The sequence below is a fragment of the Corynebacterium sp. zg-331 genome, assembly GCF_014267345.1.
Lineage (GTDB): Bacteria > Actinomycetota > Actinomycetes > Mycobacteriales > Mycobacteriaceae > Corynebacterium.
On record NZ_JACMYD010000004.1, the window covers coordinates 56561 to 113174 of the forward strand.

At 66.0% G+C, this 56614-nt stretch carries 54 protein-coding genes and 1 tRNA gene (2 of these 55 cut by a window edge); 34 read left to right on the top strand and 21 right to left on the bottom strand.

The features are described from left to right. The 3 genes in view from H7347_RS06130 to H7347_RS06140 are tightly spaced (at most 55 nt apart) and all read right to left on the bottom strand, a layout consistent with a single transcriptional unit that may run on beyond the window. Nucleotides 1-412, bottom strand: the 5' portion of a protein-coding gene (locus tag H7347_RS06130) for a GH32 C-terminal domain-containing protein (RefSeq protein WP_152822300.1). Its footprint begins 1085 nt before the window's first position; only the first 412 of its 1497 coding nucleotides appear in the window; the start codon lies at nt 410-412; the stop codon falls past the left edge of the window. Between the two features lie 38 nt (nt 413-450). After that, nucleotides 451-1191, bottom strand: coding sequence for an acetolactate decarboxylase (budA, locus tag H7347_RS06135; protein WP_152822302.1), 741 nt, complete (start codon nt 1189-1191; stop codon nt 451-453). 55 nt (nt 1192-1246) lie between these two features. Further along, a complete protein-coding gene (locus H7347_RS06140; protein WP_186337320.1) occupies nt 1247-1924 on the bottom strand; it encodes a class I SAM-dependent methyltransferase in 678 nt (225 codons plus the stop codon). 127 nt (nt 1925-2051) lie between these two features. Between H7347_RS06140 and sigE the strand changes: the two genes are divergently transcribed. From sigE to tatB, 3 genes are read left to right on the top strand one after another with little or no spacing between them, the layout of a single operon-like run. After that, nucleotides 2052-2693, top strand: a complete 642-nt coding sequence (gene sigE / locus H7347_RS06145) for an RNA polymerase sigma factor SigE (RefSeq protein ID WP_370513931.1) — start codon at nt 2052-2054, stop codon at nt 2691-2693. Between the two features lie 29 nt (nt 2694-2722). Beyond that, nucleotides 2723-3133, top strand: a complete 411-nt coding sequence (locus H7347_RS06150; protein ID WP_227659040.1) for an anti-sigma factor — start codon at nt 2723-2725, stop codon at nt 3131-3133. Nucleotides 3134-3150: 17 nt separating this feature from the next. After that, nucleotides 3151-3615, top strand: coding sequence for a Sec-independent protein translocase subunit TatB (tatB, locus tag H7347_RS06155; RefSeq protein ID WP_186337337.1), 465 nt, complete (start codon nt 3151-3153; stop codon nt 3613-3615). A 10-nt stretch (nt 3616-3625) separates the two neighbouring features. Here tatB and H7347_RS06160 read toward each other — a convergent pair whose 3' ends face one another. From H7347_RS06160 to H7347_RS06170, 3 genes are read right to left on the bottom strand one after another with little or no spacing between them, the layout of a single operon-like run. Further along, nucleotides 3626-4762, bottom strand: a complete 1137-nt coding sequence (locus H7347_RS06160) for an Mrp/NBP35 family ATP-binding protein (RefSeq protein WP_152822310.1) — start codon at nt 4760-4762, stop codon at nt 3626-3628. 21 nt (nt 4763-4783) lie between these two features. After that, nucleotides 4784-5353, bottom strand: coding sequence for a DUF1003 domain-containing protein (locus tag H7347_RS06165; protein ID WP_152822312.1), 570 nt, complete (start codon nt 5351-5353; stop codon nt 4784-4786). A gap of 39 nt (nt 5354-5392) precedes the next feature. After that, entirely contained in the window at nt 5393-6676 is a 1284-nt protein-coding gene (locus tag H7347_RS06170; RefSeq protein WP_152822314.1) for a magnesium transporter MgtE N-terminal domain-containing protein, read from the bottom strand. Nucleotides 6677-6779: 103 nt separating this feature from the next. On the opposite strand from H7347_RS06170, the gene H7347_RS06175 reads away from it, so the two are divergent. Beyond that, nucleotides 6780-7274, top strand: coding sequence for a general stress protein (locus H7347_RS06175; protein WP_152822316.1), 495 nt, complete (start codon nt 6780-6782; stop codon nt 7272-7274). Between the two features lie 23 nt (nt 7275-7297). Then, nucleotides 7298-8017: a hypothetical protein gene (locus tag H7347_RS06180; protein ID WP_152822318.1), complete on the top strand. Its 720-nt coding sequence runs from the start codon at nt 7298-7300 to the stop codon at nt 8015-8017. A 74-nt stretch (nt 8018-8091) separates the two neighbouring features. Here H7347_RS06180 and H7347_RS06185 read toward each other — a convergent pair whose 3' ends face one another. The 3 genes from H7347_RS06185 to H7347_RS06195 all read right to left on the bottom strand — a co-directional run bounded on the left by H7347_RS06185 (nt 8092) and on the right by H7347_RS06195 (nt 13442). Continuing rightward, nucleotides 8092-11796, bottom strand: a complete 3705-nt coding sequence (locus H7347_RS06185; protein ID WP_186337321.1) for a multifunctional oxoglutarate decarboxylase/oxoglutarate dehydrogenase thiamine pyrophosphate-binding subunit/dihydrolipoyllysine-residue succinyltransferase subunit — start codon at nt 11794-11796, stop codon at nt 8092-8094. Nucleotides 11797-11963: 167 nt separating this feature from the next. Then, a complete protein-coding gene (locus H7347_RS06190) occupies nt 11964-12626 on the bottom strand; it encodes a hypothetical protein (protein ID WP_152822322.1) in 663 nt (220 codons plus the stop codon). Then, nucleotides 12627-13442 carry a shikimate 5-dehydrogenase gene (locus H7347_RS06195; protein WP_152822325.1) on the bottom strand — a complete coding sequence of 272 codons (816 nt, stop codon included), beginning with the start codon at nt 13440-13442 and terminating at the stop codon, nt 12627-12629. 131 nt (nt 13443-13573) lie between these two features. Between H7347_RS06195 and H7347_RS06200 the strand changes: the two genes are divergently transcribed. The 5 genes from H7347_RS06200 to H7347_RS06220 all read left to right on the top strand — a co-directional run bounded on the left by H7347_RS06200 (nt 13574) and on the right by H7347_RS06220 (nt 17905). Beyond that, on the top strand, nt 13574-14311 hold the full coding sequence (locus H7347_RS06200; protein WP_152822328.1) for a hypothetical protein: 738 nt from the start codon (nt 13574-13576) through the stop codon (nt 14309-14311). Then, complete coding sequence (locus H7347_RS06205; protein WP_186337338.1) at nt 14308-15225, top strand: nucleoside hydrolase; 918 nt, start codon at nt 14308-14310, stop codon at nt 15223-15225. The genes H7347_RS06200 and H7347_RS06205 overlap by 4 nt, the downstream gene beginning before the upstream one ends. A gap of 88 nt (nt 15226-15313) precedes the next feature. Further along, complete coding sequence (locus H7347_RS06210) at nt 15314-16054, top strand: ECF transporter S component (protein WP_152822333.1); 741 nt, start codon at nt 15314-15316, stop codon at nt 16052-16054. Next, the gene (locus H7347_RS06215; RefSeq protein ID WP_152822336.1) at nt 16047-16766 is read left to right on the top strand and encodes an energy-coupling factor transporter transmembrane protein EcfT; all 720 of its coding nucleotides are present in this window, start codon (nt 16047-16049) and stop codon (nt 16764-16766) included. Before H7347_RS06210 ends, H7347_RS06215 begins: the two co-directional genes overlap by 8 nt. Beyond that, nucleotides 16763-17905 (top strand): ATP-binding cassette domain-containing protein, encoded by a 1143-nt coding sequence (locus tag H7347_RS06220; protein WP_152822338.1) that lies wholly within the window; start codon nt 16763-16765, stop codon nt 17903-17905. Before H7347_RS06215 ends, H7347_RS06220 begins: the two co-directional genes overlap by 4 nt. Here H7347_RS06220 and H7347_RS06225 read toward each other — a convergent pair. Next, on the bottom strand, nt 17902-18099 hold the full coding sequence (locus H7347_RS06225) for a hypothetical protein (RefSeq protein WP_152822341.1): 198 nt from the start codon (nt 18097-18099) through the stop codon (nt 17902-17904). The genes H7347_RS06220 and H7347_RS06225 overlap by 4 nt on opposite strands. 109 nt (nt 18100-18208) lie before the next feature. Then, complete coding sequence (locus tag H7347_RS06230) at nt 18209-18367, bottom strand: hypothetical protein (RefSeq protein WP_186337322.1); 159 nt, start codon at nt 18365-18367, stop codon at nt 18209-18211. A 32-nt stretch (nt 18368-18399) separates the two neighbouring features. On the opposite strand from H7347_RS06230, the gene H7347_RS06235 reads away from it, so the two are divergent. Beyond that, complete coding sequence (locus H7347_RS06235; RefSeq protein WP_152822343.1) at nt 18400-19578, top strand: MFS transporter; 1179 nt, start codon at nt 18400-18402, stop codon at nt 19576-19578. Nucleotides 19579-19636: 58 nt separating this feature from the next. Then, the gene (locus H7347_RS06240) at nt 19637-21583 is read left to right on the top strand and encodes a DEAD/DEAH box helicase (protein WP_152822346.1); all 1947 of its coding nucleotides are present in this window, start codon (nt 19637-19639) and stop codon (nt 21581-21583) included. A gap of 94 nt (nt 21584-21677) precedes the next feature. Here H7347_RS06240 and H7347_RS06245 read toward each other — a convergent pair whose 3' ends face one another. The 3 genes from H7347_RS06245 to putP are packed head-to-tail and all read right to left on the bottom strand — an operon-like array spanning nt 21678 to nt 24388. Then, complete coding sequence (locus tag H7347_RS06245; RefSeq protein WP_152822349.1) at nt 21678-22151, bottom strand: DUF2269 domain-containing protein; 474 nt, start codon at nt 22149-22151, stop codon at nt 21678-21680. A 32-nt stretch (nt 22152-22183) separates the two neighbouring features. Beyond that, the gene (locus H7347_RS06250; RefSeq protein WP_152822352.1) at nt 22184-22819 is read right to left on the bottom strand and encodes an HNH endonuclease family protein; all 636 of its coding nucleotides are present in this window, start codon (nt 22817-22819) and stop codon (nt 22184-22186) included. 60 nt (nt 22820-22879) lie between these two features. After that, on the bottom strand, nt 22880-24388 hold the full coding sequence (putP, locus tag H7347_RS06255) for a sodium/proline symporter PutP (RefSeq protein ID WP_186337323.1): 1509 nt from the start codon (nt 24386-24388) through the stop codon (nt 22880-22882). A gap of 178 nt (nt 24389-24566) precedes the next feature. Between putP and H7347_RS06260 the strand changes: the two genes are divergently transcribed. Genes H7347_RS06260 through H7347_RS06275 form a run of 4 tightly spaced genes read left to right on the top strand, consistent with a single transcriptional unit; the run spans nt 24567 to nt 32199 of the window. Then, on the top strand, nt 24567-27650 hold the full coding sequence (locus H7347_RS06260; RefSeq protein ID WP_152822354.1) for a DEAD/DEAH box helicase: 3084 nt from the start codon (nt 24567-24569) through the stop codon (nt 27648-27650). Nucleotides 27651-27681: 31 nt separating this feature from the next. Next, complete coding sequence (locus tag H7347_RS10955; protein ID WP_186337324.1) at nt 27682-28476, top strand: SWIM zinc finger family protein; 795 nt, start codon at nt 27682-27684, stop codon at nt 28474-28476. 10 nt (nt 28477-28486) lie between these two features. Then, complete coding sequence (locus H7347_RS06270; RefSeq protein WP_152822357.1) at nt 28487-29632, top strand: DNA repair exonuclease; 1146 nt, start codon at nt 28487-28489, stop codon at nt 29630-29632. Continuing rightward, on the top strand, nt 29629-32199 hold the full coding sequence (locus tag H7347_RS06275; RefSeq protein ID WP_152822360.1) for an AAA family ATPase: 2571 nt from the start codon (nt 29629-29631) through the stop codon (nt 32197-32199). The genes H7347_RS06270 and H7347_RS06275 overlap by 4 nt, the downstream gene beginning before the upstream one ends. Here H7347_RS06275 and H7347_RS06280 read toward each other — a convergent pair. Further along, nucleotides 32186-32725, bottom strand: a complete 540-nt coding sequence (locus H7347_RS06280; RefSeq protein ID WP_152822363.1) for a YceI family protein — start codon at nt 32723-32725, stop codon at nt 32186-32188. The two genes, H7347_RS06275 and H7347_RS06280, sit on opposite strands and share 14 nt — an antisense overlap. Before the next feature lie 145 nt (nt 32726-32870). Between H7347_RS06280 and H7347_RS06285 the strand changes: the two genes are divergently transcribed. Both H7347_RS06285 and H7347_RS06290 read left to right on the top strand, forming a co-directional pair. Further along, nucleotides 32871-33410: a MarR family winged helix-turn-helix transcriptional regulator gene (locus H7347_RS06285; RefSeq protein WP_152822366.1), complete on the top strand. Its 540-nt coding sequence runs from the start codon at nt 32871-32873 to the stop codon at nt 33408-33410. A gap of 270 nt (nt 33411-33680) precedes the next feature. Continuing rightward, complete coding sequence (locus H7347_RS06290) at nt 33681-34775, top strand: triacylglycerol lipase (protein WP_227659052.1); 1095 nt, start codon at nt 33681-33683, stop codon at nt 34773-34775. Nucleotides 34776-35077: 302 nt separating this feature from the next. On the opposite strand, the gene H7347_RS06295 is transcribed toward H7347_RS06290, so the two are convergent. From H7347_RS06295 to H7347_RS06310, 4 genes are all read right to left on the bottom strand, one after another. Continuing rightward, entirely contained in the window at nt 35078-35620 is a 543-nt protein-coding gene (locus tag H7347_RS06295; RefSeq protein WP_152822372.1) for a YdhK family protein, read from the bottom strand. Nucleotides 35621-35860: 240 nt separating this feature from the next. After that, nucleotides 35861-35933 (bottom strand) — tRNA-Arg (locus H7347_RS06300). Nucleotides 35934-35989: 56 nt separating this feature from the next. Continuing rightward, complete coding sequence (locus H7347_RS06305) at nt 35990-36751, bottom strand: AAA family ATPase (RefSeq protein ID WP_152822375.1); 762 nt, start codon at nt 36749-36751, stop codon at nt 35990-35992. Next, entirely contained in the window at nt 36744-37460 is a 717-nt protein-coding gene (locus tag H7347_RS06310) for an AAA family ATPase (protein ID WP_152822377.1), read from the bottom strand. The genes H7347_RS06305 and H7347_RS06310 overlap by 8 nt, the downstream gene beginning before the upstream one ends. Nucleotides 37461-37550: 90 nt before the next feature. Between H7347_RS06310 and H7347_RS06315 the strand changes: the two genes are divergently transcribed. The 5 genes from H7347_RS06315 to thrB all read left to right on the top strand — a co-directional run bounded on the left by H7347_RS06315 (nt 37551) and on the right by thrB (nt 44686). Further along, nucleotides 37551-39137, top strand: a complete 1587-nt coding sequence (locus H7347_RS06315) for an L-lactate permease (protein ID WP_152822380.1) — start codon at nt 37551-37553, stop codon at nt 39135-39137. An 11-nt stretch (nt 39138-39148) separates the two neighbouring features. Next, nucleotides 39149-40804, top strand: a complete 1656-nt coding sequence (argS, locus tag H7347_RS06320) for an arginine--tRNA ligase (protein WP_152822383.1) — start codon at nt 39149-39151, stop codon at nt 40802-40804. Nucleotides 40805-40916: 112 nt separating this feature from the next. After that, entirely contained in the window at nt 40917-42308 is a 1392-nt protein-coding gene (gene lysA, locus H7347_RS06325) for a diaminopimelate decarboxylase (protein ID WP_370513927.1), read from the top strand. Nucleotides 42309-42401: 93 nt separating this feature from the next. Next, a complete protein-coding gene (locus H7347_RS06330) occupies nt 42402-43736 on the top strand; it encodes a homoserine dehydrogenase (protein ID WP_152822386.1) in 1335 nt (444 codons plus the stop codon). A gap of 20 nt (nt 43737-43756) precedes the next feature. Next, on the top strand, nt 43757-44686 hold the full coding sequence (gene thrB / locus H7347_RS06335; RefSeq protein ID WP_152822389.1) for a homoserine kinase: 930 nt from the start codon (nt 43757-43759) through the stop codon (nt 44684-44686). On the opposite strand, the gene H7347_RS06340 is transcribed toward thrB, so the two are convergent. After that, nucleotides 44683-45318 (bottom strand): helix-turn-helix domain-containing protein, encoded by a 636-nt coding sequence (locus H7347_RS06340; RefSeq protein WP_152822392.1) that lies wholly within the window; start codon nt 45316-45318, stop codon nt 44683-44685. The two genes, thrB and H7347_RS06340, sit on opposite strands and share 4 nt — an antisense overlap. Nucleotides 45319-45425: 107 nt before the next feature. Continuing rightward, nucleotides 45426-47093 (bottom strand): long-chain fatty-acid--CoA ligase, encoded by a 1668-nt coding sequence (locus H7347_RS06345; protein WP_152822395.1) that lies wholly within the window; start codon nt 47091-47093, stop codon nt 45426-45428. 388 nt (nt 47094-47481) lie between these two features. Between H7347_RS06345 and rho the strand changes: the two genes are divergently transcribed. From rho to atpA, 11 genes are all read left to right on the top strand, one after another. Then, nucleotides 47482-49167, top strand: coding sequence for a transcription termination factor Rho (gene rho, locus H7347_RS06350; protein ID WP_370513932.1), 1686 nt, complete (start codon nt 47482-47484; stop codon nt 49165-49167). Between the two features lies 1 nt (nt 49168). Beyond that, on the top strand, nt 49169-50242 hold the full coding sequence (prfA, locus tag H7347_RS06355; RefSeq protein WP_152822398.1) for a peptide chain release factor 1: 1074 nt from the start codon (nt 49169-49171) through the stop codon (nt 50240-50242). Next, the gene (locus H7347_RS06360) at nt 50239-51069 is read left to right on the top strand and encodes a HemK/PrmC family methyltransferase (protein ID WP_152822402.1); all 831 of its coding nucleotides are present in this window, start codon (nt 50239-50241) and stop codon (nt 51067-51069) included. The genes prfA and H7347_RS06360 overlap by 4 nt, the downstream gene beginning before the upstream one ends. Nucleotides 51070-51118: 49 nt before the next feature. Next, nucleotides 51119-51793, top strand: coding sequence for an L-threonylcarbamoyladenylate synthase (locus H7347_RS06365; RefSeq protein WP_152822404.1), 675 nt, complete (start codon nt 51119-51121; stop codon nt 51791-51793). Beyond that, nucleotides 51794-52951: an MraY family glycosyltransferase gene (locus tag H7347_RS06370; protein ID WP_152822407.1), complete on the top strand. Its 1158-nt coding sequence runs from the start codon at nt 51794-51796 to the stop codon at nt 52949-52951. It begins immediately after the preceding gene. A 19-nt stretch (nt 52952-52970) separates the two neighbouring features. After that, the gene (locus tag H7347_RS06375) at nt 52971-53393 is read left to right on the top strand and encodes a hypothetical protein (protein WP_186337339.1); all 423 of its coding nucleotides are present in this window, start codon (nt 52971-52973) and stop codon (nt 53391-53393) included. Nucleotides 53394-53769: 376 nt separating this feature from the next. Then, complete coding sequence (gene atpB, locus H7347_RS06380; protein ID WP_152822410.1) at nt 53770-54588, top strand: F0F1 ATP synthase subunit A; 819 nt, start codon at nt 53770-53772, stop codon at nt 54586-54588. A gap of 112 nt (nt 54589-54700) precedes the next feature. Next, a complete protein-coding gene (locus H7347_RS06385) occupies nt 54701-54943 on the top strand; it encodes an ATP synthase F0 subunit C (protein ID WP_018118678.1) in 243 nt (80 codons plus the stop codon). 33 nt (nt 54944-54976) lie between these two features. Next, the gene (locus tag H7347_RS06390; RefSeq protein ID WP_152822413.1) at nt 54977-55549 is read left to right on the top strand and encodes a F0F1 ATP synthase subunit B; all 573 of its coding nucleotides are present in this window, start codon (nt 54977-54979) and stop codon (nt 55547-55549) included. Between the two features lie 5 nt (nt 55550-55554). Further along, nucleotides 55555-56364: a F0F1 ATP synthase subunit delta gene (locus H7347_RS06395; protein ID WP_152822416.1), complete on the top strand. Its 810-nt coding sequence runs from the start codon at nt 55555-55557 to the stop codon at nt 56362-56364. 51 nt (nt 56365-56415) lie between these two features. Next, nucleotides 56416-56614, top strand: partial view of a F0F1 ATP synthase subunit alpha gene (gene atpA, locus H7347_RS06400; RefSeq protein ID WP_152822419.1) — the start only. 1442 nt of this gene lie beyond the right edge of the window; the window shows 199 of its 1641 coding nt (coding positions 1-199); its start codon is at nt 56416-56418; its stop codon lies off the right edge, out of view.

A 56614-nucleotide genomic window follows, 5' to 3' on the forward strand; every position in this document is an offset into this window, starting at 1 on the left:
GGCCCAGCCGTCGCACGTGGGAGTCCACGGCCAGGGGGTCGTCGGAGAGATCGGTGGTGGTGGCGGGCAGGTGATCGATGCGCGCTAAGTGGATCTCCGTGCGTTGCTGGGACTCGTCCTGCTGGGCCACCGAGGTGAAGTACAGGTTCACCCCACCGTCGAGGGCGGCGATGGAGCCGGCGCGCACCTTGGTCTCGCTCTCGGCGGGGGCCAGCACGTCGTCGCATTCTTCCCATTCGTAGGGGGTGTTCTCGGAGAACTGGTGCCCCCATCGGGAGGGAGCGTGGGGGTGGGGACGGTATTGGTGAAAGGCGTGCCAGGTATTGCCGTCGAGGAGGATGGCGGCGGGGGCTTCGAGGATGCCGGCCTCGGCGGTGAGATGGAGTTCGGGGCGGTAGTGCTCGATGCTCATGGTAAAGAGCGCCTTTCGTTGATCGGGTGGTAATCCGGTTATTTCTTGATCTCGGTGGTGTGAATCTGCTGGTCTAGATCGTCCGGGGCGAGGGCGGCCTGGGAGAAGTCGGTGGTCAGCGGGAGTCGCAGAGCAAGATCCGTGCCGGAGCATAGCTCCACTTCTCCGGAGGCCAGGGTGAAATCCAAAACATGCCCGCCGCTGCCGCGCTGAGCATCGATGAAATGCACGTGGCAGCCGGGCACTCCGATGCCTTTTTCATACACCGGGGTGCGAAAACCGCCGATGACCCCCTCGACGTTGCGGAAACACAGTTCGGAGTCGTCACCGGTGGCCTCGACCATGGGTCGGTACGGCTTAGACTGCCTGGTTACGGTGCGCACCGTGACCTCGTTGAAGACCCCGCTAATGCGTACTGCGTACATATAATTCTCACTGGGCTGCAGCTCATCGATGAAACCGGCGAGTTCCGAGCGGCATAAACCCGGCGGTGGGGTGGCGGTGATGTGGGGAACAAAATTGGTCATGACGGTAAAGGGTGATCGCTGATCGAGGTCGGCTCGCCGCGCGCTGCCGTCGCCGCGCACCTGGTAGCACACCCCGTCGAGCACGATCATCTCCCCGTCGAGGGCATCGAAAGTGCCGATACCAAAGTTGCCGTGGCCGAGTAGTTCGCCCACGGTCATTTCGCCGTCGTAAATGCCGTCCAGAAGGGCCGTCATGAGCGAGTTGTGGAAAATCGTATGCCGCTGCGTGGGGAAGTGTCTTTCCGTTCCCATGTCGCCCGAGGATAGTCACGCCGGAGGATTCCTGCACGAGCCCGGGCGAGGAATGCTAAGAAAGTCGCGTCACGAGTGTCATCCCGGCGCCGAAGGGCAGGTGGGCGACCAGGGCGCGATCGCCCAGGGAATCCAGGTGTGCCTGGGCGGCACGGGCGGCGACGGTGGCTTGATCCTTGCGGGAAGCATCGCCCACCGTGGCATCGAGCAACGCGTCCGCGAGCACGAGCGTGCCGCCGGGCACGAGCAGAGGCCAGGCAGCGTCGATCACCGCGCGCAGATCCACCGGATCGACCTCGGCATAGACGAGCTGATAGCTCGTCGGGGCCATGCGGGAGAGCACATCCAGGGGGCGCGAGGGCAGGAATCTGCCGCGCGCGGGGGCGAAGCCGGCCGCCCGAAAGGCCTCCTTGGCCTGGCGCTGGTGCTCGGCCTCGGGGTCGATGCAGGTGACCGTGCCCTGGTGGGGCATACCGCGCAGCAAGTAGAGGCCCACCACGGCCAGGGCCGGGGTCAGCGCGATGGCCCCCGTCGATTTCTCCGTGTTTCCGGAGGCCGTCAGCGTGCTCAACACCATCCCTGTGAGGTGGTCCGGAGCGTGCAACCCGTATTCCTCGGCGTCGCGGCGCGCGGCGGCGATGACCTCATCAATGCCCGCTTCCTGGCCCTCGTTGCGGGCGGTGGGGAGCGCGTTGATGAAATCTCGGAGGGAATCGAAGGCTGTTTCAGTCACGCGCTTTAGTCTATGCCGCAGAATCGGGGCATGGGGAAGGGCACGCGGACGTGGGCTATGCTTCACAGCGATCTCTACGGCGGCTCTATGGCCTTTAGGAGATCGACTTGGCATGATAGAGCACATGATGATGCCGCAACGCGATGATGACGCCATAATCGCCGTCGAGGCCACGGGGGAGACGGAAGCGCTGACGGGCACCGCCGCGTTCGACGCGGGAACGGGCGACATGCCCTCCTGGAGCCAGCTGGTGGCCGAACACGCGGATAGCGTCTATCGCCTGGCCTATCGCCTCAGCGGCGATCGGCACGATGCCGAGGACCTTACTCAAGAGACCTTTATGCGCGTGTTCCGCTCCCTGAAGAACTATCAGCCGGGAACCTTCCGGGGTTGGCTGCATCGGATCACCACTAATCTCTTCCTCGACATGGTGCGCCACCGCAATAAGATCCGCATGGAGGCCCTGCCGGAGGACTACGAGCGAGTGCCGGGCACCGACATGACCCCCGAGCAGGCTTATCACGTCAATCACCTCAACCCGGTGCTTCAGGAGGCCCTGGATCGATTGGTCCCGGACTTCCGCGTGGCCGTGGTGCTATGCGATGTGGTGGGCATGACCTACGAGGAGATCGCCGACACCCTGGGAGTCAAGATGGGTACGGTGCGTTCTCGGATTCATCGGGGGCGTTCCCAGCTGCGCGCAAGCTTGGAGACTGCGGCAAAGGGCAGCGAGGATGCGCGGTTGCTGCTGCCAGCAGCGCAGCGCTAGGTGAGCGTTGAGGGGTAGCGTTGGGCACCATGAGCTTTGATACGCACGAGCGGGAGCAGCGCGGGGGACGGCCGCATGGGAGGCGTCCCCGGGTGTTTGCCTCGGTGGATCATCTCAATCCGGAGGTGGTTGCGGCCTTTGTCGACGGTGAGCTGGGTGCCACCGCCTTGCATCGCGCCCGTGTTCACCTCGTGCAGTGCGGCGAATGCCGTAGTGAGGTGCATCGACAGCGCCTCGCCGCCGAGGCCCTCCACGAGGCCAACTGGACCCCGGATGTTCGCCCGCCCAGTGAGCTGCTGGGGCGGCTGCACGATATCGCCAAGGGGGCCTGCGCCCCGGGCCCCGGTGCGGAGGCGGTGCCGACGCCGCGGCCGGAGACGATGCTGGATAAGCTGGAGGTATTCGTACGTACCATGCGCAAAAATACTGGTCCGCGCTGAAGCGGAAGGGTTGAGTGTTGCTATCAAGTATTGGTTGGTCCGAGGTCTTTACCGTCTTGATCCTGGGGCTCATCGTGATCGGCCCGGAGCGGCTGCCGAGACTCGTCCAGGATGTGCGCGCCGCGATCTATGCGGCACGCAAGGCTATTCATAATGCCAAGGAGGAACTCAACGGGGATCTTGGCGAGGAATTCGAGGAGCTGCGCAAACCCCTTTCCGAGGTGGCCAAGTGGCAGCGCATGGGGCCGCGGGCGGCCCTAACTAAGGCCCTCTTCGACGGGGACGAGGAGTTCATGGATTCCTTCGATCCCAAAAAGATCATGGCTCAGGACACTGTCGGGCAGGCGCATCGGCGCAAGCACGCCTCCCCATCCGGTTCGGCCGCAACAACACCGACGCCGTCCCCACGGGAGCGGTCCGCCGTTGCGCCTCGCCCTCCGGCCCCCGGCGCCGGGGAGTTTCATTGGGCCGATATCATGTGAGGCCAGCGAGTCACGGGGTGCGCGTCACTCCCAGCCCCAGGGGCCGCCCGGCCAGGGAGTGGCGGCGTACCGCGAGTTTCTCCGCCAGCTGCGCGCAGGCCCGTCCCGAAGGCGAATCCGGCTCGCTCAGCACTACCGGCGTGCCGGTATCCCCGTGCACGCGCAGGGCCGGGTCGAGGGGGATCTGACCGAGCAACGGCACCGTGGCCCCGGTGAGGGTGCTCAACCTGGTGGCTACCTTCTGCCCGCCGCCGGAGCCAAAAACCTCCATCGCGGTGCCGTCGGGCAGCACCATCGCGGACATGTTCTCGATCACTCCGGCCACCCGCTGCCGGGTCTGCTGACTGATCGACCCCGCCCGTTCCGCCACCTCCGAGGCCGCGGCCTGCGGGGTGGTCACGATGAGCAGTTCCGCGTTGGGCACCAGCTGCGCCACGGAAATGGCCACGTCGCCCGTGCCAGGGGGAAGATCGAGCAACAGTACGTCGAGATCGCCCCAGAACACATCGCTAAGGAACTGCTGGATGGCTCGGTGCAGCATGGGGCCGCGCCACACCACCGGGGCGTTGCCCTCCACGAACTGGCCGATGGAAATGAATTTTACCCCGTGGGCGATGGGCGGCAGGATCATGTCCTCTTCCATCACCGTGGGGGCCTGATCCGATCCCATCAGGTGCGGCACTGAGTGACCGTAAATATCGGCGTCCACGATGCCCACGCGCAGCCCCCGGGCGGCCAGGCCGGCGGCGAGATTGACCGTGACGGAGGACTTGCCCACCCCTCCCTTACCGGAGGCCACCGCAAAGACCCGCGTGGTGGATTCCGGCTGAGCAAAGGGGATCACGGGTTCGCTTCCCGCCCCACGCAGGGAGGTGCGCAGTTGGCGGCGTTGTTCGTCGCTCATCACGTCCGTGGTGACCACCACGGATTCCACACCCGGCAGCTCGGCCACTGCCGCGCGGGTATTGGTTTGCAGGGTATCGCGCATGGGGCACCCGGCGATGGTGAGGTAGATTTCCACGGTTACCTCGGCGCCGTCGATGGCGATGGATTTGACCATGCCAAGCTCGGTAATCGGCTTGCCTAGCTCCGGATCCTCCACCCGGGAGAGGGCCTTGCGTACATCGGATTCGCTCGCGGTAGACATCACGTATCACCTTACTCCCCGCTAGGGGCGGGACTCCTCGCTGAGATCGCCTTGGGTCGGTTCGCGCAGATCGGCGGGGGAGTCCATTGCCTGGGCCGCGGCGTCGTCCAGCTTGGCCTCGATGCGTTCTAACAGGGTATGCACGTCTTCGAGCTCGTGGCGCAGGTAATCGCGCGAGACCATATCGCCCACGGCCAGGCGCACACCGGCGAGTTCCCGGGCCAGGAACTCGGTATCGGCCTTGGTCTGCTCTGCCCGGCGGCGGTCGTTATTGAGCGTGATCTTATCGCGATCCTCCTGGCGGTTTTGCGCCAAAAGAATAAGCGGTGCGGCGTAGGCGGCCTGGGTGGAAAAAGCTAGGTTCAAAAGGATGAAGGGATAGGCGTCCCAATTCCACCAAAATCCGCCGATATTGAGAGCGATCCAGACGACCACGATCACGGTCTGCCACATGAGGTATTTACCCGTGCCGAAAAAGCGAGCGACTTTTTCCGCCATCGCCCCCACGGCGTCGTCGTTGATATTAATGAGTTTGCGCTTCGACGGCGCCATCGGGGTATCGAGGACATGAATGCGCTCGCGCTCGGCCATGATGCGTCTCTCCTTGGGGCGTTGGGCGGTGAGGTGGATCTACGATGAGGCGCGGTGATCGGGGCGCAGGTTGTGCTCGCGCCAGTTCTCCGGCAGCAGGTGATCCAGCAGGTCGTCCACGGCCACAGCACCGAGCAGATGATGGTCCTCGTCGATCACCGGGCCGCACACCAGGTTATAGGTAGCAAAATACCGTGCGGCGGTCTCCTGGTCGTCATCGGCGTACAGCGGGGGCAAGTCGGGATCTAGGATGCCCGAGATCAGCGTGGATGGGGGCTCGCGCAGCAGCTTTTGCAGGTGAACGCATCCCAGGTAGCGTCCGGTGGGGGTGGCCGTGGGCGGGCGCACCACGAAGATCAGGGAGGCCAGGGAGGTGGGTAGCTCGGGATTGCGGGCCAGGGCCAGGGCCTCGGCCACGGTGGTCTGCGGACTTAAGATCAGCGGCTCCGGGGTCATGAGTGCGCCCACGGTATCTGGGGAAAAGCTCATCAGGCGACGCACCGGGGCGGACTCCTCCGGATCCATCAGCTCGAGCAGTACCTCGGCGGTGTTATCGGGGAGTTCCTGGAGGATGTCGGCGGCGTCGTCGGGATCCATTTCCTCCAGGACGTCGGCGGCCCGCTCGATGTCGAGCGTTTCTAAGAGCTCGGCCTGGCGCTCATCGGGGAGTTCCTGGAGGACGTCGGCCAGGCGGTCGTCGTCGAGCTCGTTGGCGAGTTGATTACGCTGCGTGGTGGGCAAGGAGTGCAGGTAATTGGCCACGTCCGCCGGGCGCATGTCCTTGAAGGAGGCGATGGTATCGGCCAGATTATCGGAGCGGCCCACCCCGGCGGCGGTGATGCCGTGCACGTACTGCCAGTCCACCGTGAAAAGTTCCCGGGAACGGAATCCCTGCCGCGCCCCGAACACGGCCACGCGCGAGAGGACCCAGTCGCGGGTGCGGGTGCGCTCCAGCTCTACGTCCGCGATTTCTACTGCCCGTCCGTGCAGGTGCTCCAGCTCCGGTTCGTCCGTGTGTACCTTGGATCCCACCAGATCGCCCATCACGGTGAGTTCCCCCGTACGCGGCTGGAAAGAGCGCATGGAGACCGAGCCGGTGGCCAAGGTGATATCGCCGGGCTCGATGGCCGCGATGCGCAGCATAGGGACGAAAATCCTGCGCTTGGTGACCAGCTCTACCACCAGGCCCAGGGCCCGAGAGGCGTGGCCCTCCGGGCGAATGGTGACCACGACGTCACGCACCCGACCGATAGCATCCATGTCCGGGCCGCGCACCACCATGCCGGAGAGCCTGCCGGAATACACGCGGGTGACTGCACTCATACACGCGGATTCTACCGCAGGAGCGTGGCGGGGGAACTTTTGTCTGCACTGAGGCGTTACCAATCTCGAACGACTAAAAGATAAACAGCAAGGAACTTCCCCGATGACGAAACCTTCATCACCCTTTCCTTCTCGGCAACGTCCCTCCGGTTGGCCCGTGGGCAGCTTTGAGAGCTACGCCCAGGCGCAACGAGCCGTGGATACCCTTTCCGATAACAATTTCCCCGTGAATAAACTCACCATCGTGGGCGTGGATCTCATGGAGGTCGAATCTGTGACCGGCCGACTTAGCTGGGGCCGCGTGCTCGGTGGTGGGGCGATGTCTGGCGCTTGGATGGGCGTCTTTATCGGACTGCTTTTGGGGATCTTTGAGGCGAACTTCCTCTCTCCCATCCTCACCGGTATCGTGATCGGTGCCTTTTTCGGCGTCATCATGGCGGCGGTGCCCTACGCCATGAGCCGAGGCCAGCGGGATTTTACCTCCGCCACCACCATCGTGGCGGGGCGCTACGACATTCTTTGCGATCCGCAGCTCGCGCCCCAGGCGCGCGACGCGATCGCCCAGATGAACATCGGCGCCGCGCCGCGGACCGACTAACCGCGCCGGGTACACTACGCGGCATGGATCGCCGCGTCACCCGTGCCCCCCGCCGTCCCCGGTCGCACCGTCGTCTCCGCGCGCAGCTTCGGCAGACGGCGTGGATATCCGCCACGGCGCTGCTGTGTGCCTCCTGCTCGGCCGCGGAGCCGGAGAACCCCGATGCACAGGAGGAGACACCCAGGGTGGTACACATCGTGGCGGCGAGTGATTCCATCGAGCAGCAGGCGCTCGCGCACCTGTATCGTCTGGCAATGGCCGAGGAAAACGTGGTTTCCACGGTGGAGACCCGGCCGGGACGAGGCGAGGAGATGCTGGAATGGCTGCGCGACCCCGGGGTAGACATGGTGGTGGGGTGCACCGGCGTGCTGCTGGGGGAATCCTCGCCGCACCAGGCCGAGGAGCTAAACCGGGAACTCGCGGACACCGACCTGGATTCCCAGGAGGCGATGGAGCTCACCTACGAGACGGTGATGGGAACCCTGGGATACGAATACGGGGTGCCCGATCCCTCCCCGGCGCAGGGCTGCGCGGTGAGCACCGGGCGGCGGGACGCACTCCCGCGGAATATTCTGCCGGTGTTTCGCAAGCTGAGCGTGGGGCGCGAGGGCTTTAAAGAAATGAATCGCCTCACGCGCCTGATCACCACGCACGATGTGGAAACCCTGGTAGAAGACGCGGTGGAATCCGGCGACGTGGCGGCCACCGCGGAGCGGTGGTACCGGGAGAACGCCACGATCTAGGCGCGGCGTCCCAAGAAAAACGCGGGGCGGAGGGGCGATGCTGCCCCATCCACCCCGCGCGGTGCGGCCTAGTGCTATCGGCTAAAGACCTCGTTCAGGAGCTGCTCCTGCTCGGCCTGGTGCACCTTGGCGATGCCCGTGGCCGTGGAGGACTGTGCTCGCCGAGACACGCGGCGCATCGGCAGGAGGTCCGGGATCAACTCCGGCAGGTGCTCGTGGAGGAAGGGCCACGGACCCTGGTTGGCCGGCTCATCCTGGCAGAACACGATCTCCTCGGCGTTCGGGTAGCACGCGAATGCCTCGCGCAGCCGGTTGAAGGGGATCGGGTGCAGCATCTCGACGCGCACGATCGCCACGTCCTCGCGACCTTCCTTGGCGCGGCGCTTCTCCAGCTCCCAGTAGAGCTTGCCGGAAACCAACAGGATGGTGCGCACCTTCTCGGTATCGCCCACCACCGCGCCGGACCGATCGATCTTGGTGGGGTCGTTGATCACCGAGCTAAAGGAGGTGACCTCGGTGAACTCCTCCGGGGCGGAGACCGCAGCCTTGTTGCGCAGCATCGACTTCGGGGTAAACACCACCAGCGGGCGCTTCATGGTCCCCAGCGCGTGCCGGCGCAGGAGGTGGAAGTAGTTGGCGGGCGTGGAGGGCTGCGCGATGGTCATCGACCCCTCGGCGGCCAGCTGCAGGAAGCGCTCGATGCGGGCGGAGGAGTGATCCGGGCCCTGGCCCTCGTAGCCGTGGGGTAGCAGCAGGATCATGGAGGAAAGCTGGCCCCACTTGGCCTCGCCGGAGGAAACGTATTCGTCGATGATGGTTTGAGCGCCATTGGCGAAGTCGCCGAATTGCGCCTCCCAGGCCACCACGGCGTCCGGGTTGCCCACGGAGTAGCCGTACTCGAAGCCCATGCCGGCGTACTCAGTGAGAGCGGAATTATACACAAGGAATCGGCCCCCGCGGCCCTTGCTCGCGGCCAACTCAGCCAGGGGATTGGACTCCCGGCCGGTGTGGGGATCAAAGAGCACGGCGTGGCGCTGGGTAAAGGTGCCGCGGCGGGAATCCTCGCCGGCCAGGCGCACCAGCCTGCCGGAGTTCGCCAGGGAGGCCAAGGCGATGAGTTCGGCCCAGCCCCAATCGATGCCGCCCTCGCGCACGGAGGCCGCGCGCTGCTCGGCCACCTTCTTCACGCGACGGTGGAACTCAAAGCCCTCGGCGGGCTTGGCGTAGGCCTCGCCGATCTCCACCAGCTCGGAACGGGTGATGGAGGTATCCAGGCCTCGGGTGAGCTGCTGGGAGGCGGTGATGCCGGTCTGCTCCTGGGCACCCTTCTTTTCGCCTTCCTTGACCTCGTTGAACACGGACTCCATCTGGTCGTGGAAGTCGCGCGCGGCGGCCTCGGCCTCCTTGGTGTTGAGGTCGCCACGGCCGATGAGATCCTCGGTGTACTGGGCGCGCACGGAGGGGCGGTTATCGATCTGCGCGTACATGGTGGGCTGAGTCATCGAGGGATCGTCGGCCTCGTTGTGCCCGCGGCGCCGGTAGCAGATCAGATCGATGAACACGTCCTTACCGAAGCGGCGCCGGTATTCCGTGGCCAGGTTGCCCACCCACACCACGGCCTCGGGATCGTCGCCGTTGACGTGGAATACCGGGCAGTCGTAGGCCTTGGCCAAATCCGTGGAGTAGTACGAGGAACGGCTGGAATCCGGGGTGGTGGTAAAGCCGATCTGGTTATTGACCACCACGTGCACGGTGCCGCCCACGGTGTATCCACGCAGCTGCGCGAGGTTGAGCGTTTCCTGGACGATGCCGAGACCCGCGAAGGAGGCGTCGCCGTGCAGCATGAGCGGCATGACGGAGTAGCCCTCCTCGCCCTTGTCCAGAATGTCTTGCTTGGCGCGGGCGATCCCCTCCATCACGGGATCCACGGCCTCCAGGTGAGAGGGGTTGGCGGTGAGGGTGACCTTGATCTCGCCGTCGCCGAACATCTGGATGTGCTCGCCCTCGGCACCAAGGTGATACTTCACGTCGCCGGACCCTCCGGTCTGGCCCTGCTGCATGTTGCCCTCGAACTCGTTAAAGATCTGGGCCAGGGGCTTGCCCACGATGTTGAAGAGCACGTTGAGGCGGCCGCGGTGCGGCATGCCGATGACCACTTCATCGAGCCCCTGTCCCGCGGCGGTGTCGATGGAGGCGTCCATGAGCGGGATGAGGGATTCGGCGCCCTCCAGAGAGAAGCGCTTTTGGCCCACATACTTGGTTTGCAGGAAGTTCTCAAAGGCTTCGGCCGCATTGAGCTTCTGCAGGATGTACTTTTGCTCCGCGGTGGTGGGCTTGGGCATACCGGCCTCCAGGCGATCCTGGAGCCAGTGGCGCTCGTCCTTGTCCATGATGTGCATGTACTCGGAGCCCACCTTCAGGGTGTAGGCGGCGCGCAGGCGCGAGAGCACCTCGCGCAGGGTCATGGTCTCCTTGCCGCCGAAGCCGCCGACGTGAAAGCGACGATCCAGATCCCAGATGGTCAGGCCGTGGGATTCGATGTTGAGATCGCTATGATCCGGCACCGGTAGGCCCGGCTGCTGCCAGTGCAGCGGGTTGGTGTCTGCGATGAGGTGCCCGCGCGAGCGGTAGGCCTCGATGAGCTGAATGACGCGGGTGTTCTTATCGATGCCCTGGTTGGGCACGTCCTGAGCCCAGCGCATCGGGGCGTAGGGGATGCCCATGTCCCGGAAGATCTCGTCGTAGAACTCGTCGTCGACGAGCAGACGGGACATCTCGCGCAGAAACTCCCCGGACTCCGCGCCCTGGATCACCCGGTGATCGTAGGTGGAGGTGATGGTGACGAGTTTGCCCACGCCGAGCTCGGCCAGGCGGTCGGTGGAGGCCCCGGCGAACTCCGCGGGATAGTCCATGGCGCCCACGCCGATGATGGTGCCCTGCCCCTTGGTCAGGCGGGGAATGGAGTGGCGGGTGCCGATGCCACCGGGGTTGGTCAGGGAGATGGTTACGCCCTGGAAGTCGTCCATCGTGAGCTTGTTCTTGCGCGAGCGCGCCACGATGTCCTCGTAGGCCTCCACGAAGCCGCGGAAGTCCATTTTTTCCGTTGCCTTGATGGCGGCTACCACCAGCGCGCGCGCGCCATCCTTTTGGGGAAGGTCGATGGCCAGGCCTAGGTTAATGTGCTCGGGATTGACCACGGTGGGCTTACCGGATTCGTTGAGCTCGTAGCGCACGTTCATCGAGGGATGAATCTGGGTGGCCTTGACGAGGGCCCAGCCGATGATGTGGGTGAAGGAGATCTTGCCGCCGCTGGTGCGGCGCAGGTGATCGTTGATAATGGCGCGGTTCTCGAACATCAGCCGGGCGGGCATATCGCGCACCGTGGTGGCCGTGGGAATCGTCAGCGATTCCTCCATGTTCTTGGCGATCGCCTTAAACGTACCCTTGAGCTGCGCGGCCCCGGGCTCGGGGAGGTCCTTCATGTCCGCGAGCGGGGAAGCGGGCTTGGTGCGCACCGGCTTGGGGCGATCCGGGGAGCCGCTGCGCGGGCCGGGGGATGCCGAGGCCGTGGTCGAGGGGGCATCGGTGGTAGCGCCCTTATCGCCGGTGGTGGCCGGGGCCGCTGCACGGGACGGTGCCGGGGCGGCGGAGGGGGTGGTCCCCTGCTGGGCGAAGAGATCGCGCCATTCTTGATCCACGGACTGCGGGTCCTTCTGCCACTGCTGGTACATCTGATCAACCAGCCACTGATTCTGGCCGAAGTTGCTAGCGCTGCTCACGGCAGTTACTCGCCTCATTTCATTGATGGGTTGTACTCGCGTACTCGACTTTAACCGTCTACTGTAATCATCTTCGAAAACGTCTGGGGCAACCCCCGGTTAGTCCCACGTCATGGAGGGGGATCCTACCCCCAAAAGTGGGGATCGGTCGCGGACTATTTTAGGTTTTACCATTCCGCGAGGGCCTCGCGGGTGTGGCGGATCATCTTCTTGGCGATTCCGCGATTGGCCATCAGGCCCACCACCGAGCCAATACCCAGCGGCATGAGCTTGCCGAGCCAGGCCCCGGTCATCCTCGTGGTGCTACGCCCCAGTAGCGTGCGCAGGAGTCGATTGTTGATCTGTCCCAGGGCGGTGCCGGAGAACCGTGACGTGTGAGGCATGGAGAGACGATCCACCCCGGCGGGCAGGAGGGCGTCCACGATGGCGGTGCCGGAGGAACCCAGCAGACACATCATCACGATCATGCGGCGGCGTTCGGGATCGTGGATATGCACCCCGTGCGCGTGCGCGCTGGCTACGCAGTAGAAGGCGGCGACGTCGAGAAATACCAGGGACTCGGCGCTCAGCGCGGCCGCTCCGGTGAGTAGGCCGACGCCGGGAATGGCCGCGGCTCCGCCGGCGGAGGCGCCGGAACCGGATACCACGCGCAGAAAGTGCTTATCCAGGGCGCGCTGAATCTCCTCCGGGGTGGCCCCGGGGTGCCTGCGGCGGAGGCGGGAGATGTAGGCCTCGATGGTGCTCGCCTGTATCCGGACTGCGCGGTCGAGCCCGGCCACCAGGGCACGTGCTACGGGATTGCGGGGGGATTCGGTGAGTGGACTAGACATTTATCGACTCTCCTGCGCGTATTGCTCGGCCTCGCGCACCTGCGCGGGGGTGGGGGTGACCCCGGTGTACAGGGTGAATTGCTCTGCGGCTTGCAAGGCGATGATGTCTCCGCCGTGAATGAGGGGCAGCCCCAGGGCCCTGGCGCGGCGAATCAACGGAGTATCCACCGGCATGGCGACGGCGTCACAGACGGCCTGGGCGCGGGCAAGCTCGGCATCGTTGAACGCCTGGATCTCCTCGTCGGGGCCGCTCATGCCCAGAGGAGTGACATTGACCAGGAAACTCGCCCCGGTGGGCACCTCGGTGGCGTGATCCCATCCCAATCGGGTGGCCAGGCGGGTGCCGGTGTGGTGATTGCGCGCCACGATGGTGCCGCGAAACCCCAGATCGGCCAGGGCGGTGGCCACGGCGCTGGCCATGCCCCCGGAACCGCGCAGGGCCACCGGTTGTGCGGGGTCAATCCCGCTTTCTCGTACCAGCGAGGCCACGGCGAGATAATCGGTGTTGTAGCCGATGAGATGCCCATCATCGTTGACAATAGTATTCACGGATGTAAGCCTGTGGGCGGAGTCATCCAGGGCGTCGAGCAGGGGTATGACCTGCTGTTTATAGGGCATGGATATCCCGGCGCCCCGGATTCCCAGGCCCCGGATCCCCGCCACGGCAGCGACGATGTCCTCCGGCGCGATGGCGTGGTAGGCGTAATTCAACCCGAGCCGGGAGTAGAGCCAGTTGTGGAAGCGCACCCCGTGTTGGGAGGGACGGGCCGCCAGCGAGATGCACAGCGTGGTATCGCGGTCGAGGGTAGGTACCATGCCATTTACCGTAGAGCATGGCCGGGACGGGGCCGCGGAACTGGGCGAATGCGAGTAGCGGGCGGCGCTGGGATAACCGGGCTAGGCTGGTGCGTGTTCATCCCTCGTCGCTGGGAAGGTAGGACAAGACCATGAGCTTCTTTGAGGACATCGCCGCCGCGCTGGATGCCGATGGCATCGAATCCCGGGTGGGGGGCGAGGTGCTTTTTGTTCCCATCACCTCCGAGGTGGAAATCCAGTTCATCGAGATCGACCCGCTGTTGCCCGCGGCTAATGTTTATATCGCCGCCGCCGACGTAGACGAGGACGACGAAGACTTTGAGGCCGTGCTCGTTTCCGTAGTGTTTTCCGTGGCTGATGCCGTGGCTACGGTGGCGCACCACATCGCTACCGACCAGGTGGTCACCGTCCTGCGCGACCTGCTGGAGGGGACTGATGAGCGCGTCGGGGAGTTGGACTTCTACCAGGACGCCTTGGAACCCAACTTGGTGCGCGCCGACGTGGCGGAGAACTCCGAGATCCAGGTGTTCGTCGAGCTTATCGCCGGCCGCCCCACCGCGCGGGTGAGCTTCCTTAGCGCGGCGGAAACGGGCGAGGACCTGATGGATCAGGCCATCGACGAGCTATGGGAATCCGACGGCGAAGCGATGCTGTCCGAGGAGGATCGACGGCGCCTTTTCCAGACCCTCGGCGACGGCGCCGACCTCGGTGAGGACGAGGTGTTGGAGCTAGGGGAATTCACGGATTTTGATCGCCTCTTCGATGTTCTTTCCCTGGCCGCAGACCAGGCGGAGAGCTGGGAGGAGCAGCTTTCGCCCGTCGATGACGAGCCGGATCTGTATGAGCCGGATGGGGAGGAAGAGGAATAGCTACCCAGGTTCTCCTCGACTGCGATACGGGGATCGATGACGCCCTGGCGCTGATGTACCTCGCCGCCCTGCATCACACCGGAGAAATAGAGCTATGCGCGGTTACCTGTACGGCGGGCAATACCACGGCGGCGCAAGCCGCCGCCAACAGTCGCTATATCCTGCGTCGGTGCGGGTTGCCGGATGTTCCGGTGGCGGCCGGGGAACCGAGTCCGCTGTCGGTAGATTTAGTGACCACCCCGGAAACCCACGGCCCCACGGGCCTGGGGTACCTGCGCGTCTCGAAAGCGTGGAACAAGGAGGGGCCCACCTGGAGGGAGTTGTGGGGACGCTACCCCCGGGCGCACGTGATCGTGGTGGGGCCAGCCACGCACCTGGCCCTGTGGGGCCCACGGCCCCAGGTCACCCTCATGGGCGGAGCGTATCTTCATCCCGGTAATACCACCCCCACCGCCGAGTGGAACTCCTGGGTGGATCCGCACGCCGCCCGGCGGGTCTTTGATCAGACCTTGGAGCCGATGACGGTGTGCTCCCTGGGTGTCACTGAGAAGCTGACCCTTGACCCCACATCGTTGGCTCGGTTGGTGGCGATCCTGGGGGAGACGGAGATAGCCCAGGACCTGCCCGAGCTTTTGCGCTTTTACTTCGAGTTCCACCGGGACCAGGGAGAGGGCTATCTGGCGCAGATTCACGACCTTTTGACCTGCATGATCGCCCTGGATACCGTTGCCTCGCGGGGGCGGCTCACGCGGATCAAGGTGGAGGCGGATTCGTCGCTGCTGCGTGGCACAACGGTGGCGGATCTGCGCGGTCACTGGGGCCTGCCGCCCAATGCGCTGCTGATCGAGGAGGCTGATGTGCCCGGTGCACACCGGGAGCTGCTGCGTGCGGCGGCGGTGTTGCGGGAATGTTAAGGTGGTGCTTCGAATAATGCGCGCCGCCCCGAGGTGACATAGGGGTGGAGCTTTTCCTTAATCTCCCCTTCTTAAGGAAGTATCCCTCATGACCCTGCCACGCCGCCTCATCGCCCTCGCGGGCATCGCCTGCATCGTCCTCACGTGGTTTTATTTGGTCTTTGCCCGGCCAGCAGATTGGGAATCGGTAGGTGGCTCCGCCCCGGCGATGACGACGTTGCTCGGCTACGTGGGCGGGGCGGTCTTGCTGCTGGTGGCCACGCTGCCGGCGGTGCCGGTGCGCACCGTCACCCTGATCCCGGTGGCCCTGGTGCTCAACATCGTGGCGGGGGAGATCGTGGGCAGCATCGGGATTCCGCTGTACCTGGATTCCCTGGGCACCGTCGTGGTGGCGGCTCTGGCCGGTCCCCTGGTGGGCCTGGCCACGGGTGCGCTGAGCTCCGTGGTATGGGGCCTGCTGAACCCGGCGGCCCTGCCCTTTGCCGCCGCGAGCGCGCTCGTCGGCGGCCTCGCCGGGTGGACGATGACCCACCGCGGCGTGCTGCGCGCCTGGTGGACCACGGCCCTTTCGGGTGCCTTGGTGGGTATCGTCTGCGGCATGGTTGCGGCGCCGGTGGCGGCTTTCGTGTACGGCGGCACCGCCGGGGTGGGCACGGGTGCGTTGGTCTCGGCCTTCCGCGCGATGGGTACGAGCCTGCTGGGGTCGGTGACCTTGCAGTCCTTTATGTCCGATCCCCTGGATAAGGCGATCGTGTTCCTCCTGGTGCGCCAGGCGATCGCGACCTTGCCTCAGAGCGCGGTGAGACAGCTGCGGGGCGAGGATGCTTAACGGAAGCCCCGGGGTGCACCCCTTTACCGGCCTTTCCGTGGCGGCAAGCGCATGGATCGCGGTGGTGGGGCTGAACTCCCCATGGGTGTCGGCCGCCTGCGTCCTCGCGGCCTGGGGGTGGGCCGCTGCGTTCTCGACGACGCGATCGCAGCCGTGGCGGGTACCGCTGTGGGGCCTTGCATTGAGTGCCCCGGTCTCGGCCTCCATGATCCTCATCCATGCCCCGCACGGTCAGCGGCCTTTGGCCCCGTTGCTCACCGCCGACGGGCTTGCAGTAGCGCTGGTGCTCAGCCTGCGTTTTGGGGCCCTGGTGACGGCGGTGCTGGCTGCTACCGCGACGTTCCGGGTGGCGGATCTAGCCAAGGCGGTGCAGGCTGCGGGCCTGCCGGCCTCGTTGGGTTATATAGTGGGTGCGACGCTGCGCCTGGTCCCGGAGGCCCGCGTCGCAGTGGACAGAATCCGGGAGGCCAACGCGCTGGCGGGGCGTTCCACCGGGGGCCTGGCGGTGATCCCGAGGGTGATAACCCCGCTGGTGACCACCTTGATGGTGCGCGCCGCGCACAGCGCGCGGAGCCTGGAGACCTTAGGACTGGGGAACCCGGGTCCCAGAACGTTGCTGCGGCCCGTGCCGGATTCCCGGCCCCAACGCGTCGTGCGGTGGGTCCTACCGGTGGTGGCCGTGGCGGCGGTGATGGGAAGGGCCGCGATATGAGCATCGATGGTGCGGTCGAGGCGTTGACGCGAGGCTATCTTTGGCCCGGCACGATCACCCAGGTGCTGGGGGATTCCGGCAGTGGTCTTTCCCGCCTGGCCCGCCGGGTGGCCGAGGCTCGCGCCGGGGCCGTGGTGGTGCCGCAGGAGGCGCAGAGCGCGCTGAGCGGCCTGCGCGATACGGTCAGCGAGGAGGTGGCCTTTGGCCTGGAACAGCGCGGGGTGTCACGAGAGCGCATGGTCGAGGCGGTGCGAGACGCCGTGGGGCTTCTGGGCCTGGGTGAGTTCGCGTGGTCGCATCCACATGCGCTGTCCGGGGGCCAAACCCGCAGGCTGGTGCTGGCCGCGATGGCGGTGCTCGAGTCCGATCTGATGGTGGCCGACGACCCCTTGGCCGGCCTGGACACGGAATCCCGAGGCGCCGTGGTGACCCTCTACCGCGACCTGGCGCGTCGGGGGCGGGCGATCCTGGTGGTGGGCTACGATCCGGTTCCCGAGCTGGCGGGATCGGTGCTGTGGTGGAACGGCGCGGATCTAGGCGAGAAGGCGCCGCGCCGTGAGCTAGCCCTGCCCGATCCGGTGACCCCGGGCCGGGAGCGGGAATATTTTCGGTGCGTGCGACTGCGGCGCGGCGAGAATTTCCGCAGCGGCCCGCACACGCTGAGCGTGGCGCGCGGGGGAGTGACCTGGGTACGCGGTCCCAATGGCGCGGGGAAGACCTCTTTGTTGCGGGCCCTAGCGGGTCTCGACGGGGCTACCCCCACCACCGCGGTGGCCCTGGCCCTCCAAAGCAGCCGAGATCAGGTGATCGACGCCCGGGTCGCCGGCATGGTGGGGCAGGCCCGGTCATGTCGGCGCTGGGGCATCGAACCGGAGGCCCACCCCCTCGACCTTGCCGCCAGTGATCTACGTTGCGCGCAGGTGCTGGGGGCGGTTCAGCTGGGTCGCCCGGTGGTGGCCCTGGACGAACCGGATGTGGGTTGCGACGCCCCCGGGCGCCATCGCGTGCATTGCATCCTGGCCGAGTATCTGGCCTCCGGCGGGGGTATCGTGCTGACCTGTCACGACGAGGCCTTCGTGGCGCAGGTGTCGCGGTATGCCCGAGTGGAAATCTACGACCTCGACCGGGCCTCCGGTTAGGCCTCGGAGGCCTCGGCGAAGGAGGAGCTTGGGGAATCGACGGGGCGAAAAGCACCCGCCCACGCGCCAGCGATAGGTGGGGCGGGTTTCCCGGGGAATCCGTGCGCCGCCGTGATCGCGAACTCGGGAACGAGGGCACGCCCCAGGCTTCCGCGACGGCGGGATTGCGCCTGCTGCTCGCCGGCCTGGCTCAAGGATAGCCCTGAGCAGAGGCGGCCTCGTGGTGTGGGCGCACGGCTCGATACGGTGCCTGCTGGAGGCTCACCGGAGAGGGGATAGGGTAAAGCCTCTCCGTGGTGGTTTTCACCGCGCCCGGGAAAGGGCACAGTACCGGGGATGCCGCAGGGTGGCGGGGATCCGGGCGGGCAGATCGTCATGGTGCTCGAGGAGGTATCGCTCCAGCATGGCGTCGAGGGCGGGACGGATACCGTAGAAGGGGAACGAATATTCGAATATTACCATGCGCTGTGCCTGAGGTCTAGGGTGGAGACGCTATGTCGATCGATACCACCGCGATTCCCCGACAGATATGGGTGCTGGTCAGCGCCGCCTTCCTCATCGCCCTGGGCTACGGCCTGATCTCCCCGATCATCCCGCAGTATGCCCAGACCTTCGACGTGGGTATGGCAGCGGCGAGCGCGGTGGTCTCGATCTTCGCGTTCTTCCGGCTGCTCTTTGCCCCGGCCTCGGGCCGACTGATCGACGCCCTCGGTTCCCGCGCGGTGTACCTCAGCGGCCTGATCCTGGTGGCCCTGACCACCGCGGCCCTCTCACTGGCCCGGGACTACTGGCAGATTCTTGCCCTGCGCGGCCTCGCGGGGGTGGGATCCACGATGTTTACGGTCTCGGCCATGAGCCTCATTGTGACCTTTGCGCCGCCACGCATCCGGGGTCGATGTTCCTCGGTCTACGCTTCGGCCTTCCTCCTAGGGAGCATCCTTGGGCCGCTGCTGGGTTCCGCCCTGGCCCCGTTGGGGCTGCGCGTTCCATTCGTGCTGTACGGGGCCGCATTGCTGGTGGCCGCCGCGGTGGTGTGGCGGCGGATGCCCCGGGGCGTCGATCGACCCGCGAACGAGGTCACGGTACCGATGGCCTTCCGCGAGGCCTTCCGCGATTCCGCATACCGCTGTGCCCTGGTGAGCTCGTTTGCCCATGGATGGTCGAACTTTGGGGTCCGCGTGGCCACCCTCCCGCTCTTTGCTGCCTCCTTCCAGGGCTCGGGTGCCGCGGCGGGATTGGCGCTGACCTCCTTCGCGGTGGGCAACGCCGCCTGCCTGCAATTTTCGGGGCGCTGGGCGGATTCGCTGGGGCGCAGGCCCCTGATCGTGTCCGGCCTGATCGTGAACGGGGCGGCTACCGCGGCGATGGGGATGACTCATGGCCTGGTTGTCCTGCTGCTGACCTCGGCGATGGCGGGCGCGGGCGCGGGCATCCTAAATCCCGCGCAGCAGGCGGTGGTGGCCGACGTGGTGGGTGAGCAGCGTTCCGGTGGGCGCGTGCTGGCCAACTTTCAGATGGCGATGGACTGCGGGGCGATCCTCGGCCCCCTGGTGGTGGGGGCCGTGTCCCAGGCGTGGGGCTTCGGCTGGGGCTTTGGACTGTGTGGGGCATTGACGTGGCTGGCCGCGCTGGTGTGGTGGTGGGGCAGGGAGACCCTGCCGGGACGCAAGTAAGCACCTTTACCTGCACAATGCAGGCAAAATCCCGCCGGTGGCGTATTCTGGGACAACAATGAGCATTACCGATAACGCCACCGGCGGCGTGAGCGAGCCGGATAACGTGACAGCGTCGGAATCTCAGGAACTATCGCAGGGTGGGGAACAAGACACCAGGGACGCGATGACTTCTGAGGCTACCGACTCCGCAGCAGCGGACAACGATCAGCCCACATTCGATAGCCTTGGTCTCCCGGACAACGTGCTTAGCGCTGTGTCCAAGGTGGGTTTTGAGAATCCTTCCCCCATCCAGGCCCAAACCATTCCCCTCCTCATGGAGGGCAACGACGTGGTGGGACTGGCGCAGACGGGTACCGGAAAGACGGCGGCCTTTGCCCTGCCCATCCTTTCGCGTATCACCGTCTCCGAGCGCTCCCCCCAGGCCCTCGTGCTGGCCCCCACCCGCGAGCTCGCGCTCCAGGTGGCGGACTCCTTCCAGTCCTTCGCTGATCACCTGGGCAACATCCATGTGCTGCCCATCTACGGAGGCCAGGCCTACGGCATTCAGCTCTCCGGCCTGCGCCGCGGCGCCCAGATCATCGTGGGCACCCCCGGCCGTGTGATCGATCACCTGGAAAAGGGCTCTCTGGATATTTCCTCCCTGCGGTTCCTCGTGCTCGACGAGGCCGACGAGATGCTCAACATGGGCTTCCAGGAGGACGTGGAGCGCATTCTGGAAGACACCCCGGAGGATAAGCAAGTCGCGCTCTTCTCCGCCACGATGCCCGCGGGTATTCGCCGCATCTCCAAGCAGTACCTGAATGATCCTCGCGAGATCACGGTGAAGTCCAAGACTCGCACGAATACCAACATCACGCAGCGCTGGCTCCACGTGGCCCATCGCAACAAACTCGATGCCCTCACCAGGATCCTTGAGGTCACCGAGTTCGAGGCCATGATCGTCTTCGTGCGCACCAAGAATGAGACCGAAGAGGTTGCGGAGAAACTTCGCGCCAGGGGATTCTCGGCGGCCGCCATCAACGGCGACATCGCCCAGGCGCAGCGCGAGCGCACCGTGGATCAGCTCAAGGACGGCCGCCTGGACATCCTGGTGGCCACCGATGTCGCGGCGCGCGGCCTGGACGTGGAGCGGATCAGCCACGTGCTGAATTTCGATATTCCCAACGACACGGAATCCTACGTGCACCGGATTGGTCGCACGGGGCGCGCCGGGCGCTCCGGCCAGGCGATCCTCTTTGTGACCCCGCGCGAGCGACGCATGCTGCGCTCCATCGAGCGCGCCACGAATGCCCCGCTCACGGAGATGGATCTGCCCACCGTCGATGAGGTGAACGAGTCCCGCAAGGCGAAGTTCGCGGATTCCATCACCCAATCTCTCGAGGATTCCCAGATCGAGCTTTTCCGGGGGTTGGTCAAGAGCTATTCCGAGGAACATGACATCCCGCTGGAGGACATCGCCGCCGCGTTGGCTACCCAGGCCCAGGCGGGCGACGAGTTCCTGATGAAGGAACAGCCTAAGGAATCGCGCCGGGATCGCCGGGATCGCTTCGACCGGGAAGACCGCGGCGGACGCGGCGGGAATCGAGATCGGCGCGAGCGCCGGGATCGCTTCGACCGCGGCGACGCCAGTGGTCGTTCTCGCTTCGAGGCCGAACCGGGTAAGAAGATGTACCGCCTGTCCGTGGGTAAGCGTCAGCACGTGCGTCCCGGGGCCATCGTGGGCGCCCTGGCCAACGAGGGTGGGCTCAATTCCAGGGACTTCGGCCGGATCTCCATCTTTGGCGACCATACCCTCGTGGAGTTGCCGCAGGGTCTGCCACACGAGGTCTTTGATCGCCTCGCCGACACGCGCATTTCCGGGCAGCTGATCAACATCCAGCCGGATACGGGACGACCGCCGCGCGATCGCGGAGGCTACCAGCGCGGGGATCGCGGCGGCAAGCGCGATTTCAAGCGCCATGGTGATCGCGGAGATCGCAGGAACTACCGGGATCGCTACTAGGCCGGGCTCGGGAGGCTCTCGGATAGGGCCGAAAAGTAAGGCGCGGCCGCGTTTCGAATGGAACGCGGCCGCGCCTTATCGCGCGCCGTGAGTGCTAGAGGAACATGAGCACCAGGATCATCACCCAGAGCAGGGCAAAGATGCCGCCAAACATGGAGAGCTGGCCCTTGGCCTTGTCCCAGTCGGCGATGTGCGCGTCGCCTTCCGGAGCCTCGTCGTCCTCCGCCAGGCCCAGGGCGGCCATCATCTTCTTTTGCCGCGGGATGATGAGAAAGAGCAACAGTGCCCAGGCGAGGAGCGCAAGGAGCAGGGCGGCGTGGAAGAGGCCGTTTTTCCAGTAGGTGCCGGGGTCGGTGAACATGACCGCCACCCCCAGCAGCGGCACGAGCAAGGAGAGGACGCCGTAGGAGGAGGTGATGCGGTGCATGAGGTTGGCCATGCCGGTGGCCTGGGGGTCGTTGTCCCGGGCCTTGGTCGCGTGCACCTGGAAGGAGGACACCGCCACGGTGACCGGGCCGAGGAACAGCGCCGCAGTGAGTACGTGCAGGATCAGGAGTATGGTGTACAAAAAATCACGCCTTTCGGGGTACAGTGCGCCCTCTAGCCTAACGACAGCGTCGGTGGTTCCCGAAACCGGCATTGGGCCCTCAGTGCGGCGGCGTCCGCACGGGGCAGGGGGAGGTCGTAGGCGGCGGCCACCTGAGCCAGGCGCCGGGCATACCAGCAGCGCGAGGCGCGGTGGGAGGGAAGCCATCGGGAGGGGAGCTGATCCGACTTGCGCCGATTTTCCTTTTGGGAGACGGCCACGAGGTTGAGTGGGTCGTTGGCGAAGCGGCGGCGTTGTTCCTCGGACCAAGCATAAGCGCCCATGTCCCACGCGGCCGAGAGCGGGAAAATGTGGTCGATTTCCACGGCCGAGGGATCGAGCATCGCGCCGGAGTAGGGGTCGGGTCCGGCCGCGATAATCCGGCACTGGTGCACCGCATCGCTACCGAACTGCGCCTGGGCTATGGCTTCCCGGGTGCTGCAACGCCCCGCGGAGGCCCAGCCAGGGCCGAAGGCGGGGCGGTGGTAGCCCAACACCGTGGTGCGCTGAGGTACGAGGGGTATCTGCGGCAGACTCTGGCGCAGGGGAACGCCGGCATCAGTGCCGGTGGGGGTGGAGTACGGCTGCCACAGCAGTGCTGCGGTGGCAAGCAACAAGGCGAGGCCGAAGAGGAGACGCGATGCGGGCATATCTTCTTAGACCGTCCTCGCGGACTTCGCGGTTCCGGTGGGGCAGCCCGGGGCGTAGGGCTAGCGGTGAGCGGTGACCTTGTGGAATTGCGCCACGGTGGTGGCCTCCGGGGCCGTCGTGGCGCGGGAGACGAGCCAGGTGGCGATGGCCGAGAGCAGGAAGCCGGGGATCAACTCGTAGAGGCGATCGGACAGTGGGGACATGCCCCAGGCGAAGGAGACCACGGCGCCGGTGATCATGCCGGCGAGCGCTCCGGGGGTGTTCAGGCGGGGCCAGTAAAGCGCGAAGAGCATGAGCGGACCAAAGGCGGAACCGAAACCGGCCCAGGCGAAGCCCACTAGACCCAGGATAGAGTCGCTGGGGTGGACGGCCCAGGCGGCGGCGAAGAGGGAGACCCCCACCACGGCGGTGCGGGAGAGGTTGATGAGCGTGTGCTCGTCGGGAGTTTTCTTGGCAAAGATTCGATAGAGATCCTCGATGAGCGAGGAGGAGACCACCAGCAGTTGGGAGCTCATCGTGGACATAATGGCGGCGAGTACCGCGGTGAGCACGAGGCCGGCGATGAGCGGGTGGAAAAGAATGCGGCCCATGTCCAGGAAGATCGTCTCAAAGTTGACCTGATCGGTCACCGAAATATCGGGGTTGTGGGAAAAGAACACGGTGCCCACCACCGCTGCGGATACGGCTCCGACGATGCACAGCGTCATCCAGGCGATGCCGATGCGCCGGCTGCTCCTGGCCTCCGCGGGGGTGCGTAGCGCCATGTAGCGCACCACGATGTGGGGCTGGCCGAAATAACCCAGCCCCCAGGCAAGGTGGCCGATGACGGTGGCGGCGGAGGCTCCGCCGAGTAGGTGAAAGAACTCCGGGTTGCCGGTGCCCCCGGTGTAGGGGCCGTAGTCGTGGTGAGCGGCCCAGGTGAAGATGTCCCAGGGGTCATCGAGGGCGATCAGCGCCATGGCGGGCACGATCAGCAGGGCGATAAACATGATGAGGCCCTGGACGACGTCGGTCATCGACACCGCGAGGAAGCCCCCGATGAAGGTGTAGCCCACGGTGACCGCCGCAATGATGAGCATGCCGGTGAGGTAGTCGCCGCCGAAGGTGGCCTCGAAGTACCTTCCCCCGGAGACCATGCCGGAGGAGACATAGAAGGTGAAGAAGACGATGATGATGGTGGCCGAGACGATGCGCAGGGTGCGGGAGCGATCGCGCAGGCGATTTTCAAAGAAGCTGGGCAGCGTGATGGAGTTATCGGCGGCCTCCGAGTAGGAACGCAGCCGCGGCGCCACCAGGGTCCATGAGGCGTAGCTGCCGATGAGCAGGCCGATGGCGATCCACAGCTCGGACAGCCCGGAGACAAAGAGTGCGCCGGGCAGCCCCATGAGCAGCCAGCCGGACATGTCGGAGGCGCCGGCGGAAAGAGCGGCCACGAAGGGAGAAAGGGAGCGGTCTGCCAGGACGTAGTCGTCGTATTTATCGGTGCGTCGGTAACTCCAATAGCCGATGGCGAGCATGGCAAACATGTAGATGATGATCGCCAGGACAAACCATGTTGTCTCAGTCACGGGTGCGCTCCTTGGTGGGCCATAAACAAAGATGGCTCTAGATTGTAGAGCACCACGGCCTCGCGGTATCCCCAGTGGGAAAATTTCGGCCACGGTGCGCCTCTGCCTGCGGCGATAGCGAGTTTCGCGACATGGTCCGTGGGAAAGCCTAGAGCGGGGTGATGGTAGGTTAGCCCCTATGGCCGATTTCCTCCTGCATGGACTATGGGTGCAACAGTCCGGGCTGCACCTGTGGATCGAGCAGGTGGAGGGGCATCGCATCGTCATCCCCGAGCAGGTGCCGGAAGGCACCTTTCCGCCGAGCGTGGCGGCGTTGTTGGCGCGCAGCAGTTTCCGGCACCGGCTGCGCGCCACCCTGCGCACCCCCAAGGGGCGCGAGGTTGCCCTCGTGCTGCCCACCACCGCCTACGCCCCGGAACAGACGGTGCGGGTGCTAGCGCAGATGGCCTTTCTCGACGCGGAAAGCCCTGCGGCCACCCACGCCCAGCGTCGCGCTATCGCCGCCGACCTGCGCTGGCTCATCCGCATGTACGTGGGGATGCGCCGCTTCGTGCGGGCGGGTCGGGTCACCCTGAAGCTCTCCTACCTCGACGATCAGTGGTGGCCGCAGTGGCAGCTTTCCCAGGGGCTAGGGGAGCGCGGCTGGATCGCGCAGATGAGGGCCGCGGCGCCGGGAATCCTGACCCTCAACAATCGCAACCTCGACGAGGACATCGTCGAGGTGCTGCCGCACTGGATCGCCTCCGCCGAGTTGGAGGGGCTGCGTGAGGAGCCACGACCGCACCCCTGGCACGATTTTTCTACCGCGCTCCTAGCCAACCAGCCACTGCGTCGCGGGGGAGTGGGCCTGCTCAACAGGCTGCGAGAGTGGAAGGATTCCATCACCGCAGTGGATGTGCAGCTGGTGCTCATCGTGGAACAGCCTCCCGCAGACGAGGAGGGCGAACCCGAGGAGGCGGTGTGGCCGGTGCGGTTTCAGGTGCGTTCCGGCGTGGCGAGCCCCAAGCCGCTGCGGGAGCATCGCCTTGACCAGGCGAGCCTGGCGGAGCTGGGACAGACCCGGAGCCGAGCCCAGCAGATTTCCCCACTGCTCGGCGCGCCGAAAGCGGAGGGGGCCGGCGATTCCTCTGCTGGCCCGCTGAGCCTGGTGGAGGAGGCCGGGGACTGGGATGCCTATCTCTCCACCGCCCAGATCGTGCATTTTATTGCGCACGACGTCCCCTCCTTACGCCGCGCCGGGATCACCGTGATGCTGCCCAAGGCCTGGGCGACGCAGGAGACAAAGGCCACGGTGGTGACCTCGGAGACCGAGGGGGCCACCCAGCGCCACATCGGCATGGACAAGTTGGTGGGGTATGACTGGCGGCTTTCCGTGGGCGATACGCAGCTCACCGACGAGGAGATGGCGCAGCTGGTGCGCTCCAAGTCCGGGCTGATCCGGCTGCGCGGGGAATGGGTATTGGCCGATACCGCCGCGCTGGCCAAGATCAGCTCCTACATGGAGGAGCTGGCGCACAACTCCCGCAGGCGGCAGAAGGCGCGCATGGAGGAGGCAGCCATGCGCGCCGAATTGGCCCGGGCGAATAACGAGCCGGGCTGGGAGAAGGCCGTGGCCGAGGCCGAGCGGTTGCGCGAGGAGTTCAATAACAGCCAGGATTATCGAGGCCAGGTCTCGGTGGCGGAGCTGCGTCGGATTGCCCTGGAGGCGATGGCCGCGGAGCCGGTGGAGTTTACCGGTTCCGCCTGGTACACCTCGCTGATGGGGGGCACGAAGACGCCTGCGCCACAGCGCGTGGCGATCCCCGAGACGGTGCACGCCGAGTTGCGCGAGTATCAGCGCCGCGGCGTGGATTGGTTGTATTGGATGTCCCGCAACAACCTCGGTGCGGTCTTGGCCGATGACATGGGTCTGGGCAAGACCCTGCAGTTGCTGAGCCTGGTGGCGGTGGAGCATGACCGGGGCGAGAATACCGGTCCGACGCTGGTGGTGTCCCCGACCTCGGTGGTGGGGAACTGGGCACGGGAGGCCCGTCGCTTCGTGCCCCACCTGCGCGTTGTGGTGCACCACGGCAATACACGCCTGCGCGGAGAGAGCTTCCGGCGCGAGGTAAGCCGCGCGGACCTGGTGATTAGCAGCTATGGCGTGCTCGCCCGGGATCACCTTCAGTGCGCCAGAATCTCCTGGGATCACGTGGTGCTTGATGAGGCGCAGCATATCAAAAACTCCGCCACCCGCTCGGCCAAAGCGGTGCGCTCTATTCCCGCCCGGCAGCGCATCGCTTTGACCGGAACCCCGGTGGAAAATCGCCTCTCGGAGATGCGTTCCATCCTGGACTTCGTCAACCCCGGTGTGTTGGGTTCGGCGTCCTTCTTCCGCAATCATTTTGCCAAGGCGATCGAACGAGATCGCGATGAGCAGATGACCGAGCGGTTGCGCCTGCTCACCGCGCCGTTTATCATGCGCCGGCTCAAAACGGACCCGGCGATCATCGATGATCTCCCGGAGAAGTCCGAGCAGGTGCGCACCGTGCCGATGACCTCGGAGCAGGCCGCCCTCTACACCGCCTATGTGGAAGATATGAAGCGCAAGATCGAGGAGGTGCAGGGAATCGCCCGCCGAGGCCTGGTGCTGGCCTCCCTGACCAGGATCAAACAGATCTGCAATCACCCCGCGCATTTTCTGGGCGACGGTTCCGGGGTCACCCTGCGCGGGACGCACCGCTCCGGGAAAGTGGCGGAGCTGGTGGAGTTGTTGGATCGCAGCATCACCGAGGGGCACCGGGTGCTGATCTTCACCCAGTACCGAGCCTTCGGGGAGATCCTGCAGCCCTATCTCTCCGAGCGGCTGGGTGAGCGGATCGACTTCCTCCACGGAGGAGTCTCCCAGGGGGCGCGCGACGCCATGGTGGAGCGCTTTCAGGACCCCCAGGGACCGTCGGCCATGCTGCTGTCGCTTAAGGCGGGAGGCACGGGGTTGAATCTCACGGCGGCGTCGGTGGTGGTGCACATGGATCGCTGGTGGAACCCGGCGGTGGAAAACCAGGCCACGGATCGCGCCTTCCGCATCGGACAGAGCAAGAACGTTCGGGTGTACAAGATGATTACGGCGGGCACCCTGGAGGAGTCTATTCAGGATATCCTCGACGGTAAAACGCATCTGGCCGGGGCCGTCGTGGGGGAGGGCGAGGGCTGGATCACCGAACTGTCGCCGGAGGATTTGGCCCAGCTGATGAGCTATCGTGGACGAGTCGCCGCTCGCTAACGCCCACCCGAGGGATATCAAGGGGGTATTCGTGTCCACCAGGCCTCGCCAGGACAACGTGATCTACGCCAACTTCGGCGCCCGTTCCGCCGCTCCAGAGCCGGAATCCCGCGAGCGTGTGCGCAGGCACACCGGCTATCCCGCCGCCGCTCAGTGGCTCATCGATGCCCTGGATCCTGTGGATGCCGGACGCTACCGGCGGGGCCGGGATTACGCGCGCGCCGGGCGCGTGCTGTCGCTGGAACTAGAACACGGCAGGATTGCCGCGCGAGTGGCGGGCAGCCACAATGAGCCCTTTGCTGTGGTGATTGCGCTGCCACGCCGGGGAGCCGACGACTTAACCGCCGTGCCCCGAGCGCTGGCTGCCAGCAGCGGCAGCCTGGAGCGTGCGCGGCGCGGCGACGTCGATCCCGAGGTTCTCGATGCCCTGGTGGGCGAGGGGATCGTCTTTCGCTGCGATTGCCCGGATAATAGCGTCATCTGTCAGCACGCGGTGGCGGTGGCGGAGGCGGCGGCCCAGCGGATCGCCCAGCGCCCCGCCGCGCTCTTCGAGCTGCGCGGGTTGAGCATGGATGCGGTGGAGCGGCAGATGGTCGAGCAGTCTCGGCAGCTGAGCCAGGAATCGGCCCAGGCCACCGACGACCGTTTTTGGCGGGGCACAGACCTGCCTGCGCTGCCGGACCCGGTCGTGGCTCCGGCCCTCGAGGACTCTGACATGGATCTCCTGCACAAGGCCATGCGCACGGTGTCCTATACCGCGGTGGAACAATTACGCGCCGTTGCCGATATAGAGGACATGTACGACTACTTAGTGCGGAGTGAGTAGAGGAGACGTCATGACGAATATCACGTTTCTGCATACCTCCGACCTGCAATGGGGCATGACTCGTTGGTTCCTCGACGCGGACGCCCAGGCGCGATTCGAGGCCGCCCGCCTCGATGCGGTTCACAGGATCGGAGAGATCGCCCGCGAGCGGGGGGCGGATTGTGTGGTGATGGCGGGGGATGTTTTTGATAGCAATAGCCTCTCCCGGCGCACCCAGGGCCGAGCCATGGAGGCCCTGGCGGGGATGGGGGTGCCGGTGTTCCTGCTTCCGGGCAATCACGATCCCTTGGTGGCGGACTCTCCCTTCTATGCCGCCGCCGACATTCCAGGAGTGACGATCCTGCGGGATCATGGTCCGGTGCGGGTGCGCGAGGGGGTGGAGCTGGTGGGGGCACCGCTGAAGGCCAAGTACGCGAGCACCGACCTGGTGGCGCGGGCACTGGCGGGTTTGGAGCCGACGCAGGGAATCCGGGTGGCGGTGGGCCACGGCCAGGTGGCGGGGCGGGCTGCGGAGCCGGATCCGGCGCTGATCGATCTCAAGAAGGTGGAAAGCGCGCTGGCGGCGGGGGTGATTGATTACCTGGCCCTGGGGGATACGCATTCCACGCAGCAGGTGGGGGCCAGCGGTCGGGTGTGGTTTTCCGGCGCCCCGGAGACGACGGACTTTCACGATCGCTCTCCGGGCACAAGCGGGGGCGAGGTGGATTCCGGCAACGTGCTGTGCGTGCGCATCGAGAAGACCATGACCGACAATGCCCGGGTGGAGGTGGAGAAGATCCCCGTGGGCTCGTGGCGCTTCGAGGCCCTGGACGCGGAGGTTAACAGCGACGCCGATGTGGCTGACTTTCTCGCCTCGCTGGCCGCCTACCCGCACAAGGACCGCACCGTGGTGAAGTATTCGCTGCGCGGCACGCTCGGGCTGGAACAGATGCGGGCCCTGGAAGCGGGGATCGAGAGGCGCGAGCCCGTTTTTGCGGCGCTCTACGAGCGTCGCCGTCTCATGGATCTGCACTTGGTGCCCAGTCCGGAGGAGATCGCGGGGGCGGATATCCGGGGTTTTGCGGCCGAGGCCCTGGAGGAGTTGTTGGCGGAGGATGAGATGGATGCGGTAAACCTCTTGTTGCGCCTGAGCGCGCGGGTGGAGGAACGAGCATGAAGATCCGCAGCCTCGTGGTGGATCATTTTCGCGGTATTGAGCACCTGGAGCTGCGCGGCGTGCCCGAGCGCGGCGTGGTGGTGATTTCCGGGGATAATGAACAGGGCAAGTCCACGCTCATGGAGGCGGTGCGGGCGGTGCTGCAGGAGCGGCACTCCGCGCGGAACAAAAAGGTCAAGGCCTGGCAGCCAGTGGGAACGGACGAGGCTCCCCAGGTGAGTCTGACGGCTACGATCGGCCCCTACGAGGTGGAGATCGACAAGAGATGGCTGCGCAGACCCGCCTGTACCCTGAGGGTGCGCGGCGAGGCCACGGATAATCTCAGCGGGCGGGAGGCCGACGATAGGATCGAGCGGTTGCTGGCCGAGCACACCGATGAGCGTCTCCTCGACGTGCTCTTCATGAAACAGGGTGAGGCCGCCGAGATGGCTGCGGCCGCGGGCATTCCCTCGCTGACTCAGGTGCTCGACGAGCACACCGGCCACGCGGCACGTGACGCCCAGGCCGATTCCGCCCTGGTGGAGGCCGCGATCCAGGAATACCGGCGCTATTATACCGAGACGGGCCGCTCACGAGGGGAACTACAGGCGGCGGAAAAAGAAGACGAGGAGGCCCGGGATGAGCTGGCTCGGGTGCGCGAGGAGACGCAGCGCCTGGCCGAGCAGGTAGAAAGGGTGGAGAACCTGCGCCGTCGCAAGGAGGAGGCGCGCGCTGCCCTGCCCGAGGCGCGGCGCGCGGCCACCGAGGCGGAAGCTCGGCATCGCGCGGCGGCCAAGGCCACCGAGGAGCGCGAACGGGCGCAAAAAGAATTGCGCGACGCCACCGTGCTCTGGGAGTCCGCCGAGGCGCGGTGCAAGGAGCGAAGGAAACTCGATGAGCAGTGCAAGGAATCCTCCGCCGCGCTGCGCGAGGTGGCCGCGCGGTACGAGGAAACCGCCCGCATAGCCGAGTCGGATAAGAAAACGCTTGCCAAGGCCACCGAGGAGCGCGACGAGGCCCGCGAGCGCTTGGCCGAGGCGAAGCACAAGCGCGCCGCCGCCGCCGAGGATCTGCACGCCGCTCGTGCCCGGAAGCGGTTAGCCGAACTCGACGCCACGCTCAACCGGGTGGCCGAGATCGACGAACGCTTGGCATCCCTGGGTAACCGCGAGGTGAGCCGGGCGCAGTGGCAAAAGGTTGAGAAAGCCTACGAGGAGGTGCGTGTGGCCCAGGCGGTGCGCAGTGCCACGGCGGCGCGGCTGATCCTGGAGGGGCCCGAGGAAGCGACGGTGTTTGTCGACGGCGAACTCTGCTCTGTGCCGGGGGAGGTGAAACTACACGAAGGAACCCGCCTGCGGATGGGGGAGGTGACCGCCGTGTATTCCCGGGGGGAAGACGAGGCGGCCCACGATCCGGTTGCCGCCGCCGAGGAGATCCTGTCGAGGCGATTGGCCCGTTTGGATTGCGGTTCCCTCGATGAAGCGCGCGCGGCGGCCGAGGCCACCGAGAAGCGCGCCCTGGTGCGCGCGGAACGCGAGGGGGTTCTCCACGGGCAGGATCCGGAGGAGCTGCGCGCGGAGCGCGAGGATATGCGTGCGTTCTTGACCGGGCGCGAGGCGGTTCCCGCCTTGGCCCAGGCCGAGGCCGCCGATAAGGAGGCGGCGGGTGTGCTCAGGGAGTGCGACGAGGCCGAGAATATCCTGGCGCAGGCCGTGGAGGAATTGCGCACCGGCTCCGCCGTGGTGGACCATGCGCGGGCGGAGGCCAACAAGGAATTGGCGGATCAACGCCACGCCGACCTAGAGGCGCGGTTGGCCCAGGCGAGGCGGGAGGCCACCGAGGAGGACCTGGCGCAGGTCGCCCGGGAGGCGGCCGCGCGCCGCGACTCCGCCCAGGTGGCCTACGAGCGGGCCAAGGCCGTCGAGGAGGGCACGGACCCCGAGCACAGCCGACGCCTGTGGCAGGGGGCAGTGGCGAAGTGCGAGACCCTGAGCGAGGAGGTGTCGCGTACCACCAGGGAACTCGACCGGCTGAGTAGCCACATCGAGGCCGCCCATGGCGTGGGGGAGCGCCTGGCCCAGGCGCAGGCCCAGGCGCAGGCCCGAGCGCGCCGGTTGGCGGCGGTGCATCGCCGTGCCGAGGCCGCCGCGACCGTGCGTGGGGCGCTGCTGCGCCACCGCGATGCCGCGCGCTCCCGCTATGCGGGTCCCTTTGCCCGGCAACTCACCGCCCTGGGCCGCACGGTGTTCGGCCGCGACGTGGAGTTTCGGCTCACCGAGGAGCTGGCGATCGGCGAGCGCGTCCTGGGCGGACGCAACATCGCGGTGCAGGATCTCTCCGGCGGTGCCCAGGAACAGGTGGCGCTGATGACGCGCTTTGCCATCGTGGAGCTAGTGGGTGATGCCATGCCCGTGTTCATCGATGATGCACTGGGCAGTACCGACCCCGAGCGCCTGGCGCTCATGTCCACGCTGCTAAGCCGGGTGGGCGAGGATCACCAGGTGTTTGTGTTGACCTGCGCGCCGCAGCGCTACGCTCAGGTGGTCGCGCAGCGCAGCTACCGGATCGAGGATCTCAAGAGCTCTTGACGGCGGAGCCTTCGATCTCGATGGCGATCTCCTCGGAGAGCATGAGCCCGCCCGCTTTCAATGGCATCTGGAAGTCGATGCCGTAGTCCTTGCGGTTGAGTGTGGTGGTGGCGCTAAAGCCCAGCCGGGTGGCTCCCATCGGGTCTTCCGCCTGGCCGATTACCTCCACGCTGAGGGTGACGGGCTTGGTGGTGCCCTTGATCGTCAGGTCACCGGTGACGGTGCCGGAGTGCTCGTCCACCATGTCGAAGGCGGTGGCGTTAAACGTCATCTCGGGGAAAGCCTCCGTGTCGAAGAAGTCGCCGCCCTTGACGTGGGCGTCGCGGTCGGCGTTGCCGGTATCGAGGGAAGCCACCTCGATGGTGGCGGTGACGGTGGAGCGCGAGGGCTCCGCGGCGTCGATGGTCAGGGTGGATTCGAAGGAGCGGAAGAAGCCGCGAACCTTGGAAACCATGGCGTGACGCACCACGAACCCCACGGTGCTGTGGGTGACGTCGAGGCTGTAGGTGCCGGTCAGAGGGGACATGATTTTTCCTTTCTGGATGGGTGCCTTTCGGCGGTGGGTACCATCGTAGCCAAATATGTTGATGTGTCAATATTCTGGGTGTGGGCCGCGCCGGACCGGGCCGCGTGGTTTCCTCGCGGCCGCGCAGCCTGGCTATGGTGAGGTCATGGCAATTGCACCGCGGTGGCTCACGGAGGAGGAGCAGGCCCTGTGGCGACTCCTCCTGGCTGCGATGAGGAAGATCGATCGCGTTCTGGATGAAACCCTCCAGGTGGGGCAGGACCTTTCCGCCTCGGAGTTTGCGGTGCTCGTCACCCTCTCGGAGGCCGACGGTCGTGTGCTGCGGCTGCGGGATCTGTGCCAGTGCCTCGATTGGGATCGCAGCCGGGCCTCGCACCTGGTCACCCGGATGGTCAGGCGCAACCTGGTGGCCAAGGGGCGCAGTGCGGGGGACGCGCGCGGGGTGGAGGTCTCCGTGACGGAGGAGGGGATGGAGCGGCTGCGGCGCGCGGCCCCGGAGCATGTGGAAAGCGTGCGCCGCCTGATCTTCGATCATCTCACCGAGGAGCAGGCTGCTCGGCTGGGGGAGTTTTTGCGGGGGGTGCTCGCCGTGGACAACGTTCCCGGGGTTCCCGGCTTTGTGGGTGCCCTGTGCGCGGGCCCGGATCGGGATGGGGGTGGCGCGGGGGTGAGTGGGCGCGACTAAAAAGGTCGGGTCGAGGGGGCGCTTTGGCTGGTGTGCGGCGCGTCTTCCAGGGGGTACGTGTGCTATTGCTTCTGCAGTCCATTCTATAAGGTAGACAATATAATGAAGCTAGCGGTGCTTCCGGTAATTTTTTCCTGCCGGAATGCTGGGTATTCGCCTATTCTCCGGTAGGGTCATGCTGGAATGACGTCAAGAACACATTAGTCGTTTCTGTGTCATCCACCACTCCTACTCGTGCTGAGATACGTTTGAATAAGGAAGGATCCTGTGATGATTCCACGCCTGGCTTCTTTTGGTCTACCATCGCTGGGCCATCGCGTCGCGGCCGCTCTTGCCGCCGTGGGCCTGGCCGCCGGGGTTGCGACCCCGGCCGTCGCCGTTCCCGAGGTGCCCGCGACCGGGTCCGTGGCCGGGGAGGCTCGCTCCGGGGAGGTGTTGGACTGGACCGGCATGGGGCCGCACGTGGCTCCCACGGATAACGTCGTGGCTTCCATGGCTGCGCAGGCCAAGTACACGAATCCCAGCCCCATCAACACGAACGTGGAATGCACCCCCGCGCCGGGGGAAAACCCCGTGATCTTCATTCACGGCATGTCGGCCAATTTCTACCAGACCTACGCCTCCTTCGCTCCCTACATTGCGGCGCAGGGAAAGTGCGTGTATGGCATGAATTATGGTGCCTTTAACGGTGCCGAGGGTACCGAGGGTAGTTCCCTGGCCGGTTCCATCCCGGGCGCGGATGCCCTGGCTCCTCTGGATTCCTCCCTCGCGGAGGTCACCGAGCAGATCGAACGGGTGAAGAAGAACACCGGTGCCACCGAGGTGGATCTCGTGGGCTATTCCGAGGGGGGTACGCTCGCCGCGGCCTACACCAAGAACGTGGGAGGCAAGGGGGTTGGCACCGTGGTCACCCTCGCCGGGGTGCTGCGCGGCACCTCCATGCTGGGGCTGTCCACCGTGGTCAATGGCCTGAACAACGCGGGCTCCTCCGTCGATTCCGTCATCGATAAGGTCGTGGGGCCGGGTGCGCGCGATCTGCTGGAGCACTCGGAGTTCATGGTGGGTCTGCGCGAGGGCGGCATCGAGGTGCCCGGCGTGCGCTACGTGGCCATCTCCACGCTCTTCGACGAGGCCGCCACCCCGCTGAGTCACAGCCAGTTCTCCGGCGGGGATCACCGCAACATCGTGCTCCAGGAGGGGTGCGTGCAGGACCGCTCCGATCACCTGGGCATCACGTTCTCCCCGCGCGCCTACGCGCTCACGGCCAACGCCCTGGGTCGGAACGTGGAGGTTCCCTGCACGGCGATGGCCGGCCCGCTGCCGGTGGGGGCATCCGCTGTAGGCTCCACGCAACTCAGCTCCTAGCTTTCCGGGCAGGACACGCCCCGCGGGTTCACTACCCCCGGAGCCATTGGGGCTGCGCGGGGTCGTGGCCAGATGATTGTGCTTCTCGACGAAACGCCTCCTCGGACGGTATTTGCTCGGCTCTTCCTCGGCATGCATCGCGTAGCCGAGGGGATAACGAGACCTCCAGGAATCCCGCGGCGTTCAGGGCCTCATAGCGTCAGGTCACGCCTGTGTGGCGGTGGCACGATGCATCTTTGGCGTAGGCGTGGTGCGACAAGACGATGGCCAACCCCCACCCCCGGGGGTGCCTCTGGGCGAGACTAACGCAGTGGTTCCATCTCGCTTTCCACTACCCACTGGTGATTCTTTATCTGCTCGCCCTCGGACTCGTAATCCACCGTGTACACCGTCTCATCGGTGGAAAAGGCGACGGTGGCCTGGGCCCCTTCCATGCCGGGCATGTGGCCTGCGATGAGTCGTATCTCGGAGCCGTCGGCAAGGCGGTCGTCTCCGGCGCCGTCGATCTCCTCCTGAACCACCCACTTGTGCTCGGTGCCCTCCGGCGTGGGGGCGTAATTCACCGCGTAGGCATACGTGTCGTATGCGCCCGAGACGGTGGCGCGCGCTCCCTCCATGCCGGGCATGTGATCGGCGGTCAGGCGCACCGCGGTGCCTACCGGATACGCGGGATTGGCGGCGGGAACGATCCCCTCGGGCGCCGGTCCACCGTCGGCGTGGTGGTGATGGGATTGCGCGGCGTCGGTGGTTTGCTCCGGTTCCGGGGTGGTCTCCGGAGCATTGTCTGCGCAGGCGGTGAGGGGGAGGATCAGAGCCAGGCTGGTAGACAGGAGTATTTTCTTCATTCCTCCACCGTAAATCATGGGCGGTGGGCTATACCACGCGATGCGTTCAAAACTCAGTACGTACACTATCTGGACTGACGGCATGCGGGGGAGAATGCGGTGACGCCCACGACCTGATTCCCCTTAAGCAGCCGACGCAGGCCACCGGGCCGCGTTTCGATTCCGGACCGCCCGTGGAGGGAGAAACCCAGCCGTGAGAAACAGAGACGAGGAGAAAACAAAACTCGGGTGAATAAATAGTGCCCCCGACAGGAGTCGAACCTGCGACCTACGGTACCGGAAACCGGCGCTCTATCCACTGAGCTACGGAGGCGGAAGCCCCGCAAACCGGAGCAACGCAGCGATTCTATCACCGGGCGCGTGGCAAACCTAACTGGGGTTCCCGGGATGCTGTCCCACCATGTTCATCATGTATTCCGCCACGCCGTGCGGATCCTCGTAGAAATCTCGCAGGGCGCGGAATGCCGTGGTCTCGCGCAGGGTGGTGCGTACCAGGCCCGCCTCGATAATCTCCCAGATGGTGGCGCCTGGAAAGGAAAGCAGGATGGGCGAGTGCGTGGCCACGATGATCTGCGCGCCCCGCTGCACGAGCGCGTGAAGCTGAGCCATCAGGGCCATCTGTCGGATCGCGGAGAGTCCGGCCTCCGGCTCGTCGAGGAGGTACAGGCCTTGGGGGTGAAAGTAGCAGTCGATGGCGCTCATCACGGATTCCCCGTGGCTTTTTCCCCGTAGGAGCCCGCAGAGCTCGGGGGCGTCTTCAAAATTATCCGGCACGTTGATGTGGGATTCCGCGCGCAGGTAGTACCCCTCCATGGCGCGTGGCCCCCGAACCACGGAGGCCACGCCCTGGAAGGGGCTTTCACCGCGGTCGGCGTCGTGGGGAGAGGGGTCGCCGCGCAGCCCGTAGGGGCCACCCTCGATGTTGAAGCCGCAGGCCACGGCGATGGCCTCGATGAGGGTGGACTTGCCCATCGCGTTTTCCCCGGTGATGAAGGTAACAGGGGAGTGTAGCGGCAGCGGGTGGCGCTCCACGGCCAGGATGGAGGGAATGTTGGCCGCCCACTCCGGCAGGCTGCGCCTGCGGAGATGCGGCTGGAAGAGAAAGAACGATTCCACAAAAAGATCAGGCATGGTCGCCCTCCACGAGGTAGCGGGCGGTGCCCTCGGGGTCGTCCACGAATTCCCTGGCGGCCTGCACGGCCTCGGCGCGGTGGAAGTCCACGGGGGTGATGCCGCTGGCGCCTATCTCCATGAGGGTGGAACCCGGAATGGCCATGAGGATGGGGGAGTGCGTGGCGATGAGGAATTGTGCGCTCTGCGCGGCCATGCGAGCGATGTGCCCGAGCAGCTCCAGTTGCCGCAGAATGGAAAGACCGGCCTCCGGTTCGTCCAAGATAAATAATCCCCCGCCGTGAAAGCGGTGCCGAATGATCTGCATGAGCGATTCCCCGTGGCTCATGCGGTTGAGGTGTTGATCTCCCGGAGCCTCGTTTCCGTAGGCAAGAGCCACACGAAAGTGCGTTTCTCCGCGTAAAAAGTATCCGTCGCTGGGATTTTGGGAGCGCACCAGGGTGAGGTACTTGTGCAGGCAGGAGGCGTCATCGGCACCCCGAACGGCGAGGTTGCGGGTGCCGCCTTGGGGGTGAAATCCCATGCCTATCGCTATGGCCTCGATGAGAGTGGACTTTCCGGCGCCGTTTTCCCCGGTGAGGACGGTGATGGGGGCGGAAAGGTCGAGGGGATGCTGGGCGAGGTGGCGCACTGCGGGCAGGCGGGCAACGTAGTCCTCGTGGATGTGGGAAAGGGGCATGTCGATGCGTGCGGCGCGGAGAAATCCCATGTCGCTTAGGCTAGCGCGTCCTCTCAAAAGTGAGTCTCATCATGAATTTCTGGTGTGGCCTCGTGCGTCTGCGATACTGAAATCTATTGCTTGAAGAAAGGTAACCCCATCGTGGATTCGCTCGCGCTTGCCGCCTTGGCGGGGGTCGCCCCGCTCATCACTTTTTTTGCTCTTCTCATGGGGCTCAAGTGGAAGGCCCTGTGGGCCGCGCTGGGTTCGGTAGCGGTGGGTCTGCTCGTGGCCGTCACTGCGTTCGACGCCGCGGCTATCGACGTCGTTCTTGCCCTCGCGCAGGGGGTATCTTTTGGCATCTTTCCCGTTATTTACATCATCGTCGCCGCAGTGTGGGTGTACGACCTCACGGTGGCCTCCGGACGCTTTGAGGATCTGCGCCTGGTGTTCTCCAAGGTTGGGCGCGGGGATATGCGCGTGCAGGCCATGCTCATCGGCTTTGCCTTCGGCGGCCTGCTGGAGGCCCTGGCGGGTTTCGGTGCGCCCATTGCCATCGTGGCCGCCATGCTTTATTCCATCGGGATGCGGCCCCTCAAGGCCGCCCTGGTCACCCTGGTCGCCAACGCCGCGCCGGTGGCCTATGGAGCGATGGCGATCCCGGTGACCACCGGTAGCGCCCTGGCGCAGCTGCCGGCGCAAGAGGTCGCGGGGCTCGTCGGCGCGCAGGTCTCCGTGCTGGCGCTGGTGGTGCCCTTCGTGCTCTGCTTCATCATGGACGGCTGGCGCGGCCTGCGCCAGGTGTGGCCGATGGCGCTGGTGTTGGGCGTGTCCTTCGGCGGCGGACAGTACCTGGCCGCCAATTACTTCGCCTACGAGCTCACCGACGTGGTGGCCTGCCTGCTCTCCCTGGCGGCGGGCCTGGTGCTGCTGCGGATGTGGAGCCCCACCACCCCGGACGAACAGGCCTCCCGTTCCTCGGGCCAGCAGTCAGAACTGCGCCCGGTTGCGGTGGCCCTGGCGCTCTTTCCCTACGTGTTGATCGTTGCGGTGTTTGCCGTGGCCAAGCTGTGGCGCCTCGGCGTGGACGTTCCCAGTCTGCTGGCCGGCACGGACGTGGTGATCGACTGGCCACGCCTGGGCACCACCTTCACCCTGAACTGGCTTTCCGGTCCCGGCACCATGCTGATGCTGTGTGGCCTCATCACGGTGGCGGTGTTGAGCGTCTGCGATGGCGGCGGGGATTACCAGCTGGGGTGGCGCGCCGGGCTTGCCCAGCTGAGCGGCGGGATCCTGCGTATGCGGATGTCCTATTTCACCATCGCCGCGGTCATGGGCCTGGCCTACGTGATGAACTTCTCCGGTCAGACCGCCGCCATCGGCGCGCTGCTGGCCTCCACCGGGGCGCTCTTCCCGCTTATCTCCCCGGTGCTGGGGTGGTTGGGCACCTCGGTGACGGCCTCGGCCACCTCCTCGAACGCGCTGTTTGCCCAGATGCAGGCCACCACCGCTGTCCAGGTGGGGGCCGATCCCGGCCTGTTGGTGGCGGCCAATACCTCCGGTGCCACCCTGGGCAAGATGCTTGCCCCGCAGACGGCGGCCATCGCGGCGGCGGCCACCCAGATGGAGGGTGGGGAATCGAGGATCCTGGCCGCCGTGGTCCGGTACTCCCTGCCGTTGTTGGCGGGAATGTGCCTGCTGGTATTCCTGCAATCGGCCGTGGGCTAGACTTCCCCCTTATGACTCCCGTTGAGCTTTCCTCTTTGATCCGCCGCCGCGCCGCCCTGGTGCTGGCCGAGCACGACCTCGACGCCTCGGTGCTCCCGGAGCAGGTGACGGTGGAACGCCCGCGCAACCCCGAGCATGGCGATTATGCCACGAACCTGGCTTTGCAGGTGGGCAAGAAGGCCGGGGCGAACCCCCGGGAGTTAGCGCAGTGGCTGGCGGATTCCCTGGCGGAGGAGGGGGCCATCGTGTCCGCGGAGGTCGCAGGACCCGGATTTTTGAACCTGCGCCTGGCCGCCGCGGCGCAGGGCGAGATCATTGCCCGGGTGTGGGAGCAGGGCGCGCGATACGGTTGCAACGATCTCTACCGGGGAACCACGGTGAATCTGGAGTTCGTTTCCGCCAATCCCACCGGCCCCATCCACCTGGGCGGTACCCGCTGGGCGGCGGTGGGCGATTCCCTCGGGCGCGTGCTGGAGGCCGCGGGCGCCGAGGTGACTCGGGAGTACTACTTCAATGACCATGGCGAGCAGATCGACCGCTTCGCCCGCTCCCTGGTGGCCGCCGCCAAGGGGGAACCCACCCCCGACGATGGGTATGGTGGGGACTACATCGCGGACATCGCCACCGAGGTGTTCAAGCAGCGCCCCGACGTCCTCGATCACAGCCCGGAGGACGCCCAGGAGATCTTCCGCAACCTGGGCGTGGACATGATGTTTAGCCACATCAAGGAGTCCCTCCACGAGTTCGGCACGGACTTCGATGTGTTCTTCCACGAGAACTCCCTCTTCGAATCCGGCGCGGTGGACGCCGCCATCGCCACGCTGAAGAACAACGGCCACCTGTACCCCAAGGACGGGGCCTGGTGGCTGCGCACCACGGACTTTGGCGACGATAAGGATCGCGTGGTGCTCAAGTCCGACGGCAACGCCGCCTACATCGCTGGCGACATCGCTTACATCGGGGATAAGATCGGCCGCGGCCATGACCTGTGCATTTACATGCTGGGCGCGGACCACCACGGCTACATTAAGCGCCTCAAGGCCGCGGCCGAGGCCCTGGGCTACGCCGCGGATCAGGTGGAGGTACTCATCGGGCAGATGGTTAATCTGGTGCGCGATGGCAAGCCCGTGCGCATGTCCAAGCGCGCCGGGACCGTCATTACCCTCGACGATCTGGTGGAGGCCATTGGCGTGGACGCTGCCCGCTACTCCCTGGTGCGTTCCTCGGTGGACTCCTCCCTGGACATCGACCTCGGATTGTGGGCCTCGCAGTCGGCGGATAACCCCGTGTATTACGTGCAGTACGCCCACGCGCGTCTGTGCTCGCTGCGCCGCAAGGCTCAGGAGGTGGGGGCGCTCAGCGATGAGGGCCCCGATTACTCCCTGCTCACCCACGAGCGCGAGGGCGATCTGATCCGCACGCTGGGCGAATACCCTGCTGTGGTCAAGGCGGCCGCGCAGCTGCGGGAGCCGCATCGCCTGGCGCGTTACTGCGAGGAGCTGGCGGGGGTGTTCCACCGCTTCTACGATCGCTGCCAGATCCTGCCCAAGGAGGGCGAGGAGCTGGCAGCGATCCACACCGCCCGGCTCTCCCTGGCGGGGGCGACCCGCCAGGTGCTGGCCAACGCCTTAAGCCTGGTGGGGGTGCGCGCTCCCGAGCGCATGTAAAGGGCGGGGGAGTAGTGCGCGCGCGAAGGGGCAGTGTAGCCTAACGCGCATACGTTATTGTCCGTAATACAGTGCGCGGCAGCATCGGGCCTAGCCCGGCCCGCCCGAGGAAATGCCAAAGGAACCGATGGACGCCGATACGTTCAATGAGTTGCCCAGCCACGTGTGGCCCGCTCATGCCCGCCGTCAGGAGGACGGCGTGGTGACGATCGCGGGGGTGCCGCTCCCGGAGATCGTGGAGGAATATGGCAGCCCCGTGCTGGTGATGGACGAGGCGGACTTTCGCTCCCGGTGCCGGGCGATGGCGCGAGCCTTCGGCGCCCCGAGCAACGTGCACTATGCGGCCAAGGCCTTTCTGAGCCGGGCGGTGGCGCGCTGGGTGGAGGAGGAGGGTCTTTCCCTCGACGTGGCCTCCGATAACGAGTTGCAGATCGCGCTGGCGGCGGGTTTTCCGGCGGGCCGCATCGCCGCACACGGCAATAACAAGACGCCGGCGTTCCTGCGTCGTTGCGTCACCGAGAAGGTCGGCGGGGTGATCCTGGATTCCTTCCAGGAGATCGATCGCCTGGCCGAGGCGGCGCACGAGGCTGGGATGATCCAGCCGGTGCTGGTGCGGGTCAAGCCGGGGATCAAGGCGCACACGCACGAGGCGATCGCCACGGCCCACGAGGATCAGAAGTTCGGGTTTTCCCTGGCCTCGGGCTCCGCGCTGCGCGCCGCCCGCGAGGCACTCGAAAGCCCGCACCTGCGCCTGGTGGGTTTGCACTGTCACGTGGGGTCCCAGGTTTTTGATGCCGAGGGCTTTTCCCTGGCCGCCGAGCGGGTGCTGGGGCTGGTAGAGCAGATCGTCGAGGAGCTGTCCCCCCTGCACCCCGGTGGGCGCGCGGGGCTGGCGGCCCAGCTGTCCACGCTGGATCTCGGTGGCGGCTACGGCATAGCCTACCTGCCGGAGGAAAATCCGCTGGACGTGGCGGCCGTGGCCGAGGACCTGCTGGGCAAGGTGCGCCAGCGCGCCGAGGAGCTGGGCCTGCCCACGCCCACGGTCACCGTGGAGCCCGGCCGTGCCATCGCCGGGCCCTCCACGGTGACGGTCTACACCGTGGGCACGGTCAAGGACGTCCACGTGGACGACGAGCGCACCCGCCGCTATCTTTCCGTGGACGGGGGGATCTCGGACAATATCCGCCCGGTGCTCTATGGGGCGAGCTACGATGCCCGTGTGGTCTCTCGCTTCGTGGACGGCACCCCGGTGGACAGCCGCGTGGTGGGCTCGCACTGCGAGTCGGGGGACATCCTGATCGAGGACGCGCAGCTGCCCGACGATATTGGCCCCGGGGACCTGCTCGCGCTTCCCGCCACGGGGGCGTACTGCTACGCGCTGTCGAGCCGGTATAACGCCTTCGGTCGCCCCCCGGTGATCACCGTAGCCTCCGGGGCGGCGAGCGTGATGCTGCGCCGGGAGACGGTGGCGGATTTCCTGGCCCTGGAGCCGGAGGAACAGTAGCCTCACACCCGGGGTGGATGATAATCGTGCCATCCGCGGCCTCCTTGACCTATAGTGAGGCGGAAAGATTGGACACGATTTTCTGGGAGAACGATGACTACCACGGGCGCGCAGGGCTGTCACGAAGGCAAGGTCGAGGGCCGTGAGGTGGGCGTGGCCATTTTGGGCCACGGCACCGTGGGTTCCGAGGTGCGCCGCCTTATGGAGGCCAACGCCGATGCCTTCAGGTACCGCATCGGCGGTCCGTTGGCGCTGCGCGGAGTGGCGGTATCCAACCCCACCAAGCACAGCGCCACCCTGCCGGAGGAGCTGCTTTTCGACGACGCGATGGAGCTCATCGCGCGCGAGGACGTGGACATCGTGGTGGAGGTCATCGGCGGCATCGACTACCCTCGCCAGCTCGTGCTAGCCGCGCTCAACGCCGGTAAGTCCGTGGTGACCGCGAATAAGGCCCTGGTGGCCGCCCATGCCGACGAGTTGGCCGCTGCCGCTGAGGCCGCCGGGGTGGACCTCTACTTCGAGGCCGCCGTGGCCGCCGCGATCCCGGTGGTGGGCATGCTGCGTCGTTCCCTTGCGGGCGACCAGATCGAGCGCGTCTCCGGCATCGTTAATGGCACCACGAACTTCATCCTGGACGCGATGGACCAGACTGGTGCCTCCTATGACGACATGCTCGCTGAGGCCACCCGCCTGGGCTATGCCGAGGCCGATCCCACCGCAGACGTGGAGGGCCACGACGCCGCCTCCAAGGCCGCGATCATGGCCTCCCTGGCCTTCCATACCAGGGTCAAGGCCTCCGACGTGTATTGCGAGGGCATCACCGCGATTACCGCCGACGACATCGCCGCGGCCAAGGACGCCGGGTACACCATCAAGCTCCTGGCGATCTGCGAAAAGATCAGGGATAAGAATGGCCGGGAATCCGTCTCCGCGCGGGTGCACCCCACCCTGGTGCGGCGGGATCACCCGCTGGTCAGCGTGAGCGGCTCCTACAACGCGGTCTTCGTGGAGGCCGAGGCGGCGGGCCGGTTGATGTTCTACGGCAACGGGGCCGGGGGCAACCCCACGGCCTCGGCCGTGCTGGGCGACCTGGTGGGAGCTGCGCGCAACAAGGTGCACGGTGGCCGCGCCCCGGGAGAGTCCACCTATGCCAACCTGGCGGTGGCGGACTTCGGGGACGTGCCCACCCGCTATCACATCGACATGCACGTGCGCGATCGCGTGGGCGTGCTCGCGGAGATCTCGGCGGTGTGCGCGCGCAATGGCATTTCCCTGCGCACGGTGCGCCAGGAGGAGCGCGACGACGCCGCGCGGCTGATCCTGCTCACCCATACCGCCTCCGAGGAACATCTGGATGCCACGGTCAAGGAGCTGTCCACCCTGGACGACGTGCTCACCGTGGACACGGTGATCCGACTGGCGGAATAGAAGTTGAAGGAAAACACACGATGAGCGTGGAATTAGAGGTGGGGCGCCGCGCGGTGGTGCGCGTGCCCGGCTCCACGGCGAACCTTGGCCCCGGCTTTGACACCCTGGGCATGGCGGTGAGCATCTATGACACCGTGGAGGTGGAGGTCATCGGCTCCGGCCTGGAGGTGGTGATCCACGGCGAGGGGGAGGAAGACCTGCCCCGGGACTCCTCTCACCTGGTGGTCAAGGCCCTGCACGCGGGCCTCGCGGCGGCGGGCGCGATCGCCCCGGGCCTGCGCCTGGTGTGTACCAACGGGATCCCGCAGTCGCGCGGACTGGGGTCCTCGGCCGCCGCGGCGGTGGCCGGGGTGCTTGCGGCCAACGCCCTGGCGGGTTTCCCGCTGGACGAGGAGCGCCTGGTGCAGCTGTCCTCCACCTTCGAGGGGCATCCGGATAACGCCGGGTCCTCGGTGCTGGGTCGGGCGGTGGTCTCCTGGACGGAGATCCCCGTGGACGGGCGCAGCCACCCGGTGTATCGGGCGGTCTCCATCCCGGTGCACGAGGGCATTCGGGCCACGGCCCTGGTGCCGGACTTTCACGCCTCCACCCAGGCGGTGCGTCGCGTGCTGCCCAGCCACGTCACGCACACCGATGCCCGGTTCAACGTCTCGCGCACCGCGGTGATGACGGTGGCGCTGCAGAGTCACCCGGAGCTGCTGTGGGAGGGTACCAGGGATCGCCTGCACCAGCCCTACCGGGCGGACGTGCTGCCGGTGACGGCGGAGTGGATCAATCGCTTGCGCAACCGGGGTTATGCGGCCTACCTGTCCGGGGCGGGACCCACCGTGATGGTGCTGTCCACCGAGCCGGTGGACTCGGCCATCCTGGCGGAGGCCCGCGAGGCGGGCCTGGCGGTGCACGAGTTGGAGGTGGCGGCCAAGCCCACGGTGCAGGTGGGTACGGCCTAGGCGGAGTCGTCGTCGAAGACGATGGTGCACCTGCAGTTGGTGCGCAGCGGGATCACCCGGGTGCTGTCCGGGGCGCTGAGGAATTCTTGGAAGAACCCCTCGTGCATCCCGCAGACCGAGGGGTGCGGGGGAGTCGATTCCCGGACGAAGGGGCAGGCGCGCAAGTCGATAGCGTGATCCCGCTCGCGCAGCTCGGGATCGAAGCCGAGCTTTTGGAGCTTTTCCATGAGCTCCTCGACGGTTCCCGATCCCTCGGACTGCGCCCAGCGCCGCCCGATCTCGTGGGCCTGATCCGGCTCGATGGCCGGGGCCAGGTGCTTGATGAGGGTGAGGTATTCCTGGGCCACCGCCCGGGTATCGGGAATCTTGGCCTGGAAGATCAGGGTGGGTCTGCCGCGACCCTGGGCGGGGGCGGTGTGCTGGCTCACGGCCTGGTGCGCCAGCAGCTCCTCGAGGTGCCCGCGCACGGTATTGGAATGCATCCCCAGGCGATCGGCCAGCTCCGCTGCGCTGGCCCCGTGTGGGAACTCGCGCAGGGTGCGCAGGACGAGGGCCTGTTTGGGGCTGAGGGTGAGTGTCTCGGGGAGGAATTCGGTGGCGGCGCGCGGGGGGTGCTGCGAGGCCTCGGGCACGAATACTCCTTGGTAAGAGGAAAGACGTCAGATGAAAACGACGCTAATCTTAACCTCCGTGCTATCCGTGCGCGACCTCGGCGAGTATGAGTTCGGTTACGCTTTGCTTATGGCTTATCTCCGGGACCGGGTAGCGCGATGATCTCGTATTCGCCCGCGGCGAGGTGCTTGCGCAGGTCTTTCTTATCGAACTTGTTCACCGAGGTCTTATCGATGCTGTCCACGAAGGTCCAGTATTCGGGGAGCATCCAGTGCGGCAGGGAAGCGCGTAGACGCTCGCGCAGCATGATCGCGGTCTCGACGGTGGGTTCGAAGGGATCGTGGAGCACCGTGACCACCAGGGGACGCTCCCCCCACTTTTTGTCCGGATAACCGATCACGGCGGCCTCCACCACCTCGGAGGCCTCCATGACCAGGTTTTCGAGCAGGGCGGAGTAGATCCACTCGCCCCCGGAGCGGATCACGTCGCGGGCACGGTCGTGGATCGTCAGGTAGCCGTCGGAGGTCACGGAGCCGACGTCGCCGGTGCGGAGCCAGCCGTCGGCGGTAAATTGCTCCGGGGGCCGTGCCTCCAGGGAATCGGCATAGCTGGCGGCCACGAGGTTGCCGCGCACCTGGATCTCCCCCTGGTTGCGGTCGGTGGCGGAGACGACCTTGCCGTCGTTGACCACCCGGTATTCCAGGGAGGCCGGGAATCGGCCCTGGCTGATGCGGTACGTCCAGCGTGCCTCGCCGGATACCCCGGCCGGGGGGCGGGAGACCGTGCCCACGGTGGAGGTCTCCGTCATACCCCACACGTGGATCACGTCCACGCCGTAGCGCTCTTCCCACATGCGGATGAGGATGGGCGGGGCGGGGGAGCCGCCCACGTAGATCTCCACCAGGGACATCCGTTCCGGGGGATGATGCAGGTAATGCACCATGAGCTGCATCCACACCGTGGGCACCCCGTGGGCCACCCGGGGATGGGTGGCGGCGATCAGTTCGGCCAGGGTGGTGGGGGAGAGATCCTCCCCGGGGAAAATCAGCGGTGCGCCGGCCATGAAGGCGGCGTAGGGCACCCCCCAGCTGAGCACGTGGAAGATGGGCACGCAGCACAGAAAGGATTCGCCCTCGGTGATGGCGAAGGAATCCGTGGTGCGCAATTCCATCGCCATCAGGTACATGGAGCGGTGGGAATAGGCCACGGGCTTGGCCGGCCCGGTGGTGCCGGTGGAATAGCACAGGGCCGCCGCGGTATTTTCGTCCAGGGTCGGCCACGGATAGACGGTGGGGCGGCCGTCGAGAAGCTCCTCGTAGGAGTGCACCGCCACGGTGGCGGGAAAATCCTCCCGCGGCAGGGGCCCCACCCCGGTCAAGAGCACCGCGCGCACGCTGGGGCAGTCCGCTACGACGGTACCCAGCTGCCCCGCCAGGCGGGTATCGGCCACGATCACCTCCACCTGGGCGTGCCGGATCATGTGCCTGATCTGACCGTCCATGAGGTTCTTGTTCAGCGGGGTGAGCACCGCGCCCATCGCGGGTACGGCCAGGATGGTTTCTAGGTGTTCGGTGCAGTTATCCATGAAGGTGCCCACGCGCTGGTCCCCGGTGATGCCGAGGCTCTCGTGGAGGGCGTGGGCCAGGGCTGCCGCCCGCGCGCCGACCTCCGCGAAGGTACTGTGCTCAGCGCTTCCGTTCTCCCAGGTGGTCACGGTGGTATCACCGTGAACAGTGGTCCCGTAGGTGAGGATGCTAGCGAGGGACAGCGGGATGTCCTGCATTGTGGACTGCATGAAATCTACTGTAACCGCCCCGAGGCCAGGGGCGGGTACGTATCCGCGCCGTCGATGGGCTAGAATGTAAGGAGATCAATCCCCGAGCGTAGGATTGAGTATGTTTTCGTGGGGTTCGCCATTACCTCTCTGACGTAAGAGGGTGCGTCCACGGGCGCGGTTCCGCATGGTTTTCTTTTCGATGAAACGCTGCGGTGTCGCCGATAATAACTTTTTGACACAGCTTCTGGGAACACCGGAGAACGGGCGTGATGAACCGCCCGAGCTTATCTCGTATCACGTCCGGTCAAGCGATGAAAGGACATCTGTGACCACACCGGAGAATGCCGCCCCCTCGGGCGGTTCCGAGCACAACCTGGCGAGCCTACGCATTCCCGAATTACGAGCCATGGCCGCGAGCATGGGGTTGAAAGGAATATCGGGGCTGCGAAAATCCGAACTGATTGATGCCATCGAGGGGCGGGGACCGCACGCAGATACCCGGAGGGAGAACACGAGGATCATGGCGAAGGAACCAGAGGAATTGGTTGATCGGGTCATCGTGGATCACGCCCCCGAGGAAAGCGATCGGCGCGAGGCCTCCGATCGTCGCCGCACCGAGGCCCCGCAGGTCCGAGCCGAGGAGGGGACGCGCAACGAGGAACAGTCGGAGGGGCATCACTACGAGTCGCGCGCCGCCGCGCGCCGCGCGCGCCGCAACCGCGCTCGCCAGCAGCACCGGGAGGATCACCACGGCGCCGAGCAGGGCTCCGAGGAGACCCAGGCGGATCAGGATCGCCGCGAGGGGCGCGAGCAGACCGAACAGCGCGCCGGGCGCAATAATCGCCGTAACAATCGGCGCAACAATCGGAGGGGCCGCCAGAGCGAGGGTGGCCGCGAGGGCAACGAGCCGCTGGCCCCCGAGGAACTGGAGCAGGTTGCCGGCATCCTGGACATGGTAGATAACAACGTGGCCTTCCTGCGCACCACGGGCTATCATCCTTCCTCCGCGGACGTGTACGTCAGCAACCAGCTGATCCGTAAGTGCGGGTTGCGCGGCGGCGATGCCATCGTGGGCCAGGTCAAGCAGGGACAGACGCAAACCCGCGGTCACGGGCGTAACAAGCAAAAGTACAACAACCTGGTGCGCGTGGATACCGTCAATGGCATGTCGGTGGACGAGGCCCGGCAGCGCCCGCACTTTTCTAAGCTCACCCCGCTGTACCCCAACCAACGCCTGCGCCTGGAGACCGAGCAAAGGATCCTCACCACCCGCGTGATCGACCTCATCATGCCCATCGGCAAGGGGCAGCGCGCGTTAATCGTCTCCCCGCCCAAGGCCGGCAAGACCACCATCTTGCAGAACGTGGCCAACGCGATCTCCACCAATAACCCCGAGTGCTACCTCATGGTGGTGCTGGTAGACGAGCGTCCGGAGGAGGTCACCGATATGCAGCGCTCGGTTCATGGCGAGGTGATCGCGTCCACCTTCGATCGCCCGCCGAGCGAGCACACCGCCGTGGCGGAGCTGGCCATCGAGCGGGCCAAGCGCCTGGTGGAGCAGGGGCGCGACGTGGTGGTGCTGCTGGACTCCATCACCCGCCTGGGCCGGGCCTACAATAACTCCTCCCCGGCCTCCGGTCGCATTCTTTCCGGCGGCGTGGATTCCAATGCCCTCTACCCCCCCAAACGCTTCCTGGGGGCCGCCCGTAACATCGAAAACGGCGGCAGCCTCACGATCATCGCCACCGCGATGGTGGAGACCGGATCGGCGGGCGATACCGTGATCTTCGAGGAGTTCAAGGGCACCGGCAACGCGGAGCTCAAGCTGGATCGCAAGATCTCCGAGCGGCGCGTGTTCCCGGCCGTAGATGTGGGTCCCTCCGGCACCCGCAAGGACGAGCTGCTGCTGGCCCCGGAGGAGGCCCGGCTGGTGCACAAGCTGCGCCGCATCCTGGCGGCCCTGGACAATCAGCAGGCCATCGATCTGCTCATCAAGCAGCTGAAAAAGACCAAGAACAACGGCGAGTTCCTCATGCAGGTGGCCTCCTCCGCACCGATGGCCGCGCGCGAGGACGAGGAGGATTATTCCTAAGATGGCAGGTCAGGTTTCGGCCGTCGATGACGTGCTTTCCGAGTACCAGGGCATCGAGGCGCAGATGGCCGACCCCGAGGTGATCGGGGATCAGGGCCAGTTCCGTAAGCTTTCCAAGCGCTACACCCAGCTGCAGCCCATCGTGAAGGTGGCCACCGATCTCGAACAGGTGCGGGCCGACCTCGCGGACGCCCGAGAGATGGCCCGCGAGGATCGCGAGTTTCAGGCCGAGGTGCAACGCCTGGAGGCCGCCCAGGTGGACCTGGAGGAAAAACTGGCGGACCTGTTGGCCCCGCGCGATCCCCATGATGGCGACGACATCATCATGGAGATCAAGGCCGGGGCCGGCGGCGAGGAGGCCGCCCTGTTTGCCGGGGACCTGGTGCGCATGTACGAGAAGTACGCGGACAAGCACGACTTCGCCTACGAGGTCCTGGGGCTCGCGGAGTCCGATCTTGGCGGAGTCAAGGACATGACCCTGTCCATTCGGGCCAAGAATCCCTCCCGCGACGGCGCCTGGAGCGTGTTTAAGTTCGAGGGCGGCGTGCACCGCGTCCAGCGCGTACCGGTCACGGAGTCCCAGGGGCGCATTCAGACCTCGGCGGCGGGCGTGCTGGTGTACCCGGAGCCCGACGAGGTGGAGCAGGTGGAGATCGACGAGAAGGACATCCGCGTCGATGTGTACCGCTCCTCCGGCAAGGGCGGCCAGGGCGTGAACACCACGGACTCTGCCGTGCGCATCACCCATTTGCCCACCGGGCTGGTGGTGACCTGTCAGAAGGAACGCTCGCAGATTCAAAACAAGGCCCGCGCCATGCAGGTGCTGGCCGCCCGTCTCCAGCAGATCAGGGAGGACGAGGCGCAGGCCGAGGCCGCCGAGGGGCGTGCCAAGCAGGTGCGCACGATGGATCGCTCCGAGCGCATCCGCACCTATAACTGGCCGGAGAACCGCATCTCCGATCACCGCATCGGGTTCAAGGCCAATAACCTCGATCAGGTGCTCGACGGTAATCTCGACGACCTGTTCACCGCCCTGCAGGCCGCCGAGCGCGCCGAGCGCCTCGAGGCGGAATGACGCTGCGCGCTCGCCTGGCGCGGGCCTGGGAGGATCTCGCCCGCGCCGGGGTGCCCAGCCCGGAGACGGACGCCCGGGAGATCGCGGCGCACCTCCTGGGCTGCCCCCCGCTGGAGGTGGGGTGGCGGCCGGGGACGCTTCCCGCGCAGTACGAGGATTTGGTGGCGCGGCGGGTCGCCCGCGAACCGCTGCAGCACATCCTGGGGTGGGCCCCCTTTGGGCCGCTGACCCTGGAGGTGGGTCCGGGGGTGTTCATTCCTCGCCCGGAGACCGAGGTGCTGGCCGATTGGGCGGTCCGCGTGCTGCGCGGCATCGATAGGCCCCTGGTGGTGGATCTGTGCACGGGATCCGGCGCGCTGGCGGCCTACATCGCGTATGCCCGCGGTGACGCCCGCGTGATCGCGGTGGAACGCAGCCCCGAGGCGGCCGAGTGGGCGCGGCGCAACCTAGGCCCACGGGGGGTGGAGCTGCGCGAGGGCGATGCCACCGACCCCCGCTTGTTGGCCGACGTGGCCGGCCGGGTAAACCTGGTGGTGAGCAACCCACCGTATGTACCCTGCAGCCAGGGCCTGCCCGCCGAAGTCTATCACGATCCGCCCGAGGCGGTTTTTGCCGGAACAGACGGGATGAGCGTGATTCGGCGCCTGGTGGGTCCCGCGGCGCAGCTGTTGGCGCCCGGGGGACGCCTGGGCATCGAGCACGACGACGCCACCGCCGGGCTCACGGCGGACCTGGTGGCGCGGTGCGCGGATCTCAGCGGTCCTGTGGCCCTCAAGGATCTCTCCGGTAGGGATCGTTTTGTCACGGCGAGTAAGCTGAGCAACTGACCGTGAAGACACCGCCGCGACCCGCAAGGGTAGGAAAGGGGTGGACCCGATGGGGGCCATCGTGAGTTGCATGGATGCCCGCACCCGCGCACAGATCATCGCCGCCGCCGCGCAGCGCGCGCGGGAGGGCGCGCTGGTGGTGCTGCCCACCGACACCCTCTACGGAATCGGCGCGGATGCCTTCAACAACGAGGCGGTGGCCGCCCTGCTGGCTACCAAGCGGCGCGGATCGGACTATCCGGTGCCGGTGTTGGTGGGCTCCTGGGACACCCTGGCCGGACTGGTGGATTCCTTGAGCCAGACCGCGCGTACCCTCGTGGAGGCCTTTTGGCCCGGCGGGTTGTCCCTGGTGGTGCGCCAGGCCCCCTCGCTGCCCTGGAATCTGGGTGATACCCAGGGCACGGTGATGGTGCGGATGCCCAATCACCCGGTGGCCCTGCAGCTGCTGCGCGAGGTCGGCCCGATGGCGGTATCCTCCGCCAATCTGCACGGTCATCAGCCTCCCATCACGGCCGGTGAGGCGCGGCGCCAGTTGGGCGACGCCGTCGATACCTACCTCGACGCCGGGCGTGCCACGGTGGGTAAGCCCTCGACCATCGTCGATCTCACGGCGCAGGAACCCGTGATCCTGCGCGAGGGTGCCCTCAGCGCCGGCAGGATCGCGGAGGCACTCGGCATCCCCGAGGGGGAGCTGCGCGTTCGAGACTCCGGGGGAGCGGCCTAGATGGCGGTGGGGGTGGCGGGTGTGCCGCTGCGGGAGCTGGGGCTGGTGCTCCTGGTGGCTGCGGCGGTGACCTTCCTGAGCACCGGGGCCGTGCGCTACCTGGTGCTGCGCTCGGGCCGAGTGGCGGAGATCCGGGCTCGCGATGTTCACGTACAACCCACCCCCAGTCTGGGCGGGGTGGCGATGTTCACCGGCTTTCTCTCCGCCGTGCTGGTGGCCAATCAGCTGCCCGCGCTCACCCGTGGTTTTATGCCGATCACCCCGGAGATGAACGCCGTGGTGTGGGCCGGGGCGGCGATCGTGGTGGTGGGCATCATCGATGATTCGTACGAACTCGATGCCTTGACCAAGCTCATCGGGCAGCTGCTGGGCGCGGTGGTGATGAGCCTGCTGGGCTTGTCCTGGACGCTGCTGTACTTTCCGGCGGGGGAGGGTACCACGGTGGTACTAGATCAAGTCCAGTCTACGGTCTTGACCGTTTTCTTTACCGTGCTGCTCATCAATGCAGTGAACTTTGTCGATGGGCTCGACGGCCTGGCCGCGGGACTGGGCATGATCGCCGGTGGAGCGATCCTGCTCTTTTCCTTGACCGTCCTGCACGATCAGGGCGGGGCCGTCTCCGCCTATCCCCCGGCGATCATCGCCGCGGGACTGGTGGGTATGTGCGCGGGCTTTCTGCCGCACAATTTTGAGCCCTCGCGGATCTTTATGGGGGACTCCGGTTCCATGCTCATCGGCCTACTGTTGGCGGCGGCCTCCACCTCGGCCTCGGGCAAGATCAATATGTCCCTGTACGGCGCGGTGGACGTGGTGGCCCTCATGAGCCCCTTGATCGTGGTGCTAGCGGCGGTCTTTGTGCCGGTGCTCGACCTGGTGATGGCGGTGGTGCGCCGCTTGGCTCAGGGGCGGTCCCCCTTCTCCGCCGATCGCCTGCATCTGCATCATCGCCTGCTCTCCCTAGGCCACACGCACCGACGCACGGTGCTGGTGCTCTACCTGTGGGTCTCGGTGGTGGCCTTTGGGGCGGTGGCCTTTTCCGTGGTCCCGCCCTCGGTCGCGCTCGGCGGCACCGCGCTTGCCCTGCTGGCGGCCGCGGGGCTCACGGCGGTTCCGCTGCGGCGACGACGCCGGGCCGCTCACGGCTTAGACGCGCGGTAGAATCTCCCGGGTGAGTGACGTGCGAGAAGAAGACTTCGATGATCCCCGCCGCCCGCTGTTGCGCGCGCTGCGTCTGGGAAGCGGCGCCCTGGCCGCGATCACGGTGGTATCGCTGGTCGTGTGGGGGTGGGTCGCAGGCTTGCCCGGGGTCTGGGGAGTGCTCGTCGGTGCAGCGGTGGGGGGAGGCTTCGTGCTTCTGACGGCGGCCAGCGTGTTGATGACCGCGCGTACCTCGCCGCAGACGACCGGGGTGGTGGTGCTCGGCGGCTGGTTGCTCAAGCTCGTGGTGGTGCTGGTGGTGATGTGGGGGATTTCCGGCCTCGATTTCTACGATCGGTGGTCGTTGCTGGTCACCGTGGTAGTGGTGCTGGTGGTGGTGCTGGTCACGGAGACCTGGGGCGTGATGACCTCGCGCGTTACCTATACCAATTCCAGATCCTGAGGCGTTGGGTACCCGGGGCGCGGGGGAGGGGTGAGCGTGTGAGATTCCCTGGGGTGATCGTGCTCATCGGCTGGGGTTGCGCTGAGAAAACGGTCTCGTGGGGGAGGGTAGTGCCGTACGGCACCCGAAAACGGGGGTGAAGCCGGATAAGTGGATCGCCACCGCAGCTGCTAGTATGTAGCGCGGGTAACCCGTCCATCGCTTTTCCTGGCGGCCGCAGGCTGCGTGAGGGGCGAGGATCCTACCCCTGGTTTCGTTCCGTAGACGTGCGACGGAGTCCACGGCGGAGCCAGTGAGCATGTAAGACGTCCATCGCACCGTGGGAGTGTGTCTCCCCACGGCCCGAACACGGGAGAGATCGCTGAGCGTTACAACTTTGGCCTTTAAAGGCGAGTTTCACCCGCCTTCACTGGATCACGAATTCTTCCCGGGGCACGCGAACGACAATGGCGAAGCCGTTAATATGTGGTTTACCGGCTTTGCCAACGATTGGTTCGCCCTAGACCGTCTGATGTTCGTCCGCCTCCTGATGGCGGCTATCGTTGCACTCTTTTTCGTCATAGCCATGCGGAACCCCAAGCTGGTTCCGTCGGGGCTGCAGAACTTCGCGGAGATCTGCCTGGACTTCGTGCGGGTTCACATCGCCGAGGACATCCTGGGCAAAAAGGAGGGGCGTCGCTTCCTTCCCTTCATTGCCACGGTATTCTTCCTCGTCTTTGCGATGAACCTGCCCGCGATCATTCCGGGCCTGAATATCTCGCCCAATGCCCGCATCGGCATGCCGCTGGTGCTGGCCGTCGCGGGATACTTGGTGTTCATCTACGCGGGGGCGAAGCGCTACGGATTTTTCAAGTTTGTGAAGTCCTCCGTGGTGATCCCGAACTTGCCTCCGCTGCTTCACCTGTTGGTGGTGCCGATCGAGTTCTTCTCCACCTTCATCCTGCGTCCGGCCACGCTCACCATTCGTCTCATGGCGAATATGCTGGCCGGTCACATGATTCTTGTTCTGCTGTTCTCCGCCACGAACTTCTTCTTCTTCCAGTTCAATGGGTGGACGGCTATGTCGGCAGTGACCCTCGTTGCCGCCGTCGCGTTTACGCTCTTCGAGCTACTGGTCATCTTCCTGCAGGCGTACATCTTCGCCCTGCTCTCGGCCGTGTACATCGAATTGTCGTTGCACGCAGATGAACACTGATCCTTATCGTCCCGATCAGGGACGGCCCTAAACCCCACACACTCTCGCTCGGCCGCGGAACTGCCGTGGATTCACGTCCCGGGGCCGGGTAATACGAAAGGGAAAGACTACAATGCAAGACATCATCCTTGTTGCCGCTGACGAAGCCACCAAGGCCACCGGTTACGGTGCCATCGGCTACGGTCTGGCCGCCATCGGCCCGGGCATCGGCATCGGCATCCTCGTGGGCAAGGCACTGGAGGGCATGGCCCGTCAGCCGGAGATGGCCGGCCAGCTGCGCACCACGATGTTCCTGGGTATCGCCTTCACCGAGGCCCTCGCCCTCATCGGCCTTGTTGCCGGCTTCATCCTGTAACAAGTCAGCCACGAAACGAAGGGTCCTTTACAGATGACGGACGTATCAAGCGTTCTGGCGGCGGGCGCGGATCGGCCCTTGCCCCTTTCCGAGGGCAATAACCCGATGCTGCCTATGCCGTATGACATCTTCTGGTCCGCCGTGTGCTTCCTTGTTGTCCTGGTGCTTTTCTGGAAGCTCGTTCTTCCTAAGTTCCAGGAGGTCTTGACCGAGCGCGAGGACAGGATCCAAGGTGGAATCCAGCGCGCGGAGGCCGCACAGGCCGAGGCCAAGGCGGCCCTGGAGAAGTACAACGCCCAGCTTTCCGACGCCCGCGCGGAGGCCGCGGAGATCCGCGAGCAGGCTCGCGAGCGCGGCAAGCAGATCGAGGCCGAATTGAAGGCCCAGGCGACGGAGGAGTCCAACCGCATCATCGAGTCCGGCGAGAAGCAGCTTCAGGCCTCCCGCCAGCAGGTGATCACCGAGCTGCGGCAGGAGATGGGGCGCAACTCCATCACCCTGGCCGAGAAGCTTCTCGGCGGTGAGCTGTCCGAGGCCACCAAGCGCTCGGGCACCATCGACTCCTTCCTGGCGGACCTCGATTCCGTTGCCCCGGCAGGAAAGTGAGCGATATGCACGCAGCGAGCCGCAAAGCACTGGCAGAGGTAGCGCAGAGCCTGGACAACCAGATCTCCGGCTCCGTGGTCACGGCGGCGACCCTGGGCGCCGAGCTCTTTGACGCCGTCGAGTTTCTTGACGATCACCGCAGCCTGCGAGTGGCGGTGGCGGAGGCTTCCTCCACCGCGCAGCAGCGTCAGGGCCTGATCACCGAGGTCTTTGAGGGCAAGGTGTCCCCGGCCACGCTGATGGTGCTCAAGGAGGCCGCCGGTGCGCGCTGGTCTACCCCGCGCGAATTCCGCGTCGGCCTGGTGGCCCTGGGCCGCCGTGCACTGCTGCGGGGCGCGGAACTGGAGGGCACGCTGGAGCAGGTGGAGGGCGAGCTCTTTGAGCTCAGCCGCCTGTTGGAGCACCACCCCGAGCTGACGCAGTTGCTGTCGGAGCGCGCCGTGGCGCGCTCCCGGCAGCGGGGTCTGCTGGCGACCGTGCTCTACGGGAAGGTGAGCAAGTACACCGAGGCCCTGGCGCTTCAGGTGATCGGTCGCCCCGAGCGCAATCCCATCGACGACGTTGCGGCACTGGCGGCGGAAGCCGCGTGCCTGCGCGGGCGCACGGTGGCCAAGGTGACCTCGGCGGGACCGCTGAGCGAGAAGCAACGCCAGGCGCTTGCCCAGAAACTGGGTCGCATCTACGGCGCGGAGATGGACGTGTTTACCGAGGTGGATGAGTCCCTCCTCGGCGGCATGACGATCCGGGTGGGAGACGAGCGCATCGACGGCTCGACCGCCGGCAAGATCCGCAGGCTCCGCGCCCAGCTGGCCTAGGACCAGAAGAACATTGACGATTTGCACGATTCAACCGAGAGCAGGAAGAACATGGCGGAGCTGACGATCTCCTCCGATGAGATTCGTAGCGCGATAGCGAACTACACCTCGAGCTTCTCCGCGGAGGCCTCCCGTGAGGAGGTCGGCGTGGTCATTTCCACGGCTGATGGCATTGCCCAGGTTTCGGGTCTGCCTTCCGCGATGACCAACGAGCTGCTTGAGTTCCCCGGCGGCGTGATTGGCGTCGCGC

Bases quoted from the DNA above. Each gene is read 5' to 3' on its own strand.
- H7347_RS06250 (WP_152822352.1), bottom strand. From the start codon at position 22,819: ATGCCCGCATCGCGTCTCCTCTTCGGCCTCGCCTTGTTGCTTGCCACC.
- sigE (WP_370513931.1), top strand. From the start codon at position 2,052: ATGATGCCGCAACGCGATGATGACGCCATAATCGCCGTCGAGGCCACG.
- rho (WP_370513932.1), top strand. From the start codon at position 47,482: ATGGCCGCGAGCATGGGGTTGAAAGGAATATCGGGGCTGCGAAAATCC.
- H7347_RS06330 (WP_152822386.1), top strand. From the start codon at position 42,402: ATGACTACCACGGGCGCGCAGGGCTGTCACGAAGGCAAGGTCGAGGGC.
- H7347_RS06190 (WP_152822322.1), bottom strand. From the start codon at position 12,626: ATGTCTAGTCCACTCACCGAATCCCCCCGCAATCCCGTAGCACGTGCC.
- H7347_RS06275 (WP_152822360.1), top strand. From the start codon at position 29,629: ATGAAGATCCGCAGCCTCGTGGTGGATCATTTTCGCGGTATTGAGCAC.
- H7347_RS06210 (WP_152822333.1), top strand. From the start codon at position 15,314: ATGACCCTGCCACGCCGCCTCATCGCCCTCGCGGGCATCGCCTGCATC.
- H7347_RS06160 (WP_152822310.1), bottom strand. From the start codon at position 4,762: ATGTCTACCGCGAGCGAATCCGATGTACGCAAGGCCCTCTCCCGGGTG.
- H7347_RS06365 (WP_152822404.1), top strand. From the start codon at position 51,119: ATGGGGGCCATCGTGAGTTGCATGGATGCCCGCACCCGCGCACAGATC.
- H7347_RS06165 (WP_152822312.1), bottom strand. From the start codon at position 5,353: ATGGCCGAGCGCGAGCGCATTCATGTCCTCGATACCCCGATGGCGCCG.
- H7347_RS06180 (WP_152822318.1), top strand. From the start codon at position 7,298: ATGGATCGCCGCGTCACCCGTGCCCCCCGCCGTCCCCGGTCGCACCGT.
- H7347_RS06390 (WP_152822413.1), top strand. From the start codon at position 54,977: ATGACGGACGTATCAAGCGTTCTGGCGGCGGGCGCGGATCGGCCCTTG.
- H7347_RS06220 (WP_152822338.1), top strand. From the start codon at position 16,763: ATGAGCATCGATGGTGCGGTCGAGGCGTTGACGCGAGGCTATCTTTGG.
- H7347_RS06290 (WP_227659052.1), top strand. From the start codon at position 33,681: ATGATTCCACGCCTGGCTTCTTTTGGTCTACCATCGCTGGGCCATCGC.
- H7347_RS06280 (WP_152822363.1), bottom strand. From the start codon at position 32,725: ATGTCCCCTCTGACCGGCACCTACAGCCTCGACGTCACCCACAGCACC.
- H7347_RS06175 (WP_152822316.1), top strand. From the start codon at position 6,780: ATGACGAAACCTTCATCACCCTTTCCTTCTCGGCAACGTCCCTCCGGT.
- argS (WP_152822383.1), top strand. From the start codon at position 39,149: ATGACTCCCGTTGAGCTTTCCTCTTTGATCCGCCGCCGCGCCGCCCTG.
- H7347_RS06260 (WP_152822354.1), top strand. From the start codon at position 24,567: ATGGCCGATTTCCTCCTGCATGGACTATGGGTGCAACAGTCCGGGCTG.
- H7347_RS06385 (WP_018118678.1), top strand. From the start codon at position 54,701: ATGCAAGACATCATCCTTGTTGCCGCTGACGAAGCCACCAAGGCCACC.
- H7347_RS06310 (WP_152822377.1), bottom strand. From the start codon at position 37,460: ATGGGATTTCTCCGCGCCGCACGCATCGACATGCCCCTTTCCCACATC.
- H7347_RS06360 (WP_152822402.1), top strand. From the start codon at position 50,239: ATGACGCTGCGCGCTCGCCTGGCGCGGGCCTGGGAGGATCTCGCCCGC.
- H7347_RS06345 (WP_152822395.1), bottom strand. From the start codon at position 47,093: ATGCAGTCCACAATGCAGGACATCCCGCTGTCCCTCGCTAGCATCCTC.
- H7347_RS06395 (WP_152822416.1), top strand. From the start codon at position 55,555: ATGCACGCAGCGAGCCGCAAAGCACTGGCAGAGGTAGCGCAGAGCCTG.
- H7347_RS06230 (WP_186337322.1), bottom strand. From the start codon at position 18,367: ATGGTAATATTCGAATATTCGTTCCCCTTCTACGGTATCCGTCCCGCC.
- H7347_RS06305 (WP_152822375.1), bottom strand. From the start codon at position 36,751: ATGCCTGATCTTTTTGTGGAATCGTTCTTTCTCTTCCAGCCGCATCTC.
- budA (WP_152822302.1), bottom strand. From the start codon at position 1,191: ATGGGAACGGAAAGACACTTCCCCACGCAGCGGCATACGATTTTCCAC.
- H7347_RS06285 (WP_152822366.1), top strand. From the start codon at position 32,871: ATGGCAATTGCACCGCGGTGGCTCACGGAGGAGGAGCAGGCCCTGTGG.
- H7347_RS06240 (WP_152822346.1), top strand. From the start codon at position 19,637: ATGAGCATTACCGATAACGCCACCGGCGGCGTGAGCGAGCCGGATAAC.
- prfA (WP_152822398.1), top strand. From the start codon at position 49,169: ATGGCAGGTCAGGTTTCGGCCGTCGATGACGTGCTTTCCGAGTACCAG.
- H7347_RS06215 (WP_152822336.1), top strand. From the start codon at position 16,047: ATGCTTAACGGAAGCCCCGGGGTGCACCCCTTTACCGGCCTTTCCGTG.
- H7347_RS06150 (WP_227659040.1), top strand. From the start codon at position 2,723: ATGAGCTTTGATACGCACGAGCGGGAGCAGCGCGGGGGACGGCCGCAT.
- H7347_RS06170 (WP_152822314.1), bottom strand. From the start codon at position 6,676: ATGAGTGCAGTCACCCGCGTGTATTCCGGCAGGCTCTCCGGCATGGTG.
- H7347_RS06195 (WP_152822325.1), bottom strand. From the start codon at position 13,442: ATGGTACCTACCCTCGACCGCGATACCACGCTGTGCATCTCGCTGGCG.
- H7347_RS06270 (WP_152822357.1), top strand. From the start codon at position 28,487: ATGACGAATATCACGTTTCTGCATACCTCCGACCTGCAATGGGGCATG.
- H7347_RS06370 (WP_152822407.1), top strand. From the start codon at position 51,794: ATGGCGGTGGGGGTGGCGGGTGTGCCGCTGCGGGAGCTGGGGCTGGTG.
- H7347_RS06235 (WP_152822343.1), top strand. From the start codon at position 18,400: ATGTCGATCGATACCACCGCGATTCCCCGACAGATATGGGTGCTGGTC.
- H7347_RS06295 (WP_152822372.1), bottom strand. From the start codon at position 35,620: ATGAAGAAAATACTCCTGTCTACCAGCCTGGCTCTGATCCTCCCCCTC.
- thrB (WP_152822389.1), top strand. From the start codon at position 43,757: ATGAGCGTGGAATTAGAGGTGGGGCGCCGCGCGGTGGTGCGCGTGCCC.
- lysA (WP_370513927.1), top strand. From the start codon at position 40,917: ATGCCAAAGGAACCGATGGACGCCGATACGTTCAATGAGTTGCCCAGC.
- H7347_RS06200 (WP_152822328.1), top strand. From the start codon at position 13,574: ATGAGCTTCTTTGAGGACATCGCCGCCGCGCTGGATGCCGATGGCATC.